Genomic DNA, 56,996 nt, shown 5'->3' on the forward strand with positions numbered 1-56,996 from the left:
CGCCTTCTTCGCGTCAGACAGAGCACCCATCCCTCCAGAGTAGTTCTTCCACGCCCCGGCCTCGGGCCTGCGAGCCAACGGCACACGCCGCGACCGGCCCGCCCGAGCCCCTCAGCGAACGCGCGATCACGCCGTGCCATGATCATCATGTGCCTGCATCCGAATCCACCGCTCCCCTGCCCGGGGTGTCCTTCGTGATGCCGGTGCTCAACGAACGCGCCTATCTCGAGCATGCGATCGAGTCCGTGCTCGCCCAGGACGTCGATGTGCCGACCGAGCTCGTCCTCGCGCTGGGACCGTCGACCGACGGCACGACAGAACTCGCGCGACGGCTCGCCGCGGCGGATGACAGGATCCGCCTGGTCGACAACCCGGCTGCGCACATCCCGGTCGGATTGAATGCCGCGATCCGCGCCAGCCGCTATGCGACGATCGTCCGCGTCGACGCCCACTCCGAGCTCTCCCCCGGATACGCCGCCCGTGCCCTGCAGACGCTGGAACGCACCGCGTCGGCCAACGTCGGAGGCGTCATGCACGCCGAGGGTCGCGCCCCGTTCCAGAAAGCTGTCGCCCGCCTCTACAACTCCCCCGTGGGCCTCGGCGGCGGCGCGTATCACGGAGGCACCCACGAAGGGGAAGCCGAATCCGCCTACCTCGGCGTGATGCGCCGCGAGGTGCTCGACGAGATCGGCCTGTTCGACGAATCGATCCGGCGCGGAGAGGACTGGGAGCTCAACCTCCGCATCCGTCAGGCCGGTCACAGGGTCTGGTTCGATCCCGACCTGTCCGTCACGTACTGGCCTCGGGAGAGCTGGCTGCGCCTGGCACGCCAGTTCCGTGCGACCGGTGCCTGGCGCGGTGAGCTCGTGCGCCGCTTCGGGCGCCGCAACGGCATCCGCTACTTCGCTCCGCCTCTGCTCGTTCTCCTGGTCGCGCTCGCCCTCGTGGTCGGCATCCTGCAGCTGACGGGCGTGCTCACCGGCATGGTCTCCGTCATCGCCTCGGTCGTCGTGTACCTGCCGCTCGCACTGTACGTGCTGCTCGTCCTCGGAGTCGCCCTGGCTCCCGGTGGTGGCGGTCTGCGTCAGCGCCTGTGGACGCTGATCGTGCTGCCGACCATGCACCTCTCGTGGGGCCTCGGATTCCTCGGCGGCGTCCTCCGGGGCGCGCGGGACACCGTCGACGCCTCGCGTCTCGGCACACGCAACACCCCGCTCCCCTGAGAAACGACCCCCGGGTGGGGCATTCTCAGCGCGTGACGAATCCCAGATCGAGGATGCGGTCCACCACGCGCTCCGCGGCACGACCGTCGTCGCGTGCGTTGAACTGCGCGCGCCAGGCCGCGTAGCGGTCCGCGAACGCGGCCTCGTGCGCCGGATCGTCCAGCGCGGCGGCGAGTTCCTCCTGCGTGCGCAGCAGCGGGCCAGGGGCACGGTCGGCGAGATCGAAGTAGAAGCCCCGCAACTGGCCGCGGTAGTGATCGAGATCCGGCACCAGGAAGTACATCGGCTTGCCCGTGACGCTGAAGTCGAACATCACGGAGGAGTAGTCGGTGATCAGCGCATCGGCGGCGAGCAGCAGCCGCGCGGTCTCCGGGTAGCCCGTGACATCGATGACCCGCGCTCCTGCGCGATCCCGCCCCTGCTCGAGTGTGCGCGAGTGACCGCGCACGAGCACGACGGCATTGGCCTGACGGGCGAGCAGCTCGGCATCGACGAAGTCGACCATCTCGGTGCGGTCGTCACGCCAGGTCGGGGCGTAGAGGAGCACGCGCTCATCGGGACCGATGCCCAGCGCCGCACGGACGGCGGCGGGGTCGCCCGTGAGGAGAGCATCGTTCCGCGGATACCCCTCCACCCAGATCGGGCGGCCGAAGAAGGCGTATGCCTTGCGGAGAATGCGCTCCGAGTATGTGTTCTGAGCGAGCAGCACGTCCCAGCGGCGCGATTCCTTCACGACGGCGGCCATCCGCCGCGGATCGAACCCGGGCCGATGCAACGCGAGCCGCTTCAGCGGCGTGCCGTGCCAGGTCTGCAGCACCTTCTGTCCGGGCTTTCGCGCGTATCGGCGACGGAGCCAATCGTTCACCACCAGCAGACGCGCGGCTCCCCGTGCGTGCCACCACTGCGGGCTCCCTTCGACGACCGCGATCGCCCCTTCCGGAACCTCGACCGAGAGATCGACGACACTCCAGTAGCGCCGTACCTCGGGGGCTCGCGCGGCGAGTTCCCGATCGATCGCGCGCGGATTGCAGCCGACGCTTCGACCGTAGAAGCTCTCGAAGAAGACCGCGTTCTCGCTGCCACCGGTCTGGGCGACGTAGCGTTCCTCCAGCGTCGAGCGTCCTTCCGCTGTCTCGTACACCGGGTCGATCGGCGCGGCGATCCGCACGTCACCACCGTCCACCGCGACGCGCACACCGGCGAGCACCACCGGCGCGATGCGGAGTTCGTCGAGGTCGACGCCGTCGAGGCGGAGTGCGTACTCGCCTGCCGGAAGCGGCAGCGACGGTCCTCCCCAGCGTGAAGCCTGGAGCGCGAACGTGGCCTTCCACGTCTTGCCACCCCCGGTGATGCGGGCCTCGACGCGCGCACGGGGGCCGACCAGCGCACCCGTCTCCGGTCGCCGACCGGTCCCTGCGATGATCAGCGCCTCCGCCGCATCATCGATACGGGCCGTTGTCATGCTGCTCCCTTCGGCGCGGGAATCCCCCGCGCGCGGATGACCTGGTAGACGCGCTCGGTGTTGCGGCCGTCCCGATACGCGTGCACCCCCGCGCTGAGCGTAGCGGAACGCACGGACGCCGCCTCGAATGCGCGTTCATCGGCGAGCAGCACGTCGAGCTGCGTGAGCGCCTCCGACCAGTCGGCAGCCGCAGCGGTGCCGGCGACGTCCTCGAATCGGCCATAGAAGCCACGCGTGCGTGCGTACTCCTCCGCATCCGGGGCCAGGAAGAGCACCGGCATCCGGAGCAGGCCGACGTCGTAGGCGAGCGACGAGTAGTCGGTGATGAGCACGTCGACCGCGGCGAGCGCCGGCGTGACGTCGGGGAGAAACGCAGCGCCGAGCGCACGCACGCGTCTGCTGGGGAGCGGCGGCGCATATCCCCCTTCTCCCAGAGGGTGCGAGCGCACGAGGAGGATCGCGTCGCGCTCCTCGAGGACGCGGAGGATGCGGATCCACTCCGCCGCCGTCGGAACCGCCGGGTCGGGGGCGCCGTCACGCCACGTCGGCGCGTACAGGATGGTGCGCGTGTTCTCTGCGATGTCGCCCACCGCGCCCTGGAGCACGGCGGACGCCGCGCGGCGCACGTCCTCCTCTGTCCCGGTGGAGAGCACATCGACACGGGGCTCTCCGGTGACGACCACACGATCGTCGCCGAGCCCGAAGGCGGACTCCAGGCGCCCCCTCGCGCGATGCGAAGCCGCGGGAAGCACCCGGATGCGCTGGGCGGCAGAGCGATAGAGGATACCGACGGCGCGGCGCAGCAGGGCGGCGCCGGGGATGCTCGGCACCTGGGTCGTCGCGGGCGAGTCCAGGCCGATCCGCTTCAACGGAATGCCGTGCCAGAGCTGCACGACGAATGCGCCGCCGTTCGCGTAGCGGTTCACATCCCCCAGGCCATGGGTCACGACGAGCACACCGGCGCGGGCGGTCGCCCACCATCCGCGCGCGCTGTTCTTGCGGACGAAGCGCATCCCGAGGGCGGAGGCATCCCTGTCCTCGCGCTCGGAAGCCGTGAGCCACAGCGTGTCGTGTCCGGCGGCGGCCGCGTATCGCTGCAATGCCAGCGCGCCGTCGCCGATTCCCGCGCCGCAGCCGAACACCCAGCGCCGACCACGCGGGAGGAGAAGGGTGCCGATGCGTCCGACGGCATACAACGGGATCCGGAGCAGCTTGGCCGCATTGCCGGTGCCGAAAGAAAAGGACGCCACCCCGCGAGCCTATCGCGCAGGTGGCGTCCTTCTCTGTGAGGGTGAGGGTCAGCCGGCGAGTTCGCCGAGCGTCACCTCGATGTCGTACTCCTTACCGCCGCGGACGTAGGTAACCTTCGCCTCGCTGCCTGCTGCCGCGGCGCGCACCTGGGCCGTGAGGTCGCTGGCGCTGGTGATCGGCACCCCGTTGAACTCGGTGACGATGTCGCCCTCCTGGAGGCCTCCTGCGGCCGCCGCTCCCCCTTCGGTCGCCTTCGCGATGTACGCCCCGGAGACGGTCGCGCCCTGGACGCTGGAGGCATCCTGAACGGACGCACCCAGCAGGCCGTGTGTGGCCGCGCCGTCGGCGATGATCTCCTCGGAGACGCGCTTCGCGATGTTCGACGGGATGGCGAACCCGATGCCGATCGAGCCGGACTCCTCGGAGCTGCCCGAGCTCGCGATCGCCACGTTGATGCCGATCAGCTCGCCCTTGCTGTTCACGAGAGCGCCGCCGGAGTTGCCGTGGTTGATCGCGGCATCCGTCTGGATCACGGCGATCGAGATGGAGTCCGAGGTCTGCGGGGTGCCGCTGCCGGGGATGTCGAACTGGAACGGCCCCTGTCCCTGACCCTGTTCCGGGGCCTCCTGGTCGGGCGCGTCCTCGGACGACGAGTCGGGCAGAGCGGAAGAGGCGATCTGGATGCTGCGGTTCAGCGCGCTCACGATGCCGGTCGTGACCGAGTTCGCCAGCCCCAGCGGAGCGCCGAGCGCGACCGCGGTGTCACCGACGTTGAGCTTCGACGAGTCGGCGAACTCCATGGGGGTGAGCCCCTTGGCGTCCTTCAGCTTGATCACGGCGAGGTCGTAGATGGGATCGGTGCCGACCACGGTGGCCTCGAAGATCCGCCCGTCCGACGTCGTCACGCGAATGGTCGGGTCGGCGACGGCGCCACCGAGCGTCACCACGTGCGTGTTCGTGAGCACGTAGCCGTCGTCACTGATGATCACGCCCGATCCGCTGCCGCCCTGATCGGCGCCGGCGACCTCGATGGTGACGACCGAGGGCAGCGCCTCGGTCGCGACCGCGGTCGTCTCGTTGACCGATCCGGGGTTGTTCACGGTGACCGTCTGAGGACCTTCGGCCGTCCCCGAGGAGGGACGGTCCTGGAGCCCGTTCAGGAGAGCACCGCCGCCGAAGCCGGCGACACCGCCGACCAGGGCGGCCGCGACGATGAACGCCGCGAACTTCGCGCCGCCGCGGGACTTCTGCTCCTTGGTCTTCGTCCCGTCCACCGGCGCACCGAACGGCGCTTCGCCGCCGAGCGGCTGGGTGGGCTGAGTGTGGGACGCCGCGGTGGGGATGCCGAAGGCGGCTCCCGGTGCGGTGGCAGCGGAGGGCGCCGCATAGCCATGGGGCACGGGCGCGATCACCGGCGCCGCCGGCGCCTGCGACGTGAACGTCGACGGCACCTCATGTCCCTGCACCGGCGCAGCGACCGGCGCGGAGGGAGCCGGCGCGGCAGGGGCCGACCCGGTCGTGTCAGCGGCGGCATCCGACGCCGACTGAGCGGCGACCTCTGCAGCCTCGGTGGACGGCACGGCGTCGTTCGACGCGGGTACCGACTGGTCCTGGGTGTTGTCTTCGTTCATGGTGTGTGCTCCTTCAACGACCATTTCAGAATGACGCCTGTTTCTGTGCGTTCCTTATGCCGAGGATGAGTTTCAGCTATGGCCTTAGCCTGTTCTTCATGAGTGTCATCCCCGGCGCCTGGCGGCGCACGGCAGCAGGTGCAGGCCTGCTCGCCGCAGACGGAACCGTCGCGCCCACCATCTTCGCAGAGATGTCGGCCGCCGCGGCGAGAACAGGTGCGATCAATCTCGGCCAGGGTTTCCCCGATGAGGACGGCCCGGCCGAGGTGCTGGAAGCGGCACGCAGCGCCATCGCGCACGGCGCGAACCAATACCCTCCCGGTCGCGGCATCCCCGACCTGCTCGACGCGATCAGCGCGCATCAGCATCGCTTCTACGGTCTCGACGTGGATCCCGGCAGCGAGGTGATCGTCACGGCCGGAGCGACCGAAGCCCTGACGGCGACGCTCCTCGCGCTGATCGACGGCCCCGACGACGAGGTCGTCGTGTTCGAGCCGTATTACGACTCGTATGCCGCCGCCGTGGCTCTGGCCGGCGCCCGGCTTCGCACCGTCCCTCTGCGCGCTCCCGACTTCCAACCCGATCTGGACCGGCTCGCGGCCAGCGTGACCGACCGCACCCGGATCATCCTGATCAACGACCCCCACAACCCCACCGGCGCCGTCTTCGGTCGCGAGGTCCTCGAAGAGGTGGTGCGCCTGGCTGAGGAACACGACGCGATCATCGTCACCGACGAGGTCTACGAGCACCTCGCCTTCCACGCCCCGCACACCCCGATCGCCACGCTCCCCGGAGCCGCCGAGCGCACGCTGACGATCTCCTCCGCAGGCAAGACCTTCTCCACGACAGGATGGAAGATCGGCTGGGTGCACGGGCCGGCTGCCCTCATCACGGCCGTGCTCACGGTGAAGCAGTACCTCACGTACGTGAACGGTTCCGCCTTCCAGCCGGCGATCGCCGTGGGGCTGCGGATGGACGACTCCTACTTCACGGGCGCTGCGGAGACGCTCGCGCGCAAGCACGAGATCCTCGGCGACGGGCTGAAGGCCGCCGGCTTCACGGTGCACGCACCGCAGGGAGGCTACTTCACCGTCGCGGATGCGACCGCCCTGGGCGGCGAGGACGCCGCCGCGTTCTGCCGGACGCTGCCGGAACGTGCGGGCGTCGTGGCGATCCCGCTGACGGCGTTCGTCTCGGAGGAGCACCGGCATGAGTACGCCGGTCTGGTGCGTTTCGCCGCCTGCAAGCGCGTCGACGTGCTCGAGGAAGCGGCTGCGCGCCTGGCGGGGTTCTCGGTCTGACCCGGACGGACCCGGCTCAGACGTCGCGCGGGACGACCGCGTACCGGCGCACGCGCAGCGACGGGTTGGTCGCGCGCACGCGCTCGATCGAAGATCGCTCGACCACCGCGACCGCGATCCCGGGAGCCGTGCCCACTCCCGCCAGGACCACGCCCTGCGGATCGACGACCTGCGAGTGCCCGACGCCGATCGGCGTCGGGTGATCCGCGGCGACGACGTACACGGTGTTCTCGATCGCACGCGCGGCGAGCAGCGTCGTCCAGTGATGCTCCTTGAGCGGCCCCCGCACCCATTCGGCGGGCACGACGAGCGCATCGGCACCAGCATCGATCAGGGAGCGGGCGACCTCGGGGAAGCGCAGGTCGTAGCAGGTCATGAGCCCGAACCGCAGGCCGCCGAGGTCGAACATCGCGGCCTTCCCCACTGCCCCCGCCTCGACCCAGTCGGACTCGGTCTGCCCGAACGCATCGTAGAGGTGCTGCTTGCGGTAGACCGCGAGGACGCCGTCGCCCCGCACCGCCACGACGGTGTTCCGCACGTGACGGTCGTCTGCCGCCCGCTCGGCGAGGCCCGCGACGATCACTACGGCATACTCGGCGGCCAGTGCGGTGAGGGTCGAGACGAACTCTCCGTCGAGGTCTTCGGCGTTCGCGGCGAGGCTCTCGTCCATCGGGTCGACGAAGTAGCTCGAGTACTCCGGGAAGACGATCAGCTTCGCGCCGCGTGAGGCCGCATCCGCCGTCAGCTCGGCGATCCGTTCGCGGTTGTCGGCACGGGCGGCGGTGGGCGCGAACTGGCACACGGCGACAGGGACGGCTGCGGTCTCGGACATGTCCCCATCCTCTCGCATCGACACGCCCGAGGCGTCACGTGGGCCCGCCCCGATTCGCCCGCCTCTGGAATCCGTGATAAGTTACTTCTTGTGCCGCGGGGTGGAGCAGTTCGGTAGCTCGCCGGGCTCATAACCCGGAGGTCGCAGGTTCAAATCCTGTCCCCGCAACGAGAAGCGACACAAGAAAGGCCCTCTGATCAGGTATTCCTGATCAGGGGGCCTTTCGCATTCCCCTCGTGATCCGCGGGAGAAGCGGTGCAGCACCCGGCGAATCACCGTCGCGACAGTGCGCGGACGTAGCCGATGCCGGCACAGGCATGCAGCACCAGGCGGCAGCGATCATGTGCCCCCGCGTCGCCCGCCGTCCCCCTCAGACGCGAGGATCCGCGGTGGAGAAGCGGCGCAGCGTCCGGTCCATGGCGATGACGAATGTGGCGATCAGCGCGACAGCCGCCGCCATCACGAGCATGGGCCCCGTTCCCCACGCGGAGACGAGCACGCCGATGAGCGGGTTGACCACGAGCTGCGGCACCTGCTGCACGACGATCAGCACGCTCTGGAACCTCGACATCATCGGAGCCGGCGCGAGCAGCAGATATGTCGGGAAGACATGGGCCGTGAAGACGACGACCCCGCTCCCGACGAGCATCGTGCTCGCGAGCGCTGACACCCAGGTGGGAGAGATCGCGAGGAGCCCGAGACCTCCCGCGATCATCAGGGGGCCGGCCGCCATCGGCCGCCAGGCCCGCGACGCGGTCCCTCGCCAGGCGAACCAGGCCCCGCTGAGCAGTCCGCCGGCGATCCACCCCGCTTCGATCACCCCGGCCTCGGTCGCCGACCACCCGCGCTCTCTGGCGGCCAGCGGCACACCGAGCAGGACAGCAGGGATGACGGCCCCCGCCACGATCGCGACACCTGTCAGAAGTGCGGGTACGCCACGGGTCGTCCGCACCGTCGCGATGCCCGCCACGACGCCGCGCGGCGACAGCGCGTCCGGGACGGCCACGTGCGTGCGGGGAGGACGGATCAGCAGCAGCGTCACCAGCATCGCGAGACATCCCAGGACATCCAGCAGGGCGACGCCGCCGAGCGTGAGGACGCCGACCAGCGCTCCGCCCATCGGTGGGGCGACCGTCCGTGCGAGCTGACTCGCCATCCCGACTCTCGCCATGGCTGTGCCGAGTTGCCCCTCTGCCACGAACAGACGCGGGAAGACGCCGACCGCCGGGCGCTGGAACGCGGAGACGGTGCCGATCAGCACCGCGGTGATCAGAAGCAGCACAACCGACGTCGGCCAGAAGACCACCGCGAGAGCGAGCCCGGTGCTCACGACCATCAGCATCGCCGTGCCGACGATCAGCACCCGACGTGGTCCGAAGCGGTCGGCGACGGCACCTCCGAGCAGTCCCAGCACCACGGAGGGAGCCACGGTCGCCGTGAGAACCGCCGAAGCGACGTTCGGCCCGTGACCGGAGGCCACCCACGTCAGCGCGAATGCGAGGATGCCGGCGCCGAGCTCGGATCCGACGGTCGCCGCGACCCAGGCGGTGAACCCTCGGGGCGCACGCCCACGCCTCATCCCGGCTGGGCCATCATCACGGCGGCGAAGTCCGGTTGAGCTGGCGCACGCCACTCGATCGGCTCGTCGGGTCCGACGACGTCGCAGATCACCTCGTTGCCGAGCGCAGCATCCACCACCCGGCCGAGGACCTGACCGGAGACTCGGAGCGCGCAGGGCTCTCCACCCGTCGTCCCCGCGAGATGTCGACTTCCGGAGGTCAGCACCCCCGTACCGGAGCCGTCGGCCGTCAACAACAGGCCCGCGTCGTCTGCACCCGCGATGAACGTGTCCAGCTCCTCCCGCCCGAAGCGGAAACGCCCGCTGCTCCCCCGGCCTCCGCGCAGAAGACGGTGGACGGTGGGAAAGCGATCCTTCCCCTGCGGCACCACGAGCGCCTCACCCTCCGCGTCCTCGAGACGCACCGCGGCCTCCCTCACCCCGCCGTCGCGGCCGACCGCCATGTCGACGACGAGCTCGACGTCCCATCGACCTCGGAGCCACGGGAAGACGATGGTGGGGTCGAGCCGCACACGCGCAGGCGGTCCCTCCACTTCCCGTGCAACCTCGGTCCGCGCCATCAGCAGGTATCGATCGGTGGCGACCACAGCGGCCGAACGGGAATCGATCTCGACCAGCACCCCGTCGAAATGCAGGTCTCCCGCGGCGGCCGCTGTCCGAACCTGCCGTAGAGCCGCCGTCAGAACGGCCGCGTCGAACCGGGCGCGCGTCCGCTGGATCGGATTCGCCCCGCTGCCGGACCGCAGACTGAGCTTCAGGTCCGCGACCAGCGCCTCCGCCGACATCGACCTGTCGCGAATGTCGCGGAGCCACTCCGTGAGCACGACGTCCGCCTGAGCCGCGTCACCGGCGAGGACCAGCCTGATCCTCCCCATGTCGAGCCCCGCGTCTCGGAGCCGTCGAATCCAGATCGCCCGCTGCTGCTGCTGCGGTGCGTAGTAGCGGTATCCGGTGCGCTCCTCCACGTCCGCGGGCGGGAGCAGCCCGTTCTCGCCGTACTGGCGGAGCGCGCTCGCACTGAGTCCGACTGCCTGCGCGAACGTGCTGATCGTCTGGAAATCCCGATGCCCGCCGACGGGCAACGGGAGATCCGCCCACTCCTGAGACTGCGCCATGGGTCCATCATCGACATTGACCCCGGCTGAAGGTCAAGGAGCGGCATCCCGACGCTTCCAAGCCGGGCCGTTCGCGCTCGTCAGACGAGTTCGGCGACGAGGCGTTCGATCCGCGCGCGGATGTCGTCGCGGATCGGGCGGACGGCCTCGATGCCCTGCCCCGCCGGGTCGTCGAGGACCCAGTCCTCGTAGCGCTTGCCTGGGAAAAACGGGCAGGCGTCGCCGCACCCCATCGTGATCACGACATCGGAGGCCTGCACGGCCTCCGTCGTGAGGACCTTGGGTGCTTCCGCCGTGATGTCGATGCCGAACTCGGCCATCGCGTCCACGGCGATCGGGTTGATCCGATCAGCGGGCATCGATCCGGCCGATCTGACCTCGATCCGGTCTCCGGCGATCGAGCGCAGGAACCCTGCGGCCATCTGGGAACGGCCGGCGTTGTGCACACAGACGAACAGGACGGATGGTGTGGTGGTGGCTTCGGTCATGAGTGACTCCCGGTGAGGGTGCTGTCCGTGAGGGAGACAGGCTGATCCGTGTGTGACGCGCTCAGCTCTATTCTCTCGTGGGCGGCACCGAGCCGCTCGCGAGCGACCCCGAGCTGAAGGACGGGTGCGGCGCAGCAACTGCCGCCAGTGCCGGCGTCGAAGTCACCCGATCCGCCGCACACGCCGGTGTCGGGCAGGACGAGCTGTCTGCTCTCTGCCGCCTCCTCATCGCCGGCGAGATGTGCGGCGACGCTCCGCGCCTGCTCGAAGCCGGTGAGGGCGAGGAAGGTGGGGGCACGCCCGTAGCTCTTCGCGCCGACGATGAAGAAGCCCTCCTCCGGCTGGATGAGCTCGCGGGCCCCGGTGGCCCCGACGGATCCGCAGGAATGGATGTTCGGATCGATCTCGGCGGCGATCCCCGCCACTGCCTCGAGAGACGCATCCAACGACAACCGCAGTTCCGACAGGATGCTGACATCGGGGCGGAAGCCCGTCAGGGCGAACACCTGGGAGACGCCGGTCACCTGCTCTCTGTTCTCCGCCGCGATCGTGAGCGCGCCCTCCTCGTGGCGGAACTCCGCCACACGGAACCCGGTGACGACGCCGACGAGACCGGAAGCGACGACCTTCTGCGCTCGGCTGCCGAGGGCGGCGCGCTCCGGCAGTTCGTCAGCAGCACCGCCCGCCACGTGCGCCGTCGTCCTGCGTCGCATCAGCCACGTGACCGTCGTGTCAGGACGGCGTCGAACCAGCTCGCTCAGGCGCAGGGCGGCGTGAGCGGCCGAGTGCCCCGAGCCGATCACGACCAGGTGCTGGCCGGCATAGCCGGAGACCTCCTGCGGGATGCGATAGGAGATCTGCGACGCCGCCCGCTTCTCACCGACCGCGGGGAGGCCATCGGCCCCTGCGGGATTGGGGAGGCTCCATGTACCGCTGGCGTCGACGACGGCGCGTGCGCTGATACGCCCGTCCTCGCCGCCCGCGTCGAGCGTGTGCACCACGAACGGCTGTGCGTTGCGGCCGCTGTCGACCAGGCGATCCCGCCCCTTCCGTGACACGCCCGTGACGGTCGTTGAGTACCGGACACGCTCCCCCAGCGCCTGGGCCAGGGGTGCGAGATACTGATCCACCCACTCCGCCCCGGTGGGGTAGCCCGACGGCGGCGCCGTCCATCCTGTCGGCTCCAGCAGGCGGCGCGCAGCTGTGTCGGTGAGTTCGGGCCACCCGGAGAACAAGCGCACATGACCCCACTCCGACACGGCAGCGGCGGGCCCGGCTCCGCGCTCCACGACGATCACGTCGTTTCCGCGGTCCGTGAGGTGCGCGGCGACGGCAAGACCCTGAGGGCCCGCTCCGATGACGACGACAGGAAGTTCGGACATCACACATCTCCTCGTATTGATGATCTTCAATACGGCAACTCTTGCGCGTCATATCGATGTTTGTCAATACGAGCGTAGAATGGGTCCATGACCCTCCCCGCGACGATCGAGGCCGCGTCCTCCTCCTGCTGCGTGCCGCGCATCACTCCCACGATCACGTCCGAGGACGCGGAGCGCGTCGCACGCGTGTTCAAGGCGCTCGGAGACCCCACGCGAGTCCGTCTCCTCTCCCTCATCGCCGCCGGCGAGGGAGGCGAAGCCTGCATCTGCGACCTCACCGATCCGGTCGGTCTCTCGCAGGGGACGGTGTCACACCACATGAAGCTCCTCGCCGACGCAGGACTCGTCACGCGCGAGCAGCGCGGTCGGTGGGCGTACTTCGCACTCAACGCCGAGGCGATGAACGCCGCAGCCGACGCGCTCCGGCCCGTCTGAGCGGAGCCTCCACCCTCCCAAGACGCGAATGGGCGCCCCGGAGGGGCGCCCATTCGACTCGTCTGCGAGGACTACTTCCCCGCGGCGGAGTCCAGTTCGAGCAGCTTCTGAACCGCTGCCGTGAGACGCTCATCGGCCTCGGCGAACTTGGCGAGATCGCCCGCCTTCAGAGCGTTCTCCCTGTCGATCAGGGCCTCCTGAGCGGAGGCCAGCGCGTCGGCCTCTGCATCCGTGGGCTGAGCGGGCTCGGTCGGCACCTCTCCGGTGTCCGGATCCACGGTGCCCGGGTCCGTCGGTTCGACCGTGTCATCACCACCGGTCGCGCCGGAATCACCGCCGAAGAGGGTGTCCAGCGCCTCGGTGAGCGTGTTCTCGAAAGCCACGCGGTCACCGAAGGCGACCAGCACCTTCTGCAGGCGCGGCAGCTGCGTGCCCTCGGACGACTGCACGTAGACGGGCTGCACGTAGAGCAGACCGCCACCGACGGGCAGCGTGAGGAGGTTGCCGTAGATCACCTCGGACTCACCCTGCTGGAGCAGGTTGAGCTGCGGGACCACGGACGTGTCGGAGTTGTAGGTGTTCTGCACCTGGCCCGGCCCGGGGACCGTGGTGTCGGTGTCGATCTCCAGCATGCGCAGCTGACCGTAGCCCTCCGCCTTCACGCCCTTCTCCGAGCCGGCGTCCGAATCCACGGCGAGATAGCCCATCAGCACGTCACGGCTGCCCCCCGCGCCCTGCGAGTTCGGGATGAACGTCGAGAACATCGAGAACCGTGGTGAATCCTGGCCGGGCATCTGCATCGTCAGGTAGTACGGCGGCTGCAGCATCGACTCGCTGCGCGGGTCGTTCGGCGTCTGCCAGCGGTTGTCCTGCTGGGCGAACGATCCGGCCTTGTCGACGTGGTAGACGCCGAGGATGTCGCGCTGCACCTTGAACAGGTCGGTCGGGTAGCGCACGTGGCTCATGAGCTCGCCGGACATCTCGCTGATCGGCTTCACCGTCGACGGGTAGACCTTCTGCCAGGTCTTGAGAACCGGGTCCTCTTCGTCCCATGCATACAGCGTCACGGAACCGTCGTAGGCGTCGACCGTGGCCTTGACCGAGTTGCGGATGTAGTTGATGTCGTCGATGGCGAGCGTCGGCGACGTGACGTTGGAGTCGGCGATCGCATCGGACAGGCTCACGCTCGTCGAGTACGGGTACGTCTGGCTGGTCGTGTAGCCGTCGACGATCCAGACGATGCGGCCGTCCACCACGCTCGGGTACGGGTCGCTGTCGAGCTCGAGGTACGGCGCGACCTTCTGCACGCGCGTCTTCGGGTCACGGTCGTACAGGATCTGCGAGTCCTCGTTCACCAGGTTCGAGAAGAGGATCTGCTCGGACTGGAACTTCAGCGCGTAGAGCAGCTTCGTGAACGTGTCGCCGATCTTCGGTCCGCCGTCGCCCGAGAAGGTGGTCTTGGTCTCGCTGGAGCCGTCCTTGCCGCGCGGGTAGTCGATCTCGGCGGGCTCCGACCCCTCGGGTGCGCCCACGATCGAGTACTCGGGCGACTTCTCGCCGAAGTACACGCGGGGCTCGAAGTTCTCCCGTTCCGACAGGAATCCCGACGTGGGGATGCCGCGCTCGAGGAACACCGGCTCGCCGTCCGTGGTCCGCTGGTTGCCGGCTGCCGCCACGAGGCCGTAGCCGTGCGTGTAGACCGCGACGCGGTTGTTCCAGTTGTCGCCATCGCCCAGACCGGACATGTCGAGGTCGCGCACGGACACCACGGTGTCCTGCATCTTCCCGTCGATCTCGTACCGGTCGACGTCCATGATCGTCTGGAACTGGTAGTAGCCGCGGTACTGCTCGAGCTGGCGGACCGTCGGCGGGATGACCTTCGGGTCCATGATGCGGGTCGACGCGGTCGTCTCGGCGTCCGCACGCAGCTGACCGGCCTCGGCGTCCGTCTTGGCGGCGAAGGGCGTCGTCTCGAGGTCTGCGACTCCGTACGCCTCCTTCGTGCCGTCGATGTTCCGCTGGTAGTACTCGGCCTGATAGGCGTTCTGGTTCGGCTTCACCTGGAAGGTGGTGACCACCCACGGGTAGCCGATCCCGACGACGAGCGAGGCCACGATGAGCAGCGCCGTCGCGGCGAGGGGGAAGCGCCACCGGCCGATGACGGCCGTGACGAAGAAGAGGATCGCCACGACGGCCGCGATGATCGCGAGGATCGCGAGGCCGGGGATCGTCGCGTTGACGCCGGTGTACGCGGCACCCGTGATGCGGTCGTCGGGCTCGACGAGCGTCTTGTACTGGTCGAGCCACAGGCTCGCCGCCTGCACGAGGAGGTAGAGACCCGCGATGACCGCGAGCTGGATGCGAGCCGGCTTCGAGATGCGCAGCTCTCCCTGGCCGATGCGCACGGAGCCGTAGAGGTACGACACCAGCGCGGTGACCAGCAGCGAGAGCAGCAGGACCGCCGAGACGAACGCGAGCAGGATCGTGTAGAACGGCATCGCGAACATGTAGAAGCCGGTGTCGATGCCGAACTGGGGGTCGACGTCGGACGTCGCCACACCATTGGCCCAGAGCCACACGGTCTTCCACTGCCCTGCTGCCGCGAAGCCCGCGAACAGACCGAAGAAGATCGGCATGCCCCACATCGCCAGGCGACGCAGAGGCTCGATGACCTCCTGGTAGCGGTCGAGCTGCGAGCTGAGCCGCACGTAGACCGGGCGGAGCCGGTAAGCCAGCTGGATGACGACGAACAGCGGAACGGCCATCCCGAGGAAGCCCACCACGAACATCACCGCCGTGGCGATCCACTGCGTCGTGAGGACGCCGGTGAAGCCCACCTGGTCGAACCAGAGGAATTCGGTGTACAGGGAGGCGAACACGAAGAACACCGCGATCAAGGCGGCGATGATCACCAGAGAGATGCCGAGAATGCGTCGGGAGGTTCGAGGCGTGGCCGGATTCGGAGCTGAGGTCGAGGTCACCTCTCCATCCTAGGCATCGCACACTGTGCGCAGGCTGTCATCCGGATCACGGCGAGGTCACGGTGAGGCCTGCGGATCAGTCTGCGGCGGTCTCGCAGGCGGGGAGTGCGGCGACGTCGCCGCCGTCGGCGATGACCTCGAGCGCCGCGAGCGACTCGTCGAGCGTCGCGGTGCGGATCACCTGGAGGCCGTCGGGGACGTGACCGACGACCTCGTCGCAGTTGGCCGCCGGGGCCAGGAAGTACTCGGCTCCCGCGTCTCTGGCGCCGTAGAGCTTCTGCCGGATGCCGCCGATCGGTCCGACGGTGCCCGCCGCGTCGATCGTCCCGGTGCCGGCGATGTTCTCGCCGCCGTTGAGCTCGCCCTCGGTGAGCGTGTCGATGATGCCGAGCGCGAACATCATCCCGGCGCTCGGACCGCCGACGTTGTCGAGCTGGATCGTCACATCGATCTCGAAGTCGTAGTCCGTGCGGAGCGTGATGCCGATGAGCCAGGCCGTCGCATCCCCCTCGGTGTGCTTCTCGGGCGTGACCTGGACGGTCTGCTCCGAGCCGTCGCGCTGCACGGCGAGCTCCACCGGCGCTCCTCCGGATGCCTGGATCGCCTCCCGGAGCTGGGTCGCCGACGTCACGGAGACGCCGTCGACGGCGGTGATCACGTCGTCGGCCTCGAGGATTCCGTCGGCAGGCGAGTCGGCGACCGCCTCGACAACGACCACCTCGGCACCCGTGTCGTACCCGAGTTCGTTCAGTGCGGCAGCCGTCGCCTCGTGCTGGGAGTCGACCATGAGGGTGGCGTTGCGCTCGTCACGCTGTTCGCTCGTGACACCCTCGGGGAACACCGAGTCCAGGGGGACGACGGCCTTGGACGAGTCCATCCATGCCAGGGCGAGTTCGAACCAGCTGGGGGTGCGCTCGCGGTTGCCGACGACCTGGACCGTGGTGAGGTCGAGCGTCCCCGCGGTCTCGAAGGTCTCGGCACCCTCCACGCTGATCAGCGGCACCTGCTCCCCCTCGGCGTCCTTCGCGGAGCCGAGCGTGTCGTAGACGGGGCCGGGACGCTGGATCACATACGGCGACGGGAGGAAGGTCAGCACGACCAGCGCGACCAGCGCGACGATCAGCGCCCAGACCCCGAGTCCGAGCTTCCCAGACCGCGTTCGATCCACAGCATTCCTCCGTCGTTCGCGAGCGGCGTACACCGATCTGCCCGCATCGGGTTCGCGCGCAGAAACCTGTGACTAGCGTAGAGGCCACGGCAATAGATGTGCTGAGAGGGCGAGCGACATGGCAGACAACGACCCGACACCCGAGGACTTCCAGGAGTTCCTGCGGAAGATGCTCTCGAACCAGAGCGGCGGGGACATCGACCCCGAAGCGCTCCGAGGCGCCTTCGAGGGAATGGACGGATTCACACTCGACCCGGCGATGATGCAGACGATCATGTCGCAGCTCCAGGGCGCCTTCGGGGGCGACCCCTGGGAGAACGCGCTGCGCCAGGCGCTGTTCATCGCGAACCGCGACGGCCAGGGCGTCACCGCCGGCTCGCGCACCTCCCTCGCCGACTCCTTCGCGCTCGCGAATCTGTGGCTCGGCGAGGCGACGACGATCTCGGAGCTCTCCGAGACGCCGACCGTGATGACCCGAGGCGAGTGGGTCGAGAAGACGCTGCCGGTGTGGAAGGAGATCGCCGACCCGGTGTCGACCAGCATCGCCGACGCCCTGACGTCTGCGCTGGACACCCAGGTCCCCGAGGAGATGCGCGGGGTCGTCCAGGGCGCGGGCAAGCTGATGCGCGGCCTCGGCGGCTCGGTGTTCGCTGCCCAGTTCGGCCAGGTGCTCGGCAACCTCTCGCTCGAGGTGGTCTCCGGCGGCGACGTCGGCATCCCTGTGCTCCCGGCCGGGACGGCCGCGATCGTCCCGCAGAACCTGACGGCGTTCGGCGACGGCCTCGAGATCCCGGAGGACCAGATCGCCCTCTACCTCGCCACCCGCGAGCTCGCCCACGCACGTCTCTATCGGCATGCCAAGTGGCTGCACCTGCACGTGATGGCTCAGATCACCGACTTCGCGCGCGGCGTCACGGTCGACGTGGACGCCCTCGAAGATGTCGCGAGCAGGCTGGATCCGTCCGACCCCGAGGAACTCCGTGCGGCCATCGAGGGCGGGGCGCTGCTCCCGGTGCAGAGTGACGCTCAGCGCGAGGCGTTGACCCGGCTCGAGAACCTCATCGCCACGATCGACGGCTGGGTCGACGTGGTGACGGCCGAAGCGACCTCTCGCCTGCCCGACGGCGCCAGGATCGCGGAGGCCGCGCGCCGACGCCGCGCGGTGGGTGGTCCCGCCGAAGATGCGCTCGGTGCGCTGGTGGGGCTCAAGCTGCGCCCACGACGCATGCGCGAGGCCTCGGCGATGTGGCAGGCCGTGACGGACGCTGTCGGCATCGCTGCCCGCGACTCGCTGTGGGACTACCCCGACCTCATGCCGACGGCCGAGGACATCGACGACCCGAGCGCGCTCGTCGCCCGCCTTCAGGCCGCGGAGCGCGGCGAGCAGCCTGTCGCCGATGAGTTCGACGAAGCCCTCGCTCGACTGCTCGACGGCGACGACTTCTCGGAGGACAAGCCCTCCGACGACTCCGGCGACGGGGACGACGGCAGCGGCGAGGCCGCACCGGAGGGCGACAAGCCGGTCTGATCCGAGGCCTGCGGGTGCACTTCGGGGCACCCGCACCTCTCCTCCCCCGTCCGGCGGTCGGGCGCGAGTTGTCCACGGATGCCTGGTTCGTGTCCCGCGCGGATGGCATCCCCTCCACAATCGGAGGGATGCCGCTGACTCCGCTGATCCTCACGCGACTGAACCCGAACGCGCCGCTGCTGTGGCGAGATGAACACACGCTCCAGCTCGGCGACGACGGAGGTCTGCGCATCGAGGCCGATGCCGCCTGGGTGGAGCTGCTGCTCAGCCGTCTGCGCTCAGGCTTCCGCCGCGGGTCCTTCGACGTGATCGCGCACGCGGCCGGCGCACCGCGTGACGCGGCGCGCACACTCCTGGAACGCTTGGCCCCTGTGCTGCTCGACGATGCGAACGCCGCCCGCCCCGCCTGGGTGGAGAGCATCGGCATCACGGACGGTCGCAGCGAATACCGCATGCGCGAGGCTCTGATCGACGAAGGAGTCCCCCTCGTCGACCAGGGCAGATCGGCGGCGGTCGGCATCGTGCTCGTGCGGGGAGCCGCCGCCGCCCTGCAGTTCGCCCGGTACCTCCGAGAGGACATCCCGCATCTGCCGGTGTCGTTCGAGCCGGGACGCGTGACCGTCGGGCCGCTCGTCCTGCCCGGCGAATCCGCCTGTCTCGCGTGCCGTGATGCCCATGCCGCGGAGCTCGATCCGGCCTGGCCGCTGCTGCACGCGCAGATGATCGACCGTGACCCCGGGCCCCTCCGCGCAGCTCAGGTCGCCGAGGCCGGTCGGCTCGCGGCCATGCTCCTGACCGACGGCCGAGACGGCGCCGGCCGGCTGGTACGGGTCAGCGAGGACGGTTCGCGCGTGTGGCATTCGGTGTCGTTTCACGGAGAATGCCGGTGCCGCGGGCCGTGGTCCCCATCTCAGCGAGGAACCTCGACGGAGACCGTTCCCCCCGTCCCGCCGACCTCGACCACGACAGCGCCAGCGTTCGCGCGGCGCGCGTGACCCCGACATACGCCAGACGCCGTTCCTCGTCGATCGCCTCGAACGTCGTCGCGTAGGAGATGGGCAGGGCTCCCTCCGCCCAACCCGCGAGGTACACGTGCGGCCATTCGAGGCCCTTCGCCGCATGCAGCGTCGACAGGGTCACCGTCCGCATCGTCGGCTCGTGCTGATCCTTGGCGCGTGCCATGAGGGCGTCGCTGAAGCTGCGCAGGTTCGCCTCGGGCCCGGCTTCCTCCGCCAGCCTCAGGATGGCGCGCCGTGCTTCCCAGCCGCTGCGCTGGGCTCCCCCGGCCGCCGGCGGCTCCTCCGTGAGCCCGAGGTCGCGCAGCACACGCTGCACACCGGGCAGGAATCCCTGCTCGCTCGGAGCCACCGCGGCGGCGCGCAGCGCGAGGATCGCCTGACGCACCTCCGGCATGGCGAAGAAACGGGTCCCTCCCAGCACCGAGGTGGCGATGCCCTCCGCGGCGAGCGCCTGCTGCAGCAGGGCGGATTGCGCGTGGGCACGATAGAGCACCGCGATCTCCGACGGAGACGCGCCGGCCTCGATCCGTGCGGAGATCGCTGCCGCGATGCCCGCTGCCTCCTCACCCTCGGTCTCGTATGCGGTGATCGTGGGGGCGTCGGCGCTGAACTGCTCGCGCGCCGGAACGAGCTCCAGCGCGCCGGGTCGGCCGTGCATCAACGCATTCGCGGCCGTCAGGATCGGCGGCTGGGAGCGGTAGTTCGTCTCCAGCCGCACCACGGTGGCATCGGGGTGACGACGTTCGAACTCCAGCAGGAAGCGCTGCTCCGCCCCCGCGAAGGAGTAGATGGTCTGGCTGGCATCGCCGACCACACAGATGTCGTGCCGGTCGCCGAGCCAGAGCTCGAGCAGACGGTTCTGCAGCGGGGAGACGTCTTGGAACTCGTCGACCGTGAAATGCCGGTACTGCTCGTGGACCGACGCGGCCACACGCGGCTCCGCCTCCAGCATCCCGGCGCATGCGAGCAGCACGTCTTCGAAGTCGAGCTGACGTCGATCATCCTTCAGCGCCTCGTACCCGCGCATCAACTCGACGAGCTGCCCCGCGTCGACACCGCTGAACGGGCGACCGAGGGCGGCGTACTGATCGATCGACAGCATCGAGACCTTGCGCCATTCGATCTCGGAAGCGATGTCGCGCAGGGTCGCGGTGCTCGGACGGAGGCGGATCGCGTCGGCGGCCTGCCCGAGCATCCGCACCTTGTTGTCGATGATGGACGGCGCGGGCGAGCCGGCGAGAGTCGGCCAGAAGAAGTTCAGCTGCGCGAGGGCGGTGGCATGGAAGGTACGGGCTGCGACGCCCTCGACGCCGAGTGCCCGCAGGCGTCCGCGCAGCTCTCCCGCCGCCTTGGCGGTGAACGTGACCGCCATCACACGTGACGGAGAATAGGCACCGGTGTCCACCCCGTGCGCGATGCGGTGGGTGATGACTCGCGTCTTGCCGGTCCCCGCCCCGGCGAGCACGGCGACCGGTCCCCGCAGAACCGATGCCGCCGCCCGCTGCCGCTCGTCGAGGGCATCGAGTGCGCTCACGCGCGCCCCTCGTACCAGTCGACGATCAGGGCACGAGCGATCGATGCGGGGCCGGGAAGCCCGACCGGTCCGTGCCCGGCGAGCGCGGAACCGATCTCCGCACGCGTGAACCACCGCACCTCGATGATCTCCTCGCCGTCGGCGCGCGCGGCGGACTCGTCGTCGACGACGGCGCGGAAGCCGATCATGAGGGATCGCGGGAAGGGCCACGCCTGCGAGGAGATGTAGCGCAGGGAGGAGAGACGAACGCCTGATTCCTCTTCGATCTCGCGATGCACGGTCGCCTCGAGGGATTCGCCCGCCTCGGTGAAGCCGGCGAAGCAGGAGTACATCCGTCCGCCCCAGTTCGCGTTCGCCCCGAGCAGCAGGCGTTCGCCGTCTCGGCTCTCCACCGCCACGATCACGGCCGGATCCGTGCGCGGGAAGTGCTCGCGACCGCACACGAGGCAGCGGCGCGACCATCCGCCCTGACGCAGCTCGGTGCCGCCGCCGCACGTGGGGCAGAACGGCGCATCGCGAAGCCAGCCGGCGAGCGCGATGGCGCTGATGAGCAGCTCCGACTCGCGGCCGTCGATGCGGCCTCCCAGATCACGCAGCCCGAGCCAGATCTCGTCGGGTGCGGCGTCGAGCGCGTCCGACTCCGGTGGCGCAGCGGCGAGCAGCAGCACAGAGCCGTCGGCGTCGCGGCCCAGCAGCGCCCAGGTCGCCTCGACCACCGCCGCAGGGGGAACACGAAGAAGGGCGGAATCGACGACTCTCACCCGGCCCTCCCGCACCACGACGACGCGGGTCGCCGGGTCGTCACGCAGACGATCGAGCAGGTCCGGCTCCTCGCGGAGTTCGGCTGCACGGTCGAGGGACGGGCGCGGAATGGTCATCGACTCCCTCTTTCACGGGCGTGGCGGAGGCGGGACCGCCCCTGAGCCGACCTACCCTGGGGGCATGGGACGCTCTCCATTCACTCTAGCCGCGGCAGTGACCGCCGCACTGCCCGGGGCGGAGGTCACGGGCGCCCGCGGATTGAGCGCGGATGGCGACGGTCGTTTCGACTCGGCGATCGCCTCGCTCGCCGACGGACGCGAGCTCGCGATCCGCGTCGCGGACGACGATGAGACGGCGCGCGAACTCGCCGCCGAGGCCATCGCCCTGCGAGCGCTGACGGACGGCGCGCGTGCGATGCTCCCGTTCCGCGCCCCGGCCTACATCGGCGAGACGCGTCTCGGCGAAGGCCGTGCGCTCGTGACCGAACTTCTGCCCGGATTCCAGATCGAGGCCGCCATGGTACCCGCCGGGCGTGGCGCCGCCGAGTCGATGGGCTCCTCGATCGCCGCCGTGCATGGACTTCCGACATCCGTCGTCCGCGGAGCCGGCTTGGCCACGCGCACCGCGGAGGAGAGCCGTGCGGAGCTGGAGCGCCTCGTCGACACGGCGGCGGCCACCGGTCGAGTGCCGGCACGTCTGACCGTTCGCTGGCGCGATGCCGTCGCCGATGACGACCTCTGGCGATTCGAGTCCACCGTGATCCTGGGCGGAGTCCAGGCGACCTCGTTCCTGTTCGAGGATGACCCCGACCGAGGCCCCGAGGTCATCGGGCTCGTCGGATGGCACGGTCTCTCGGTCGGCGACCCCGCCCTCGACCTGTCGTGGTTGTCGGCAGCGCCCGAGGCCGCCGATGATGTGCACGCCGCGTACGCCCGCTCGATCGACCGTGCCCCCGATGGCGGCCTCGAGGTGCGGGCCCGTCTGCTCGCGGAACTCGAGTTCGCGCGCTGGCTGGTGCACGGCGATGCGATGCATCGAACGGACATCGTCGATGACGCGGCATCTCTTCTCGAGGCTCTGGCGGAAGGTATCCGCACCGACGACCTGACCATCATCGAAGCCCACGGCTCCGGCGTCGACTCCGCCCTCGACGCCCTCGGTCGCGTACCCAAGGACACCGTCGCCGACGTGGACACGTCGATGCACACGGACGCCTACAACCCCGAAGAGCTCTGGGCGGAGACCGGAGACCACTCCGAATCCGCGACCGCGGACCCCCGGGACGACGAGACGCTCGCAGAAGACGGCCAGGACCGGCCGGACGACGGCAGCGCCAGGCGCGCCGAGATGCTCAACGTCGAGACCGAGGACCTCTCCGGTGTGGCGAGCATCTTCGCCGAATCCGGCGATGTCGCCGGAGACCGCGGCGATTCACGACCGCCCGCCCCCCGCGCACACGACGAGTACGACGATGCCGACTCGGACGAGGCTCAGCGGGCTGCGCGGGCAGCGCTCCAGCGGTGGAAGAGCTCCTCCTCGGAATAGATGCGATCGCCGCGGATGACCAGGTCGTCCGCGACGTAGTAGAGCGCCACGTCGATCTCCTCCAGCGGCACCTCGAATCGCCGGTGATACGCGAGACGGTAGAGCGCGATCTGCAGCATCCGCTCGTCGCGCTCCGCCGCCGTGCGCGGAGCCTTTCCCGTCTTCCAGTCGACGATCTCGATGCGACCGCCGCGGTCGGCGCGCCGGTACACGGCGTCGAGCTTGCAGATGACGATGTGCGCCCGTCCTTCGTCACCGCCCTCGAGTCCGGCTCCCAGAGCGAAGTCGATCTCGATCTCGACCGCGATCGGCTTCAGACCGCCCCATTCGCTGCGCTCGAAAGTCTCCTGGAGAAGGGCGAGATCGGTGGCATCGGCTGACGCCGCCGGCCCTTCGGTCGACGCCGCCTCCGGGGTCGACGGATGCTCTTCCTCGTCGATCTCCCAGAGCGCCTCGTCCACTCGGGTACCGACGCCGACGAGCTCGGACCGCTGCTCCACCCATGCGTGGAAGAGGGTGCCGAGACGGGTCTGCCGATACGGTCGCTCCGGCATGGGCCGGATGATCGACGACAGCGTGCCGGAGTAGTCGGTGACGTAGTCCTTGAACCGCGACGCGGGCACCCGCGTCGGTGCCTCGGCGTCGGTGCCGCGCTGCCGCGCCGCACGTTCGGCGAGAAGACGTGCGAGCTCCATCGATGGCGCGACGGCGGCGTCCCGAGCCGCCTCGTCGACGGCCGCTGCTGCCGCCGAGACCACGTCTCGGCGGGCGCCGAGCGGGTCGAGCGGCCAGCGCAGCGTCGAGCCGGGCCCCTCGTAGGGGTTGTCGTCCGCATCCACGGCCTCGATCGGATCGAGTCCCTTCACCTCGAGCGCCTCGGCGAGGTAGGGACTCGGCGTGCGGGGAGCCTTCTGGCCGGCCCAGTGGGCGCCGCTGAGCAGCAGATCGGTTCGCGCGCGGGTCACCGCGACATACGCGAGACGCCGCTCCTCCTGCTGCTGGTAGGCGCGGTACGCGTCCTTGAAACGCTTGAGAGCGCCGCCCTGTGGATTGGCCTTGGTCGCACCGCCGGACAGCGATGCCTGTGCGAGCTTCTGCCGCTTGTCGGGATCGACCTCATCTCCCATCGCCTCGACCGGATCCCACTCGAAGCGGGGCAGCGCGTCGCGATCGCCGCGCAGGGCGAAGGGGACCACACCGAACCCGAACCAGCCGGAGGTGTCGGAGACACGACTGGGAAGCTCGTCGGCCACGAGTCGGACCACGGCGACGGCGTCCCACTCCAGGCCCTTCGATCCGTGGATCGTGAGCAGCTGCACGATCCCGGCCTCCGGAGGCTCCGGCCTCGGCATCAGCTCGTCCGTGCTCTCGGCCTTGTCGAGCCAGGCGAGCAGACTTCCGATGCTGCCCCGCTCATCGGCGGCGAGGAACGCCCGCACCTCGTCGGCGAACGCTCGCAGCTGCGTCGCCGCGATGCGTGCAGGTCCTCTGGTCTCGTTCGCCGCCAGCTCGATGTCCAGCCGCAGTTCGAGTTCGATCAGACGGATCAACTCGGGGATCGGCTGCGAAGAGGCGCGCCGCAGCCGTTCCAGCATCTCCCCCGCCGCGCGGACGCGCGCCCGGCCGTCCGGCGTGATCGTCTCGAGCAGTCGATAGTCGTCCCGCACCGCACGCACCACGTCGACGGCGTCGACGATCGAGACCGCCTCGTCGGCACCGCGCGAGGAGCGCAGCCGCGCACGCACCTCTTCTGGCAGCGGCGCCATCGCGGTGTCGCGCTCCGAGAGTGTGCGACCGAGATCGTAGAGTGCGGCCATGTCGGCGACGCCCACCCCGAAGCGGGGTCCGGTGAGGAGGCGGATCAATGCCGACCCCGCGGTGGGATCGTGCACGACCCGGAGCGTCGAGACGACGTCGACCACCTCCGGCGTCGCGAGCAGGCCGCCGAGGCCGAGGATGCGGTGCGGGATGCCCCGCGCCGCGAGTGCGGCCGCGAACGTCTGCATGTGCCGCTTCGAGCGGAACAGGATCGCTCCAGTGTGCGGTCGCGCTCCCGGCGCCGCGCCCGAGTCGTGCGCCGCCCGTCTCTCGGCGAACCACTCCGCCACGGCTGATGCCTCGTCATCGACCGTGAACGGGTACTTCACCGTCACGGTGCCCTCGCCTGCGCCCGGGCGGGGCTCCAGGGGCGGGACGTCGAGGCCGGGCCGCTGCAGCGGCTCGAGCACCCGGTTCGCGATGCCGAGGATGCCGCGGTCGTTCCGCCAACTCGTCATCAGGCTGTATGTCTCCGCAGTACCGGCGCTCGAGAACGTCCCGGCGAAGGCGTAGAGGTTGTCGGCGCTCGCACCCCGCCAGCCGTAGATGGACTGATGCGGGTCACCGACGGCCATCACCGCGGAGTCTCGGAAGAGCTCGGCCAGGAAACGGGTCTGGATGACCGATGTGTCCTGGTACTCGTCCAGCAGCACCACACGGTGCTGCTCTCGGAGCTCGGCGCGCACATCGGGCGCGGACTCGACGATGTCGTAGGCGCCGCCCACCTGATCGGCGAAGTCCAGCACGCCCCGTCGCTCCTTCTCGACGATGTAGTCGCGGACGAGCCGCGACAGCGTCGGCAGGCTGAGCAGGTTGACCGCCGCCTTCTCGACGTCGCCGTTGCCGCGGTACGGCGCGAACGCGACCGCCTGCTCCTGCGCGATGCGCTCCGCGAGGTCGAGGTCCACCCGATGGTCGAGGGCGTCACCCGCGAGCCGCTGCACGGCGTCGATGATCGTGCCGAGAGCGAACTCGATGTTCTCCAATTCCGGGAGGTCGCTGCGGAGCACGACCTCCCGCGCGAGCATCCAGGAGGCGGCCTGGCTGAGCATCGCGACGTCCGGATCCCTCCCGATCCGTGCGGCGTGCTCGCGGACGATGCCGTCGGCGAAAGCGTTGTACGTCGAGACGCGTGGGCGGATCATCAGGTCTTCGGCCGCACGGGGAGTCGTCGGATCCCAGCCGGTGCCGTGATGCGCGGCGAGCTCGTCGAGCACGTGGGCGCGCACCAGCTCGCGTTGCCGCCCCTGCGCCGCGTCGTCCACCCGTCGCAGGGATCCGTCGGCCGCGATTCCGGCCAGGTGGGGCAGGAGACCGCGGCGTCCGTACTCGTCGATGACGGCGAGGCGATGGCTGATCCGCTCCGCGAGCTCACCGGCGGCCTTGCGCGTGAAGGTGAGACCGAGGATCTCGTCGCGCGGGACATGACCGTTCGCGACGAGCCACACCACGCGTCCCGACATCGTCTCGGTCTTGCCGCTGCCCGCGCCCGCCACGACGAGGGCCGGCTCGGGCGGAGCCTCGATCACGCGCTGCTGGGCGGGGGTCGGAGACGGCTGGCCGAGCGCGGCGGCGATGTCGGTCGCCGAGATCCCGTGGCCGCCGTTCCAGCCCGTCACGAGCTCACCGCCGGGACCGTGTGGATGCGGCACGGGTGCACGCGACGCTGGGTGTCGGCGCAGTGGGACTCGACCTGCGCGGTGAAGCTCGATGCCGACATCCCGCGCGCGGCATCCGACACCCGCCGCAGGAACGCCGAACGCGACTCGTCGTCGAGCGTGTGCTGGTGCGCGATGCGGTACTCGCTCTTCGCGAGCGTCTTGGAGACGATCACCAGCCGCGCCCCTGCCAGCGACGCCGGTGGCGCCCCCTCGACCAGGCCCTGTTGGACGGCGACCTGGTAGGCGGCCAGCTGCGCATGCTCGAGCACGCCGGAGTCCGACTCCGGGTCGTTCTTGCCGGTCTTCAGATCGACGACCACGGTCGGCCCGTCCGCGCCGCGCGGCATCCGCTCCCAGCCGCGACCCCGCGCGTGGGCGTGCTCGCCGGCGCCGGGCGGGTAACCCTCGACCCGATCGATGTATCCATGGATGATCGCCTGATTCGCGCGGTCCTCCCCCACCGGGTGCACCGTCGGCGCGGTCTCGTCGCCCGGGGATGCGACATCCACTGCGAAGCGGAACTCCATCTCGCTGCCGATCACGCGCCCGCCCTCTCGGCGGACGTCGCCGAGGTAGGTGTGCAGCCGCCCGACGAGCAGGTCCGCCCGCCTTCTCTCCTTGCGGCCGATCCACTCGGTCTCGAAGTCGAGCTCCGGCCAGTGCTCCGCGACGATCGCGCGCATCTGCTCGAGGTCGCCGTCCGGGACCCGCTCCATCGCCTCGTGGACGATCGTGCCGATACCCGCGGTCGGCGGCATCACGGTGTCGCCACCGAGGGCTGAGACCACCCAGTTGAGGCCGCACTCCTCGTACGACTCCATCTTCGACGGAGAGACCCGTGCGCCCGCGACGGCGAGATCGCGCAGCGGCGCATCGGTCGACGTCGGCGTGACTCCGTACCACTCGGCGGGATCCGCACCGGGCACGCCCTCCCGAGCGAGGACCGCGAGCTGCCCCGCCGCGGCCCGCCGCGCGGCTTCCACCGAGGCTGTGGTGAGAGTGCGCCTGTGCCGGGCGACGAGGCCGCGCAGAGTGAGCGGGTGCTCGGCGGACGCATGTCGCTCCGGCGGCTCCGGTGCAGGAAGGAAGCCGAAGAACGGGCTGGGGGTCAGGTCGTCGTCGTCCACGGCCGTGATCAGGAGTCGATCGCGCGCCCGTGACACGGCCCGGACGAAAAGCCGGAGCTCGTCGTGCAGCGCCGCCCGACGACGGTCCAGCGCTCCCGGCGGCTCGATGCGCGTTCCGGTGCGCGCAGCCTGGATCGCGTCGGCCAGACGCCACGTCTGCAGGAGCCCGCCGCGCAGGCGCACGTTCGGCCAGATGCCGTCCTGCACCCCGGCGACGACGACCGCATCGAACTCGGTCCCGAGTGCGGTCGCCGGCGTCAGCAGGGTGACCTTTCCCGGTCGGTCGGGGGTCGACAGCGAATCCTCCGGGACCTCGCTGTCGAGGATGTCGCGCACGAACGTCTCGGGCTTCTCTGTGGGTGTGCGCTCGACGAAGCGCTTGGCCGCGTCGAAGAGCGAGACCAGGGCATCGAGAGCGCGCGCGGTCTCCGCCCCGGTGGGCAGCAGGGAGATCTCGCGCCAGGCCACCTGCAGCCGTCGCCCGTCGACCGCGCGTGCCTGATCCCACACCCGCCACAGCAGGTCGTGGATCGTCTCGCCGGCGGCGGCACCGCGCGCGAGGGCCGCGATCGTCTCGGCGAAGCGCTCGGCCGTGCGCGACTCCGGCGCGTCGATGAGTGTCAGATGGGATGGATTCGCCATGGCCTGACGCAGCAGCTCCCGCGCGGGCGTCGCCCCTCCTTGCTCGAGCTCGATGTGCCGGAGTCGAGCGCGCAGACGCCGGAGCCCGATCGCATCCATTCCCCCGAACGGGGTTCGCATCGCCTCCTCGAGTGCTTCGGACGTGCGCTCGTCGACGGGGGTCAGCGCCAGGCGCACGATCCCGACGATGTCGCGCACGATCCCCTCGCTGCCGAGAGGACGCTGCACCCCGGCCGCACGGGTCGGGATCTCTCGGGCCGCGAGTTCGGTCTCGAGCGTGGTCACCTGACGGGTGTCGTGCGCGATGACCGCCATCCGGTCCCAGCGGACGCCGTCGGCGAGGTGCCATTCCCGCATCACTCCGGCGATGCGATCGAGTTCTTCGTACGGTGACGGGGCCACGAAGGTCGTGACGCCCGCCTCGACCTCCTCGGCGGTCGCCGGGACCGGGGCGCGCCGATGCTCGACCCGGCCCGAGGCTCCGATCGCCTGGGTCACCGTGCGGGTGAGCGCGGTGAGAGCCGGTCGCTGGCGATGCGTGCCGTCGAGCACATGCACGTCTCCCAGCACGCCGGCCAGTTGGGCGAACAGCTCGGGGCTGGCTCCACGGAACGATCCGGACGAGATGTCGGGATCGCCGAAGGCCAGGACGGCGATCCCCCGGCTGCGCAGCGCGGTCACCACGGCGATCCCGCCGCGGGTGAGCTCCTGGGCGTCGTCGATGAGGACGACGCGCAGCGACGCGAGCGGGCCGAGGGCCGCCGTCTCCGCCGCGTGCAGGATCGTGCTCGCCTCGCTCAGCAGATCGGCGGCGTCACGGTGGGCCGCCCGGAGCGCGTCGAGCACCGAACGGTACTCCACGAGGAACTCCGCGGCCGCCGCCCACACCTCGTTGCCCGAAGTGCGGAGCTCGCCGGGGTCGGCGCCGATCTCGGTGCACTCGGCGAGGAATGCCCTCAGCTCGGAACGGAAGCCCTTCGACGCGCGCACCGAGGTGCTGAGCGCATCCGGCCACGGGATCCGGCCGTCCTCGGCATCGCCGGCGAGGAGCTCGGCGATGATCCGGTCCTGGTCGGCGCCGGTGAGCAGCGCAGGTGGTTCCGCGCCCTCGCGCACCATCGCCCCGCGCACGAGCTGGAACGCGAAGGAGCCGAGGGACCGCGCCAGCGGTCCCGGGGTCGCCTGACCGATCCGCACGCCGATCCGATCACGCAACGCCGTCGCCGCCTGGCGGTTCGGAGTGAGCGCGAGCACCTGTTCCGGACGCATCCCCTCCGTGTCGAGCAGATGCACGACCCGATCGATGAGGGTGCGGGTCTTCCCCGTTCCCGGGGCACCGATGATGACGCCGGATGCCGTCGGCTCCGCGGCGATCACAGCGCGCTGAGCGGTGTCCGGTGTCATGTCCTCCACGCTATCCGGACACGCGGACATCGTCGTGCGCCCGCGCACCTCCCGCCTGCGTCGCCACCGGGGCATGCGCCTGTGCGCTCACGGCGAAACCGGCTGCCGCGGCCGATCCCGCCCGCCGCGTGCGGGGTAGAGTTGGCGCAGTCCCCGAACTTCAAGGAGCACGCGTGGAAATCCGCATCGGCATCATCAACACCGGCCGTGAACTCAGCTTCGACACCGGCGCGAGCGCGGAAGAGGTCCGCACCCAGGTCGCCGCGGCACTCGAGCAGAGCGCGTCGCACGTGAGCTTCGCCGACGTGAAGGGCAACTCCTACATCGTCCCGACCGCGAACCTCGCCTACATCGAGCTCGGCACCGAGGAATCGCGTCGCGTCGGCTTCGTCGCCTGAGCCGACGATGTACATCCTCCTCGCACTCATCGGTGCGTGCGCTCTGGGCATCGCCGTTCACTTCCTGATCGCCGATCGCGAGCTGCGCGGCGTCGCGCTCGCGCCGGCCATCGCGACCGCCGTCTCGGCGATCGCGTACACGGGCCTGCAGTGGGCGGGCGTCGGCGAGGACAGCATCTGGCTGTGGCTCGCGAGTGTCCTCGGAGCCGCCGTCGTCGCGGCGCTCGCCACCATGGCCGTCACCGGCCTGCGCAAGCGCTCCGATGCCGAGAGCAGGGCCGCGCTGGGCATCTGAACGCGCCCACCGCCTGAGGCAGCGCTTCCTAGGAGGCGAGTCCCATCGCGTCCATCCGCCGTGCGTGAGCGCCCATGAGTTCGGTGTACACCGGCTCGATGCGCTCGTCGTCCACGGCGAGGCGCTCCGGCCGCAGTGCGGAGCGGCAGACGAGGATCGTATCGCCGACGAGTCGGCGAGCCCACATCGACAGCAGCGACCGCCATTCCTCGTCGCTCTCGATCGTCTCCTGCACGATCGCGACGATCTCGTGGCGAGCGTCGTCTTCGCGGAGGATCTCCGCGACCCGACGCCCGGTGTCGCCGTAGCTGGAAGCCAGCGCCAGGTAGAAGTCGTCGAGCATGCCGGCGGTGATGTACACGGCGAGCAGCGTCTCCCGCGGTCGCGCGCCGATCGTCTTCCGACGGAACGCATCGAGGTTCTCGCGGAACGGCAGCATCAGCTGCGTCGGGTCGTCACCGCGCTCGGCGATGAGGTCGACGATCCCGCGGTGCTTGGTCAGGGCCGCCCCGGCCGCACGCGACAGCGACTCCTTCTCCGACAGCGCCGTCGTCGCGCGGATGAGGCGCGTGAGGGTCTCGAAGTAGCCGAGCTGCAGATATGCCGCCTGCCCGAGGAACCGATTGACCTCGGGGGCGAGCTCGGCGAAGTCGATGCGCGTCGCATCGCTCTGATCCCCCCTGCTGCGCAGGGCGAGAGTCCGTCGGGGCGCATCGTCGCGCTGCCAGAACCACTTAACCACCAGGTCGTCCTCCCGAGATCACCACGTCGTTCACAATACTCGTGCGCAGCCGCCCTTCCTGGTCGGCGGCACCCCTCGGGTAGGCTGGGCGTGTCCCCGCCGTCGGAGCGGGGCCCCGCGCCTGTGGCACAAGAGACGGCGTGGATCCGTTTACGAGGCGATCCCGCAGGGTCGCCGGACAGGCAATCTGAATAAAGTGACAACTTTCGCCGATCTCGGCATCGATCAGGACATCGTCGACGCGCTCGCCGCCAAGGGCATCGTCGACGCATTCCCGATCCAGGAGCAGACCATCCCCCTCGGCCTCCCTGGCCAGGACATCATCGGCCAGGCGAAGACCGGAACGGGAAAGACCTTCGGCTTCGGCATCCCCGTCGTCCAGCGCCTCGGCAAGGACCCGGCGCACGGCGTCAAGGCGCTCATCGTCGTGCCGACCCGCGAGCTCGCGGTGCAGGTCTACGAAGACATCGACCTACTCACCAGCAACCGCTCCACCAGCGTCGTCGCGATCTACGGCGGCAAGGCCTACGAGGGTCAGATCGACCAGCTCAAGGCCGGCGCGCAGATCGTCGTCGGGACGCCCGGCCGCCTGATCGACCTCGCCGGGCAGCGCCTGCTCGACCTCTCCAACGCGACCGAGGTCGTGCTCGACGAGGCCGACAAGATGCTCGACCTCGGCTTCCTCGCCGACATCGAGAAGATCTTCCAGAAGGTCCCCGCGGTCCGCCACACGCAGCTGTTCTCGGCCACCATGCCCGGCCCGATCGTCGCCCTGGCGCGTCGCTTCATGTCGAACCCGATCCACATCCGCGCGAACGACCCCGACGAGGGGCTCACGCAGGCGAACATCAAGCACCTCGTGTACCGGGCGCACTCGATGGACAAGGACGAGGTGATCGCCCGCATCCTGCAGGCCGAGGGCCGCGGCAAGACCGTGATCTTCACGCGCACCAAGCGTGCGGCGCAGCGACTCGTCGACGAGCTGGGCGACCGCGGCTTCAACGTCGGCGGCGTGCACGGCGACATGGGCCAGGATCAGCGCGAGCGCTCGATGGCCGCGTTCAAGGCCGGCAAGCGCGATGTCCTGGTGGCGACCGACGTGGCCGCCCGAGGGATCGACGTCGACGACGTCACCCACGTCATCAACCACACGATCCCCGACGAGGACAAGACGTATCTGCACCGCGCGGGTCGTACCGGCCGCGCGGGCAAGACCGGCATCGCGGTCACGTTCGTCGACTGGGAAGACCTGCACAAGTGGGCGCTCATCAACCGCGCCCTCGAGTTCGGCCAGCCGGAGCCCGTCGAGACGTACTCGTCGAGCCCGCACCTGTACGAGGACCTCGACATCCCTCAGGGCACGAAGGGCCGCCTGGTGTCGGCCCCGAAGACCGAGTCGGTGAAGACCGAGCGCACCCGTCGACCCGAGCGCGCGGCGGATGCCGCCGCCGAGGGCACCGACGAGAGCGGCACCCGTCGTCGCCGTCGCCGCCGCAACAGCAACACCCCTGTCGGATCGACCTTCACCGAGGGTGCTTCGGAGGCGGCGTCCGGCGAGGGCCAGTCCGCTCCCGCGGCCGACCGCAGCGCCGAAGGTGCCGGCACGCACGACGGCGCCGGTAAGGAGCACCACGACGGCAAGCCTGCTCCGGCGCGTCGCCGTCGCCGTCGTCGCGGCGGCTCCGGTGCCGGAGCAGCTCCCGTCACCGGGGCCTGACTTCCACGACCGAGGGCGCGTGCTGCGGAGAATGATCCGCGGCACGCGCCCTTCGTCGTCGGCGCCGTGCCGTCGGTGAGGCGCGACGCGGTACGGGACCTCATCCCGCTCCGGTCCGCGCCCCAGGAACCGCCCGGATGCCGGACATGCCGTCCGCGGACTCCCGCAGCAGCGATGCCGGGACCCGCGGCGGATACACCCAGGCGACCAGCACGACCGAGATGATCATCAGCAGGAACCACGAGCTCAACTTGCTGAGGGAGACCGGCTGCCAGCCCTCCGCCTGATCGGGATAGGCCCATGCGCCCGCCCACGTGCCGATGTTCTCCGCGAGGTAGATGAACACCGCCACTCCGGCGAACACCGCCAGCAACGGCAGTCTGATGGTCCGGCGCCAGACACGCGCGTGCATCACCGTCGGCAGCCACAGCAGCACGACGCCGGCCAGCAGCACCCAGCGGGCATCCCACCACCAGTGGTGCGCGAAGAAGTTGAGATAGATCGCCCCTGCGAGGATCGCCGTCATCCAGCGCCGCGGGTACCTCGTGAAGCCGAGGTCGAACAGCCGGTAGACCCGGACCATGTACGAGCCGACGGCCGCGTACATGAAGCCGCTGAAGAGCGGCACTCCCCCGATCCGCAGAATTCCGTCCGCCGCGTACGCCCACGAGCCGACGTCGGTCTTGAACAGCTCCATCACCGTGCCGGTGATGTGGAAGAGGACGATGACCCACAGCTCGCGTCCGCTCTCGAGCCGGAACGCGAGCATCGCGATCTGGATGAGCACGGCGGTGATCGTGAGCGCGTCGTTGCGGGCGAGTGCCGCATCGTCCGGGTACCAGAGGCGCGCCGCGACGATCACCACCAGCAGTGCCGCCCCGAAGATGCACGCCCACGCCTGCTTGAGGACGAACACCGTGACCTCGATCAGGCCGGCACGGATGCCGTTCGCCGGAGCGCCGAGGAGGAGGCGATGCGCCCACGCGTCGACGCGGCGCTCCAGAGAAGTCGCTCGCTGCATGCCTCGGACGGTATCGGTCCCGATCGACAGCTCGCCGGGAGGTGACCGACAGAATGCCGAGGATCAGGGAAAACGCGGGGCCGTGCCGGTTCCGCGTGCTATGAGCCTGGCCACCATGTCCTCCGACGTCGTGTTCTCGCCGGGGAGGTTGGGTTTCCCGGTGCCGTGGTAGTCGCTCGATCCGGTGATGATGAGGTCGTGCTTCGCGGCGATCTCGCGCAGCATCCTCTTGCCCGTCTCCGTGTTCTCACGATGGTCGATCTCGAAGCCGCCGAGGCCAGCCGCGATCAGTCGCTCGATGAAGGAAACGGGCATCATGCGGTCGCGCCCCGTCGTGACGGGGTGGGCGATGACCGCGACTCCTCCGGCCTCGGTGATCAACCGCACCGCTGTCAGCGGATCCGGTGCGTAGTGCGGCTCGTAATACCCCTCGCGTGGATGCAGGATGCCGTCGAACGCCTCGGTCCGATCCCGCACGATGCCCCGCGCGACGAGGGCGTCGGCGATGTGGGGGCGCCCGACGGTCGCATCGAGCGTCGTCTGCGCGACGACATCGTCCCACTGCAGGTCGTAGTCGCGTCCGATGTTGCGGACGATCCGCTCCGCGCGGCCGATCCGGTCACCGCGGATGCGATCGGTCTCGGCGCGCAGGGCCGCGTCCGCGGGATCGAAGAGATAGCCGAGCACATGCACACTGCGCCACTCGTGCTTCGCCGACAGCTCCATCCCCGGGAGGAAGGTCATCCCGCGGGCGACGGCCGCATCCCCGGCTTCGCCCCACCCCGTGGAGCGGTCGTGATCGGTGAGGGCGAGCGTGCGCACCCCGTGCGCATGCGCCTGGGCGACCACCTCGGCGGGCGACTCCGTGCCATCGGAATGGTTGGAGTGCAGGTGCAGGTCGGCGGGACCGGCGAACCCGTGGGACGAAGTGGCCATCCTCCGAGCGTACCGAGCACCACCCGGCCCGGACGCGCAGGCGCACGGAAGCGGATGTCGGGGCAGGGACTTCACAGGCGGCGCTTCTAGGCTGGAGGGGATGTTTCGACTCCTGGGGATCCTCTTCACCGTGCTGCTCGCGATCGCGACCGCGATCGTGGTGTGGCCGCAGTTCTTCCGTCTGGAGCAGACGTACCCGTTCGCCCAGCTCGTGTCGGCGCGCGGGCTCGTGCTCGGCGGCTTCCTCGTCGTCGCGGTGCTCGCGCTGCTGCTGCTGTTCGCCCGTCCGCTGCGGGGGTTCGCCGCCTCCATCCTGATCGTGGCGCTGCTCGGCGCCGGGGCGACCGGTCTGATCGGAGCCACTCGGGGTTTCGGAGAATCCGCGCTTCCCGACCGGACCGAGAGCAGCCTCCGGGTGCTCACCTGGAACACGGCGGGCGAAGCGGTTCCCGCCGAGGTGATCGCGCAGCAGATCCTCGATCAGGGCGCCGATGTCGTGGCACTGCCCGAGACCACCGAGGCCGTCGGTGAGCGCATCGCGATCATGCTGCGCGAGCAGGGGCATCCGATGTGGGTGCACCATGTGCAGTTCCGTCCCGACGTGGAGGACGGCCCCCAGTCCTGGCAGACCACGGTGCTGGTCGCCCCGGACCTCGGCGAGTACTCGGTGATCGAGTCGGCCAAGGACGGGACGAGCAACACCGGCTCGGTGCCCAGCGTCGTGCTCATGCCGATCGACGGCTCCGGCCCCACGATCGTCGCCGTGCACGCGGTCGCCCCGCGCATGGAGGAGATGCAGCAGTGGCGGAGCGACCTGCAGTGGATCGCCGACCAGTGTCCGGAGGGCGATTTCCTCCTGGCCGGAGACTTCAACGCGACGATCGACCACATGGCCTCTCTCGGCGTGGAAGGCGGCGACATCGGCTATTGCCGTGACGTCGCCTCTCGGACCGGCAACGGACTCACCGGCACCTGGCCGAGCTCACTCCCCGCGCTGGCCGGCGCCCCGATCGACCACGTCATGGCGTCGCAGAACTGGAAGCCGACGGGCTCGGTCGTGCTGGATGACGCCGGGGGAAGCGACCATCGCGCACTGATCGTGCAGCTCGAGCCGGTCGGCTGAAACTCCCGTACCGATCCTCCAGATGACAGACTGGAGGGATGAGCACAGGAGAGCGCGACACGATCGCAGAGCCCACCGTCGAAGCGGCTGTCGAGAACGGCACGACGAACCGCAAGCAGCCCTTCCCCCAGGGCTTCCTCGACACCATCTCCACGGGCTGGGCCGAACGTCCCGAGACGCTTCCCGCTCCCCGCGCACAGGCGGCCTACGCCGCCGTCCGACGGGCCGCCGTCTCCGCGGCGTTCCCGGGCAAGCGTCTCGTGATCCCGGCCGGCTCGCTCAAGCAGCGCAGCAACGACACCGACTACGTCTTCCGCGCGCACTCCGCCTTCGCGCACCTCACCGGGTGGGCGTCGGATGCCGAGCCCGACTCGGTGCTCGTCTTCGCGCCGACCGACGCAGGGCATGACGTCACACTGTTCTTCCGTGAGCGCGCCGACCGCACGACCACCGAGTTCTACGCCGACGCCACGATCGGCGAGTTCTGGATCGGCCCGCGTCCGTCTCTCGCGGGTGTCGCCGCCGACCTCGAGATCGCGACGGCGCACCTGCACGAGCTCGGGGCCGTCGAGGGCGAGCTGGTGCTCGACGAAGACGACGCTCTCACCCGCTTCGTCTCGGAACTGCGCCTCATCAAGGACGAGTTCGAGATCGCCGAGATGCGTCGTGCCGTCGAGATCACGGCGAACGGCTTCGACGACATCATCCGCGAGTTGCCGGCAGCGACCGCCCACGCCCGCGGCGAGCGCGTGGTGGAGGGTGTCTTCCACCGTCGCGCACGCGAGGACGGCAACGGCGAGGGCTACGACACGATCGCCGCCTCCGGCCCGCACGCCTGCTATCTGCACTGGACGCGCAACGACGGCACCGTCGTCCCCGGCGACCTGATCCTGGTGGATGCCGGTGTCGAGGCCGACAGCCTGTACACCGCCGACATCACCCGCACGCTTCCTGTCTCGGGCACCTTCACCGACGTGCAGCGTCGGGTCTACGAGACCGTGCGCGAGGCTGCAGACGCCGCGTTCGCGGCAGCGCGGGTGGGCGTGCGCTTCCGCGACGTGCACGGAGCCGCGATGAAGGTCATCGCCGAGCGCACGGCCGAATGGGGCCTCCTGCCGGTCTCCGCCGAGGAGGCCCTGGATGCCGACAAGGGCGGCCAGCACCGCCGCTACATGGTGCACGGGACCTCGCATCACCTCGGCATCGACGTGCACGACTGCGCGCAGGCCCGTCGAGAGATGTACTACGACGGCATCCTCGCACCAGGCATGGTCTTCACGATCGAGCCGGGACTCTATTTCCAGATCGACGATCTCACCGTGCCGGCGGAGCTCCGCGGGATCGGCGTGCGCATCGAGGACGACATCCTGATGACGGAGGACGGCCCGGTCAACCTGTCGGCGGACATTCCGCGCACGGCCGACGAAGTCGAGGCCTGGATCGCCCGCCTGCAGGGCTGACGATGATGTTCGGGTTCGTCAACTTCTTCGTCCTCATCCTGATCTACGGTGTCGCCGCGCTCCTCCTCGGGGCCGTGATCTACTTCGCCGTGCTGCTCGCCCTCAAGTCGCACACCCGGTGGGTCGACCAGGGGAAGTCCGGACGATCGCGGCCGTTCTGACGCATGCACGACGCCGAGATCACGGTCGACGACGCGCTCGCGCGGGTGTTGATCGCCGAATCCTTCCCTGAGCTCGAGGAGCGGGAGCTGCGCCGCGTGAGCACCACCGGCACGGTGAACTCGATCATCCGCGTCGGCGACGACCTCGTCGCCCGATTCCCCTTCTTCCCCGTCACCCCGGCGGAGCTGGCGGCGGAAGCCGAGGCGATGACAGCCCTGGCGGCATCCTGTCCGTTCCCGGCGCCGCTGTCGTACGGGATCGCCGCCGGCGGAGCCGCGTTCCCGTCGGCCTGGTCCGTGCAGACCTGGATTCCCGGCAGGACAGCGCACTTCGACGAGCATTCGACCTCCCTGTCGCTGGCGCAGGACCTGGCGATGCTGATCCGAGCGCTGCGTGCGGTCGACCCGGCCGGGCGGGTCTTCGACGGTCGGGGACGCGGAGGCGACCTCGCCGATCACGACGAGTGGGTCACGGAGTGCATAGAGCGAAGCCGCCATCTGGTGGATGCCCCACGCGTGGCGGGACTCTGGGCGCAGTTGCGTGCGCTTCCTCCCGCAGGGCCGGTGGTGATGAGCCACCGTGACCTCACGCCGTTCAATCTGCTCGTCGGCGACGGCGACGGCGTGACCCGACTCACCGGCGTCCTCGACGGCGGTGGCTTCGGACCGGCGGACAGGGCGCTCGACCTCGTCGCGGCCTGGCACCTGTTCGACGCTCCCGCCCGTCAGGTGCTTCGCGACGGTGTCGGCGCCGGTGACGTCGAGTGGTCGCGGGGAGCGGCGTGGGCGTTCCAGCAGGCGATCGGTCTCGGCTGGTACTACGAGGAGTCGAATCCCCCGATGAGCATGCTGGGCGTGTCGACCGTGCGTCGGCTGCTCGCCGATCCGGGGCTGGCCGCCCTGCTCTAGCGACGGACGAAGTCGGCGACGATCGGCGCGAGGGAGGCACCGATCTCTGCGACGGGGCGCTTGCGGCCCTTCACCTCGAAGGTGTGACCGCCGCCCTCGACCCATTCGACCCGCGCATCCTGGCACGACGCCACCGCCTCCTCGAACTGCGAGATCGGCTGGATGAACGGATCGTTCGTCCCCTCGACGAACAGCTGCGGGACGCGGATCGCCGGCAGATGCTCGACGCGGGGCTTCTCCGGCCTGCCGGGAGGATGCAGCGGATAACCCAGATAGACGAGGCCGTCGACCACGAGACCGTCCGCGACCGCCATCGATCCCATCCGTCCGCCGTACGACTTGCCGGTCGCCCACACGCGGGCCGCGGCGTCCTGCTCGCGCGCGAACGCCACGACGGCGTTCCAGGTGATGATCGCGTGGGCTGCCGGCCCCGGCATCCTCCGCCCCTGCTCGACGTAGGGGAAGTTGAACCGCAGGGTGGAGAAGCCGAGTCCACCGAGAGCATCCGTGAAGCCGGTGAGGAACGGGTGGTCCTTTCCGGTGCCCGCACCGTGCGCGACGATCACCGTCGTGCCGTTGCGGCCGGGTGACCAGTCTGCCGAGACCGCGGTGGGGCCGGTCGGCAGTCCGACCTGGATCTCGACCATCAGTCGATCGACGAGGGGACGACGATCATGCGCGCCCGCCCGCGATACCTTCGTCGCCGGGAGCGGCATCCGGTACGGCAGGGGTCTCCGGTGACGGCGCGCTCGGGACCTCCGTCGTGGCACCGGGCTCCGTCGCGGCACCGGGCTCCGTCGTCGCACCGGGCTCCGTCGCGGCACCGGGCTCCGGAGTCGCACCACCCTCGGGCTCCGGAACGGGATCGGCCGGCCTCGGCGGGATCACCGGCTCCGCGGGCTCGGGCGCCGGCGCACCGGGGGCGATCCGCTCACCGTACCGCGGCGGCTCGTCGAGGTTCACCGGGGGCCGCACGGGCGCGACACGAGCCGCGCCGAGCACCTGACGGGCCTTGGCGAGCGATGCCGCCTGCACCGTGACCTCGTAGTGGTCTGCGGCGAACTGCGTGACGCTCGCGAAGTCGCGACGACGACGCACGATCGCGTAGGTGACGAGGCTCAGGATCATGCCGACGGCGACACCGATGAAGACGAAGCCCACGAACAGCTGGATGGGCACCTCGGGATTGCCGAGCACGAGGATCGCGCCGAGGAACAGGCCGATCAGCACCCCGTTGATCGCGCCGGAGCGTGCCGCGGACGCGTAGCCCAGCTTGCCGGTCACGCGTTCGACCGTGCGGACGCTCTGCCCGACGATGGCGATGTCGCGCGCCGGCACCTCCCCGGCGATCAGCTTCGACACCGTCTTCTGCGCGCTCTCGTAGTCGCGCATCGAGGCGACGATCTCGCCGGTGTCCGTGCCGTTCGCGGGGCGGTTCAGCATGCTCATCCGGCTATTCTTCCACGCGCACCGATGGACCGCCTGAGGCGCGACCATCCCGCCGTCGGTCGGAGGCGGCGACTACTCTGGAGAAGTGAGCACACAACGGGTTTTCGCCGCGCGCCTGGCCGGGTGCGCCGTCTTCGATCCCGTCGGCGACCGGCTCGGCAAGGTCCGGGATGTCGTCGTCGTGTATCGAAGTACCGCGGCGCCCCGCGTGATCGGTCTCGTCGTGGAGATCCCGGGGCGACGACATGTGTTCCTCTCGATCGGACGCGTCACCTCCATCCGCTCCGGTCAGGTCATCACCACGGGCCTGATCAACGTGCGGCGTTTCTCCCCGCGTGCCGGTGAGGTGCGCGTGCTCGCCGAGATGCTCGGACGACGCGTGAGCTTCGCCGACGGCAGCGGCACCGCCGTCATCGAAGACGTCGCGATCGAACCGAACCGGCTGGGCGAGTGGGCGATCAGCCAGTTGTTCCTGCGCCGCCCCAAGACCAGCGCCTCCCCGTTCGCGAAGGGGCCAACGACCTTCGCCGCCTGGAGCGAGGTCGCCGAGCAGCGCGCACCGGGCGAGTCCCAGTCGGCGGAGCAGCTCGTCGCCTCCTACTCCGAGCTGCACGCCGCCGATCTCGCCAACACGCTGCTCGATCTTCCGCAGCAGCGCATGATCGAAGTCGCCGAGGAGCTGTCGGACGATCGTCTCGCCGACGCCCTCGAGGAGATGCCCGAGGACGAGCAGGTGCACATCCTCGACCGCCTCGGCGACGAGCGCGCAGCCGACATCCTCGATCAGATGGAGCCGGACGACGCGGCCGACCTGCTCGCCCAGCTGCCCCCGAACCGTCTGGAGCAGCTCCTCGAGCTGATGGAGCCGGAGGAGGCCGAAGACGTCAGGATGCTGCTGCGCTACGGACCGGACACCGCCGGCGGTCTGATGACGCCGGAGCCGATCATCCTCTCCGCCGATGCGACCGTCGCCGAGGCGCTGGCGCTGATCCGTCGGCACGAGCTGCATCCGGCGCTGGCCGCCGCGGTCTTCGTCACCCTCCCGCCGTTCGAGACGCCGACGGGACGCCTGCTCGGCCTCGTGCACTTCCAGCGGATGCTGCGCTACCCGCCGCACGAGCGACTCGGAGCGATCCTCGACGACAGCCTCGAGCCGGTTCCCGTCACCGCGTCCGCCGCCGAGGTCGCACGACTCCTGGCGAGCTACGACCTGGTGTCCCTCCCGGTGATCGATGCGGCCCACCGCCTCGTCGGAGCGATCAGCATCGACGACGTGCTCGACTACCTCCTGCCCGACGACTGGCGCTCGCACGACAGCGACGACACGGCATCACCGGCGAAGGAGGTGCGCTGATGCCCCGCTCGCCGCGCCTCGACGCACCAGGCCGCACCACGACTCGGCCCAGGGCGACCTCCCGTGACCGCTTCGGGCGCTTCACGGAGTGGGTGGCTCGCGCCATGGGAACCCCCGCGTTCCTGGTGATCCTCAGCCTCTTCTGCGTGGTCTGGATCGTCTGGAACACCCTGATGCCCGACGAGCTCCGCTTCGATGACGCCGCCCTCGGCTTCACGGCGCTGACGCTCATGCTCTCGCTGCAGGCCTCCTACGCCGCACCGCTCATCCTGCTCGCGCAGAACCGCCAGGACGATCGCGACCGGGTGCAGATCGAGCAGGACCGGCAACGGGCCGAGCGCAACCTCGCCGACACCGAGTACCTCGCCCGGGAGATCGTGGCTCTGCGGATGTCGCTCGAGGAGCGCAACTCGCAGGCCGTGACCCGCGATGTGCTGCGGCAGGAGCTGAAGGCCCTCCTCGCAGAGCTCGAGGAATCGCCGGACAGGTCGCGACCGGACGCCGCATCGTGACGGTCGAAGCCGACCGCGTCCGATCCGCTGTCTCGGCGGTGACCGACCCCGAGCTGCGTCGCCCCATCGGCGACCTCGACATGGTCCGCGAGATCAGCGTCGAGGGAGACCGGGCGCGGGTCGGCATCGTCCTGACGATCGTCGGCTGCCCCGCGGCGGCCCGCATCGAGTCGGACGTGCGGAATGCCGCGGCCGCCGTCACCGGCATCGCCTCCGTCGAGGTCGAGGTCGGGGTGATGACTCCGACGGAGCGCAAGGCCCTCACGGAGAAGCTCCGGGCAGGGCGACCGGCACGGCACATGCCGTTCGGACCCGACTCCCTCACCCGCGTGATCCTCGTCTCGAGCGGCAAGGGCGGCGTCGGCAAATCGACGGTCACCGCCAACCTCGCCGTCGCCCTCGCCGATCAGGGGCTCTCGGTCGGACTCGTCGACGCCGACGTGCACGGATTCTCGATCCCCGGGCTCCTGGGCATCCCGGCCGGCACACAGCCGACCCGCATCGACGACCTGATGCTGCCCCCGGTGGCACACGGGGTGAAGACGATCTCGATCGGGATGTTCCTCCGCGACGGCGAGTCCGTCGTGGCATGGCGCGGCCCTATGCTGCACCGCACGGTGTCGCAGTTCCTCACCGACGTGTTCTTCGGAGACCTCGATGTGCTCCTCATCGACATGCCCCCGGGAACCGGCGACATCGCGATCTCGATCGGCCAGCTCCTCCCGCACGCCGAGGTCCTCGTCGTGACCACCCCGCAGACCGCCGCGGCGGAGGTCGCGATCCGCAGCGGACTCGTCGCCAGGCAGACCGGGCAGCGGGTGATCGGCGTCGTCGAGAACATGGCGGCGTACACGCTCCCCGATGGCACGGTCATCGATCTCTTCGGCTCCGGCGGAGGAGCGGCGGTCGCCGAGGCGCTTTCCGCACCGGGGGCCACGGTACCGCTGCTGGCTTCGATCCCCCTGAGCCCGGCGCTCCGCGAGGGGGGCGACGCCGGCACCCCCATCGTATCCGGCGAGACGACGGACGCCGCGGCGGTGACCATCCGCGACCTCGCCCGCACCCTGGCACAGCAGGGCCGAGGGCTCTCCGGGAGATCGCTGCCGATGTCGATCGGCTGAACGCGCATGGGACAATGGTGCGGTGCCCCCACGATCCCTGACCGTCGATGAGAGTCTGCTGCGTCGGATGGCGCGGGACGCGGCGATCTACTCCCTGACCCGGCCGTTCGCCATCGTCATGTGGGTGGCGCTCGCCGGCGCCCTGGTCCTCAGCATCCTGAACCTGAACGCGCCCCTCGCCCCGGGCCAGGAACCGCCGTTCGGCGCGGGGTGGATGCCGCCGGTCATCATCGGCCTCGGCTTCTACGCGGTCCTGATGTCGGTGTCGACCGCTCGACGCGCTGTCCGCATCGCCATGCCCGTCGAGACCGTGGTCTGGGTCTCCCTCGAGGACGACGCGCTGAAGATGGGGAGCGGACGACGCCGCTCCGACATCGCCTACGACACCTTCCAGCATCTGCGCGTCGGCAGGGATGCGGTGCTGCTCAAGCTGCGCGATGCATCGGTCGCGACCGCGATCCCCCGCGCCCTGCTCACCGACGAGGACATCGCGACGCTCCGCTCCCGGATCGCCTAGACCTCGAGGGACGAGGTCCACGGCGCGTCGGCGTCGCCGGCGCGCCGTGCTCGCCGTCGTCTGGACACCAGGCGCCGGATGCCGATGACACCGGGCACCAGCACCACGATCAGCGGGCAGAACACCGCACCGACGGCGAGGAGGGTGCCGACGGCGAAGTCGCTCGCCCCGTTGCGACCGAGACCGATGGAACCCGTGCCGAACACGTCCCCGGCGAGGAGGAACTCTCCGTCGTACGTGTCGAGTGCATCGGTGCACGTCACCGTGTGGAGGCCGGCCTCGACCGACGTGAACTGCGCGCGCTGCTCGAACCCGTGCCTCGGCGTCATCCACCAGAGAGTGTCGTCCCAGGAGAGCGATGGCCCTCCGCGCTGCGGCAGCTCGATGTCATCGGGCCCGATGACCGCGCACTCCATGGTCCCGAGCATCGCGGAGATCCCTCCGCCCCACACACCGATCCGCTCCCCCGCGCCGAGGTCGATCTCCGCCGTCCGCCCGAGCGGCTGTGGATCGGCCTGCGCCACGGACGCCGAGACGGGCAGCACCCACAGGGTCCAGATCAGGATGCCCGCGCAGGCGCAGAGCGCGGAGAACCAGAAGGCTGCGGCGTCGCGATCGGCGAGGCGATCCCGCGTCACGTCGCTTCGAGGTCGAACGGCGGCCGGTTGGTGGCGCTGAACTCCTGCGGAACAGCGCGGGGGGCGATCGGCTCGGCGATCGTCTCGCGTGCCTGCGTCGGGGTGGCGGGCTGCGGTTCCTCCATCAGAGCATCGCGGATGATCCGCCGCGGATCGTACTGACGCGGGTCGAGCTTGCGCCAGTCGACGTCGTCGATCTCCGGGCCCATCTCCTCGCGCATGCGCGATTTGGTCGCCCGGAGGTACTCCCCCGCCTTCCGAACCACGCGGGAAAAGCTCTCCGCGGCCCGCGGCAGACGTTCCGGACCGATGATGAGGACCGCGATGAGGCCGATCAGCAGCAGCTTCTCGAAGGTGAGCCCGAACGTCATCTGTACAGGCTACCGCCGCGCCTGCGGTCCCTGCGCACGGCAAGCGAATACGCTGGAGGGAATCACAGGCAGGCAGGGAGAACAGGCTATGAGCGAGAACGACGCGAACGCGCGTTTCCTTCGCGAGTCCATCGTGGAGCCGGACTCCATCACCCGCGCCCGCGCGCACGCCGTCGAGTTGGGCGCGATGCCGATCAGTTCCGCCGTGGGCTCGCAGATCGCGGTGCTCGCCGCCGCGACCGGTGCACGCTCGATCGTCGAGATCGGGACCGGGGCCGGCGTCTCCGGCCTCTGGCTGCTGCGCGGCGCGCCACAGGCCGTGCTCACGTCGATCGACAACGAGCCCGAGCATCTCGCCGCGGCGCGACAGGCGTTCTCCGATGCGAAGGTGCCGTCCACGAGGGCGCGATTCATCACGGGGCGTGCCATCGACGTGCTTCCGCGCATGAACGAGGCCTCCTACGACATCGTGCTCGTGGATGCCGACCCGGAGCACGTGATCGAATACGTCGAGCACGGGCTGCGTCTCGCCCGCACCGGCGGGTTGGTGCTCGTGCCCCGCGTTCTCGCCGGTGGCCGCGTCGCCGACCCGGTGCAGCGCGACGAGATCACCGCCGCCTACCGCTCGCTCGTGCAGGAGACGCAGGAATCGTCCGCCGTCCTGGCGACCGTCTCCCCCGCCGGTGAAGGCCTGCTGCAGCTGATCAGTCTCGCCGAGCGCGACTGACCGAAGCCGAAGAAAGGGCGGTGGATCCGAAGATCCACCGCCCTTTCGGATCCGCCGAAGCGAACCCCAGATCGATCAGGCCGGTGCCACGACGGCGGCGAGCACGTCGTGAAGTTCCTTGGCCTCTGCGTCGTTCACGGAGACGACCAGGCGGCCGCCGCCTTCGAGCGGAACGCGCACGATGATGAGTCGTCCTTCTTTCACGGCCTCCATAGGCCCGTCTCCGGTCCTCGGCTTCATCGCTGCCATCGTGGCTCCCTTTCCTCCGGTGGTATGGAATGAGTTTATCGGGTGACACCGGGACGTGCAGGTCACGGAGCAACAATTGGTCCGCAACCGGCTCAGGGCACCTGCCAGAATGTGCTCCCGAGCGCATACACGTGGTAGATCCAGAGCCATTGCCCCAGGAGGCACGAGACGAGGATGCCGATCCGCCACAGACGCGACCGAGGGACCGCGACCGCCCCCCAGAGCGGGCTGAGGGGCAGCAGCAGCCGGAGCGTGCTCGACTGCGGGAAGAAGACGGCCAGCAGATACAGCAGATAGCTGGCGCTCCACAGGCGAAGGTCGGCACCGAGAGCCCGCACCTGCGGGGAGGAGAGCAGCGCCACCGCGGCCGCGACGACCACCAGCACGAGGAAGATCGGCCCCCACCATTGCGGCAGGCCCCACAGGCCGAACCAGAACTGCGATGCCTGGACCCACCCCTCGAAGGGCACGAAGCCTTCGACACCGCCGGTGATCCAGTGCCGGCGCCAGGCGAGCTCCGTGGCGAGGTACGCACCGGGGTCCCCTGTGGCGATGCCGGCGATCACCTGCCACGCGAAACCTGCCACGGTCGCCAGCGCTCCGAGGGCGAGGATGTGCACGACCTCGTGACCGGCGAGCGGATCCTGCTTCCGGCGCAGCCAGCGCAGGACGCCGTGCAGCCCGAGATAGAGCGCGAAGGCGAGGACGCCCGGTCGGGTGAAAGCCATGACCGGGATCACGAGGTAGAGCCACGCATAGCGGCGTCGCGCGGTCAGGTCGAGGGCGACGAACAACAGGAGCAGGAACAGGGTCTCCGCGTAGCCGACCTGGAACATCGCCGCGACCGGACCCGCCGCGAAGAACACCACGGCCCACATCGCCGCGGAACTCCCGACGCGGTCGCGGAGCAGACGATGAAGCGCCAGACAGACCAGGTATCCCGCCGCCAGTGAGAGCAGCAGCGCACCGGCGCCCCACGATCCGAAGAGCAGTCCGAGCGCCTTGGCGCCGTATGCGAACACCGGCATGAACGCCCAGGCGTTCTCGGCGACGTCTCCGGATTCGGTCATCGGGAGCTCTGTCGGGTAGCCACTCTCCGCCACCAGCCAGTACCACTGCGCGTCCCACCCCAGAACGAAGTCGGCGAGACCGGCGTCGGCCCCGAACCGGGACACGGCCGTCGACAGCGAGGCCGCGAGAAGGAGGAAGCCCGTGGTGATGACCCGGGCCATGACGTAGACCGCGGCGATGCGCAGCGCGACCGGCGTCGTCGCCCAGAGGCGGACCGGTCTCAGCTCGCGGTGAGCCATGCGCGCAGGCCCCGCTCCACGGCGTCGATCTGCGCGAGCGGCACCCGCTCCTCGTCGTGGTGCGCCAGGTGGGGATCGCCGGGCCCGTAGTTCACGGCGGGGATGCCGAGCGCGGAGAAGCGCGCGACGTCGGTCCAGCCGTACTTCGGTCGCGGCTCCGCGCCGACCGCCGCAACGAACTGCTTCGCGATCTCGGCGTCGAGCCCGGGGCGCGCGCCCTCGGCGGCATCCGTGATCTCGATGTCGAAGCCGGCCAGCACTCCGCGGATGTGGGCTTCGGCGTCCGCCGCGGACTTGCTCGGCGCGAACCGGTAGTTGACCTCGACCTCGCACGCGTCGGGGATGACGTTCCCCGCGACGCCGCCCGCGATGCGCACGGCGCTCAGGCTCTCCCGGTAGAGAAGGCCCTCGACCAGGACCTCCTTGGCGCGATACTCGGCCAGCCTGGTGAGGATCGGTGCGGCGCGGTGGATCGCGTTCTCGCCGATCCAGGCACGCGCGCTGTGTGCACGCACGCCTGCCGTGCGCACGATCGCCCGCAGGGTGCCGTTGCATCCGCCCTCGACCTCACCGTTCGACGGTTCGCCGAGGATCGCGAAGTCCGCCTGGAACAGGTCGGGACGCACGGCCGCGAGCAGGCCGAGGCCGTTCTTGGACGCCTCGATCTCCTCGTTGTCGTACCACATCCAGGTGATGTCGATGGCGGGATCGGTCAGTTCGGCCGCGAGCTTGAGCTGCACCGCGACGCCGGCTTTCATGTCGACGGTCCCGCGCCCCCAGAGCATCGGGACCCCGTCGACCTCGACGTCCTTCGTCGGCACGTTGTGGTTGATCGGCACGGTGTCGATGTGACCGGCGATGGCGACGCGCTGCGCACGGCCCCGATCGGTGCGGGCGACGATCGTATTGCCGTGGCGGAAGACCTCGAGATGTGCGAGTGGACCGATCGCAGCCTCGATCGCGTCTGCCAGGGTCTTCTCGTCCCCGGACACGCTCGGGATGTCGCAGATCGCACGGGTGAGGTCGACGGACGACGTCTTCAGATCGAGCACCATGCCTCAAGACTACTTACCCCGTCATCCGTGCCTTCGCCGGGCGCCGGGAACGATAGCGTTGAGGGATGAGCGACGCGCGCACGGTATGGGGTATCGGACTGACCACGACCGCCGGAGACGGCACGGTCCTCGATGCCTGGTACCCCGAGGTACGCATCGGGACCGCGACGGCGGACGACGACGCGGTGGCAGCACTGCAGCCCCTGACCGGACGCGACGAGCGACGCAACGTGACGATCGACGTGGTGCATCTCCAGATCGATCTCGACGAAGCCCCGGCGTCGACCCCCGACGCGTACCTCCGTCTGCATGCGCTCTCGCATCTCGTGGCGCGTCCCAACGAGCTCAACCTCGACGGCATCTTCGGACACCTCCCCAACGTCGCCTGGACCAACGCCGGTCCCGTCCTTCCCGCCGACGCGGCACGTCTGCGCCCGCATCTGCAGCGCGCCGGCATCCAGGTGCAGGGACTGGACAAGTTCCCCCGCCTGACCGACTACGTGCAGCCGTCCGGCGTCCGGATCGCGGATGCCTCCCGAGTCCGGCTCGGCGCATTCCTCTCCCCCGGCACGACGGTGATGCACGAGGGCTTCGTCAACTTCAACGCCGGCACACTGGGGGCCTCGATGGTCGAGGGCCGCATCTCGCAGGGTGTGGTCGTCGGTGACGGCAGCGACATCGGCGGAGGGTCATCCATCATGGGCACCCTCTCCGGAGGCGGAACGCACCGGGTGTCGATCGGAGCGCGCACTCTGCTCGGGGCCAACGCGGGCATCGGCATCTCGCTCGGCGACGACTGCGTCGTCGAAGCGGGCCTCTACGTCACGGCCGGCACGAAGGTCGTGCTGGTCGACGGCCCGGCGACCGCGGACGGTGGACGGAAGACGGTCAAGGGCGCCGAACTCTCGGGGCAGGATGGCCTGCTCTTCCGGCGGAACTCCCTCAGCGGCGCTGTCGAGGCCGTGCGTCGTGCCGGCGTCGGCGTCACGCTGAACGAGGCGCTGCACGCCTGAGACCGGCGCCGGAGCACCGTCTCCGGGTCCGACGACGCGCGCCGACAGCCGGCATGCAGCTGACGGCATGCGGGCACTGGTAGACTGACACCGTTGCGTGCACCGCCGGTCTCGTAACATCGTCGTCGTCACGGGGTCTCCGAGGACCGAAGCGAGCGGAACTGCTCCCATCACCAGCTATAGCTGGCCTTTCGAACGGCGAACCGATGCGCAATTCCTGCGCCGTCGCCCACCTCACCCCTTATCTCGCGCCGTTCACTCGTGCGCTGACGGAGTTTCTGCATGTCTACTTTCCTTGAACTCGGCGTTCCCGCCGAGCTCGCCGCCGTTCTCGCCGATTCCGGCAAGACCGAGGCGTTCGCCATCCAGCGCGACACCCTTCCCGACTCCCTCGCCGGACGCGACCTCCTGGGCCGCGGACGCACGGGCAGCGGCAAGACCATCGCCTTCGCACTCCCCCTCGTCGCCCGCCTCGCCGCCTCCGGCGGCCAGCGCCGCGCCGGTCTGCCGCGTGGACTCGTCCTCGCTCCCACCCGTGAGCTCGCGACGCAGATCGCAGCGACCATCGCCCCGCTCGCCGAGGCCGCGGGCCTGCGCGTGACGACCGTCTTCGGCGGGGTCAGCCAGCGTCCGCAGGAGCAGGCGCTGCGCGGCGGCGTCGACATCGTCGTGGCCTGCCCCGGTCGGCTCGAAGACCTCATGAAGCAGCAGGTCGTGCGCCTCAGCGCGATCGAGGTCACCGTGCTCGACGAGGCCGACCACATGGCCGACCTCGGCTTCCTCCCCGGTGTCACCCGCATCCTCACGGCGACCCCGGCCGGCGGCCAGCGCCTGCTGTTCAGCGCGACGCTGGACCGCGGCATCGACACCCTCGCCCGCCGCTTCCTCTCGAACGCGGTCAGTCACGAGGTCGACGAGGAGAGCGTGCCGGTCGGCGAGATGACCCACCGCGTGCTGGTCGTCGACTCCACCGACAACAAGACGGCCCTGGTGCGCGAGCTCGCCTCCGGCACCGGCCGTCGCATCCTCTTCACCCGCACCAAGCACCAGGCGAAGAAGCTCGCGAAGCAGCTCACCGCCGCGGGCATCCCCGCCGTCGACCTGCACGGCAACCTGTCGCAGAACGCCCGCGAGCGCAACCTCGGCGCCTTCTCCGCCGCCCCTGAGGACGGTGGAGTGCGCGTCCTCGTCGCGACCGACGTCGCCGCCCGTGGCGTGCACGTCGACAATGTCGACCTCGTCGTCCACGTCGACCCGCCCGTCGAGCACAAGGCGTACCTGCACCGCTCCGGACGCACCGCCCGTGCCGGCGCTGCCGGAACCGTCGTCACGGTCGTGCTCCCCGAGCAACGCCGCGACGTCAAGGACCTGCTGCGCAAGGCCGCGATCACGGCTCCGCTCGAAGACGTGACGACCGCCGCCGTCACCGCCCTGGTCCCCGAGCGCGCGCCGCACGTGCGCCCGGCTCCGGTGCAGGCTCAGCCGCAGCAGCAGCGCCAGTCCTCGAAGCAGCGTCCCGCGGGCGGCGAGAAGCACGGAGCGGCCAACCCGCCCGCGCGTCGCCGTCGTCGTCCCCGCTCCGGCGCCTCCGGTGCCGGCCAGGGCGGTGGGTACTCCACGCAGAGCGGCCAGTCCCGTCAGGGTGGCGGCCGCAGCTCCCAGGGTCGCTGACACACGACCCGCAGCTCTCACGCAGGAAGGCGCCCTCTCCGCTCGACGGAGGGGGCGCCTTCGTGCACTCACCCGAGACGAGAGACCGACAGGTTCACCCCCATCGCCGCCAGGTCAGGTCAGGCCAGATCAGATCAGGTCAGATCAGATCAGGTCAGGTCAGGCGAGCAGAAAGCGCCCCGTCCGTCTCGACGGAGGGGCGCTCTGCTGGTCCAGAAGTCAGCGCGTCGGGAAAGACCGCTCGGGCGATCCGGTGTAGAGCTGCTGCGGGCGACCGATCTTGGTCTGCGGGTCGAGCTGCAGCTCCCGCCACTGCGCGAGCCAGCCGGGCAGACGGCCGATCGCGAACAGCACGGTGAACATGCGGGTCGGGAAGCCCATCGCCTTGTAGATGACGCCGGTGTAGAAGTCGACGTTCGGGTACAGGCGACGCTCGCGGAAGTAGTCGTCGGCCAGCGCGAGCTCCTCGAGCTCCTTCGCGAGGTCGAGGAGCGGGTCCGTGACACCCAGCGAGGAGAGCACCTCATCGGCGGCCTCCTTGACGAGCTTGGCGCGCGGGTCGTAGTTCTTGTAGACCCGGTGCCCGAAGCCCATCAGCTTCACGCCCTCTTCCTTGTTCTTCACCCGCTCGACGAAGCGGGAGACGCTCTGACCGGAGTCGCGGATCTGGCCGAGCATCGTCAGCACGGCCTCGTTCGCACCGCCGTGCAGCGGGCCGGAGAGGGCCTGGATACCGGCCGAGACCGACGCGAACTGGTTCGCACCGGTGGAGCCGACCAGACGGACGGTCGAGGTGGAGGCGTTCTGCTCGTGGTCTTCGTGCAGGATGAGGAGAAGCTCGAGAGCCTTCGACATCACCGGGTTGACCTCGTACTCCTCGCTGTGCACGCCGAAGTTCAGCTTCAGGAAGTTGTCCACGAAGCTCAGCGAGTTGTCGGGGTACAGGAACGCCTGGCCCACGCTCTTCTTGTGCGCGTACGCCGCGATCACAGGGAGCTTGGCGAGCATGCGCACCATGTTCAGCTCGACGTGCTCCGGGTTGTGCGGATCCGTCTGACCCTCGTAGTACGTCGAGAGCGCGGCGACCGCCGAGGAGAGCACCGACATCGGGTGCGCCGTGTGCGGCAGCGCCGAGAAGAAGCGCTTGAGGTCTTCGTGGAGAAGCGTGTGACGACGGATCTTCTCGTCGAACTCCGCGAGCTCGGACGCCGACGGAAGCTCGCCGTAGATGAGGAGCCAGGCGACCTCGAGGTAGCTGGTGGATCCTGCGAGCTGCTCGATCGGATACCCGCGGTAGCGCAGAATCCCCTTGTCGCCGTCGATGAAGGTGATCTCCGACTTGGTGGAGGCGGTGTTCACGAAGCCGTAGTCCAGACCGGTGTAGCCGGTCTGGCGGGTCAGCGTCGAGAAGTCGATGCTGTCGTGCCCTGCCGTGCCGCGCAACACCGGGAATTCGGCGGTGGTGTCGCCGATCGTCAGCTTCGCCGTCTGCTCTGCCGCTGCGCTCACGCGGTCCTCCTCCTGGCGTCCGAACCCGCGCATCGCGGTGGTGTCGGACAAGATCTCGATCAAGTCGGAACTGGCGATCTCACGGCGCTGAGGCACCAGGTCGGGTCACGACCGAATCGCCTTTACAGCCTAGTAGGCACACAGGCCTACTGTGACATCCGCCAAACAGATGGCGCCTGCAAGGAGGGAACCTACAGGTTCCCACCGGAGAGTCGACGTGCAGCCTCGAGGACGCGCTCCGTCGGCGCGGTGAGCGCCAGGCGGATGTGCTGCCCGGAATCGGACCCGTAGAAGGGTCCGGGCCCCGCGAGGATGCCGAGGTCGGCGAGCCGCTCCATCGACTCCCAGGCGTCACGGCCCTCCGTCGCCCACAGGTACAGCCCGGCCTCGGAGCCGTCGATGCGGAAGCCGGCGGCCTCCAGGGCCGGGCGCAGGGCGTCTCGACGGGTCCGATACAGCTGCTTCTGCGCGGCGACGTGCTCGTCATCCCCGAGCGCGACCGCCATCGCATGCTGTACCGGTGCGGGCGGCATCAGCCCCAGGTGCTTGCGCGCGGTGAGCAGGTCGCCGACGATGCGCGCACATCCGGCGACGAACGCTGCGCGGTACCCGGCGAGATTCGACTGCTTGCTCAGAGAGTAGACGCTGAGCAGGTTCGCTCGGCTGCCGCCCGTCACCCGCGGGTCGAGGATCGACGGAATCGTCTCCTCCGCCCAGACGCCGTCCCAGCCCAGCTCGGCGTAGCATTCGTCGCTCGCGAGGACGGCGCCGAGCTCGCGCGCACGATGCACGGCCGCCGCCAGATCTTCGACGGTCCACGTGCGTCCGTCCGGGTTGCCCGGCGTGTTGATCCAGATGAGCTTGGCGCCCTCCGGCCACTCGGCGGGATCGTCGGCGGGCACCGGTGTCGCGCCCACGACGCGGGCACCGACCTCGTAGGTCGGATAGGCCACGCGCGGATGCACGACGATGTCACCCTCGCCCAGGCCGAGCAGCGTCGGCAGGAGAGCGACCAGCTCCTTCGAGCCGATCGTCGGAAGGACGTTGTCGACCCTGAGGTCGGGCACTCCCCGCCGCCGGGCATACCACTCGACGATGGCCTCACGCAGGGCGGGCGTGCCGACCGCCTGCGGATAGGCGTGGGCATCGGTGGCCTCGGCGAGTGCACGCCGGATGATCTCCGGAGTCGGGTCGACCGGAGACCCCACGGAAAGGTCGACGAGCCCGTCGGGGTGCTGCAGGGCACGCGCGCGGAACGGGACGACGGCATCCCACGGGTAGTCGGCGAGGTCGCGGACGCTCACGGAACGCGCCTACTCGCCCTGCGGCGGGAGCGCGGCGATGATCGGGTGGTCGAACGCGTAGACGCCGACCTTGGCGGCGCCGCCGGGAGAGCCGATCTCGTCGAAGAACTCGACGTTGGCCTTGTAGTAGTCCTGCCATTCGTCGGGCAGATCGTCCTCGTAATAGATGGCCTCGACCGGGCACACCGGCTCGCAGGCTCCGCAGTCCACGCACTCGTCCGGGTGGATGTAGAGCGAGCGTTCACCTTCGTAGATGCAGTCAACGGGGCACTCGTCGATGCAGGCGCGATCCTTGACATCGACGCACGGGAGGGCGATCACATACGTCACGCCTCCAGTCTACGACTCGCGGACCTCGGGGTCCTGCGCGACGGGGCTCTCGGTGCGCACCGGGAGCCGATCGAAGGACGGCCAGGCGATCACCAGGAGCACGAGTCCCGCCACCAGATAGGTCCAGATCTGGCCCATGAGAGACGCGGGCACCACCACCGATCCGCCGGGCCCGACGCCTGAGATCAGCACCAGCATCCCGATCATCCCGAGACCGGCCGCCACGGCCGCACCCCGGTCATGGGTGAGCGCGCGCACCGCGATGAGGATGGCCGCGCACGCGATCGCTGCGACGATGATCCCGATCGGGATCGGCCCCCACATCACGCTGTGACCGATCGTGCCGGCGACACCGTAGACACCGCCGACCAGGGCCGCAGCGATCCACGACAACACTCTCGACACCCAGCTCACGCGCACCCGACGATCTTACCGGCGACCCCTGTGTCCTCCCCCGCGCGGGATCACGCGGCGAGGCCGAGGAGACGCAGGACAGCCGCGACCAGGGCCGCCGCCGCGACGACCACCAGGAACGACTGCCGGAGCCAGAGCAGGCCGCCGGCGACCAGGAGCGCCGGAACCCGCGCGTCCACGGTGATCGCCTGACCGTCCCCGAGCGTCTGCACGGCGACGAGCGCTGCGAGCAGCGCGACCGTGAGCAGGTCGGAGATGCGAGCGGTTCGGGGCGCTTCGAGCACCTTCGGCGGCACCAGATAGCCGGCGGCCTTCAAGGCGACGCAGATCAGTGCCGCGAGGAGGATCGCACTCCAGACGCTCATGAGCTTGCCGCCGAACCGGCATCCGTGCCCTCGTCGACTGCAGGAACCGGGCGCCCCATCCAGTTGAACCACCCCACCGCGATCGCGACGACCGCCGCGACGAGCACCGGGAGACCCGGCATGAGGAAGGGAGTGAATGCGGCAGCGACGACGGCGGCGGCGATCCCGACCGCGATCGCCTGCCGCTGCGCGAGTCGTGGCCACAGGAGAGCGAGGAAAGCGGCGGCCGCAGCAGCATCCAACCCCCAGGTCTTCGGGTCGCCGAGCACGTCGCCGACGAGCGCACCGATCAGGGTGGTGATGTTCCATCCGACGAAGATGCCGATGCCGGTGACCCAGAAGCCCACCTGTCGCAGCCGCGGATCACTCTGCGAGATCGCCACGGCCGTCGACTCGTCGATCGTGAAATGAGCGGCGGCGGCCTTGCGGACGGGACCTCCGCCCACGATCGGCGACATGCGCATGCCGTAGGCGACGTTGCGCACGCCGAGGAGCGCGGCCGAGGCGATCGCCGAGGGGAGGGCGGCGAGACCGCCGGCGGTGAAGACGCCGACGAAGGCGAACTGCGATCCCCCGGTGAACATCAGCAGGCTCAGGACGCAGGTCTGCCAGACGTCGAGCCCGGAGGCCACGGCCAGCGCACCGAAGGAGACCCCGTAGGCGCTCGTGGCGAGAACGACGCCGAGCGCCTCGCGCCAGACCTCACGCTCCGCGGACATCGCGCCCTCGCAGAGTGGTCGTTCGCTGGAGTGAACACATGACCATAATTCTGAACATCAACGGATGGATAGTCAAGCGAACGATCGTTTGACATGATGAACACATGGAGGAACTCCGCACACGCATCGCCCGCACCCTGCGTCGAGAACGGGAGACCGCCGGCCTGTCGGTGTCCGAACTCGCTCGACGCGCGGGGATCTCCAAGGCGACCGTCTCCCAGCTCGAGAGCGGCGCCGGCAACCCCAGCGTCGAGACGCTCTGGGCGCTCGGCGTCGCGCTCGGGGTACCGTTCGCCGTGCTCGTCGACCAGCAGGCGAATGCCCCGACCCTCATCCGCGCCGACGACCTGGGGGGCGTCCCCTCTTCGGCCGCGGCGTACAGCGCGACACTGCTGTCGGCCAGCCCGCCCGGCGCGAGACGCGATGTCTACCTGATCCGCGCTGAGCCGGGCGATGCGCGTCGCTCGGACCCCCATCACCCCGGAACCATCGAGCACGTGATCCTGCTCGCAGGCCACGCGCGCATCGGTCCCGTCGACGAACCGGTGGCGCTCGACCCGGGCGACTACCTCACCTACGCCGGCGACGCTCCGCACATCTTCGAGGCGACGGAACCGGGCACCAGCGCCGTGCTCATATCCGAGCTTCGCTGAGTCCGGCGTCGATACCGGAGGATCAGTACCAATTCATCGCCTGAGAATGCGACCACGCGCTGCACGGCGTGCCGTACACCGACGAGATGTATCCCAGGCCCCAGGCGATCTGCGTGGCCGCGTTGGTCTGCCAGTCACCGCCGGCGGACGCCATCTTCCCACCGGGGAGCGCCTGCGGGATCCCCGTCGCCCCGCTCGGGTTGTACGCCTGGTAGTTCCAGCCGGATTCCTTGGTCCACAGCGAGCTCAGGCAAGAGAACTGATCCTCACCCCAGCCGTACGTGCTCGACATGATCTGTCGGGCAGAGGCCTTGGCGCCCTCGGGGGTGTTGGCAGCGGCCAGGGCGGCTGCCGCCTGTTCCGCCGCTGCCGCCTCCGCCGCCGCCTGCTCCGCGGCGACTCTGGCCGCCTCCTCCGCAGCCCGCTTCTCCTGCGCGGCCGTGAGCGCTCCCTGGAGCACCTCCGTGCTCGCGACGACCCTCGCCGTCTCCGCATCCGCCTTGTCGGCGAGGACGCCCACGAGAAGCACCGGCATCACGTCGCTGTCATCGAGCTTCTCGATGTCGCGCTCGAGTTCGGAGGTGTCGACCGATGTCCGGGCGCCGACATCCAGACCGGATGCGACCACATCGGCGCGCAGCGCCTCCGCTTCCACGACGGCGCTCTTCGCGTCGTCGAGCGTCGCCGAGGCGTCTTCGGCGATCTGAGCCAACGGCTCCGTGCCGGCGACCGCGGGAGCCGCGACCGCGACTGCGGGGTTCACGGCCCCCGCCGCCGGGGTGGACGCGAGGCCGACGCTGAGCGTGATGCCGACGAGCGTCGCCGCAGCGACACTGAGAACGGTCATGGGTCGATGGGCCGCGGAGCGAGCAGATGCCGCGGCCGAGGCGCGCCGAAGCGCACGGGTCTTCTGAAGCATTGGGTTCGACTTTCGGGTGGTCGTACGCCCTTGCAGGAGACTCATCGGGAGCTCGTCCCAGGCGCAAGTGAACGAGTCTGGACCATCAACCTGAGCGAAAACCATCCCTCACCTGGGATTTACATGAGAAGAGGGCCTCGCGCACG

General features: G+C 69.8%; 52 protein-coding genes and 1 tRNA gene (1 of these 53 only partly in view). 21 read left to right on the forward strand and 32 right to left on the reverse strand.

Annotated features, from left to right (window positions below; translation table 11 throughout):
- Positions 1-30, reverse strand: the 5' end (the start) of a protein-coding gene (locus tag CQ042_RS09425) for a CDP-glycerol glycerophosphotransferase family protein (protein ID WP_105670224.1). It extends 1,254 nt beyond the left edge of the window; 30 of the gene's 1,284 nt are visible here — the first part of the coding sequence; the start codon lies at positions 28-30; its stop codon lies beyond the left edge, outside the window.
- Positions 31-149: 119 nt separating this feature from the next.
- Here CQ042_RS09425 and CQ042_RS09430 point away from each other — a divergent pair, with 119 nt between their 5' ends.
- Positions 150-1,223: a glycosyltransferase family 2 protein gene (locus CQ042_RS09430; RefSeq protein WP_258132181.1), complete on the forward strand. Its 1,074-nt coding sequence runs from the start codon at positions 150-152 to the stop codon at positions 1,221-1,223.
- Between the two features lie 25 nt (positions 1,224-1,248).
- Here CQ042_RS09430 and CQ042_RS09435 read toward each other — a convergent pair whose 3' ends face one another.
- Genes CQ042_RS09435 through CQ042_RS09445 form a run of 3 tightly spaced genes read right to left on the reverse strand, consistent with a single transcriptional unit; the run spans position 1,249 to position 5,567 of the window.
- Entirely contained in the window at positions 1,249-2,685 is a 1,437-nt protein-coding gene (locus CQ042_RS09435; RefSeq protein ID WP_105670225.1) for a CDP-glycerol glycerophosphotransferase family protein, read from the reverse strand.
- The gene (locus CQ042_RS09440) at positions 2,682-3,935 is read right to left on the reverse strand and encodes a CDP-glycerol glycerophosphotransferase family protein (protein WP_105670226.1); all 1,254 of its coding nucleotides are present in this window, start codon (positions 3,933-3,935) and stop codon (positions 2,682-2,684) included. Before CQ042_RS09440 ends, CQ042_RS09435 begins: the two co-directional genes overlap by 4 nt.
- A gap of 48 nt (positions 3,936-3,983) precedes the next feature.
- Positions 3,984-5,567, reverse strand: coding sequence for a S1C family serine protease (locus CQ042_RS09445; RefSeq protein ID WP_258132183.1), 1,584 nt, complete (start codon positions 5,565-5,567; stop codon positions 3,984-3,986).
- A gap of 98 nt (positions 5,568-5,665) precedes the next feature.
- On the opposite strand from CQ042_RS09445, the gene CQ042_RS09450 reads away from it, so the two are divergent.
- The gene (locus CQ042_RS09450; RefSeq protein ID WP_105670228.1) at positions 5,666-6,868 is read left to right on the forward strand and encodes an aminotransferase class I/II-fold pyridoxal phosphate-dependent enzyme; all 1,203 of its coding nucleotides are present in this window, start codon (positions 5,666-5,668) and stop codon (positions 6,866-6,868) included.
- Between the two features lie 16 nt (positions 6,869-6,884).
- Here the strand turns inward: CQ042_RS09450 and CQ042_RS09455 are convergent, their stop codons facing one another.
- On the reverse strand, positions 6,885-7,700 hold the full coding sequence (locus CQ042_RS09455; protein ID WP_105670229.1) for a carbon-nitrogen hydrolase family protein: 816 nt from the start codon (positions 7,698-7,700) through the stop codon (positions 6,885-6,887).
- A gap of 94 nt (positions 7,701-7,794) precedes the next feature.
- On the opposite strand from CQ042_RS09455, the gene CQ042_RS09460 reads away from it, so the two are divergent.
- A tRNA-Met gene (locus tag CQ042_RS09460) sits at positions 7,795-7,868 on the forward strand.
- A gap of 202 nt (positions 7,869-8,070) precedes the next feature.
- On the opposite strand, the gene CQ042_RS09465 is transcribed toward CQ042_RS09460, so the two are convergent.
- From CQ042_RS09465 to CQ042_RS09480, 4 genes are all read right to left on the reverse strand, one after another.
- Positions 8,071-9,279, reverse strand: coding sequence for an MFS transporter (locus CQ042_RS09465; protein WP_105670230.1), 1,209 nt, complete (start codon positions 9,277-9,279; stop codon positions 8,071-8,073).
- A complete protein-coding gene (locus CQ042_RS09470; RefSeq protein WP_105670231.1) occupies positions 9,276-10,394 on the reverse strand; it encodes a MerR family transcriptional regulator in 1,119 nt (372 codons plus the stop codon). The genes CQ042_RS09465 and CQ042_RS09470 overlap by 4 nt, the downstream gene beginning before the upstream one ends.
- Before the next feature lie 80 nt (positions 10,395-10,474).
- On the reverse strand, positions 10,475-10,882 hold the full coding sequence (locus CQ042_RS09475; protein WP_105670232.1) for an arsenate reductase ArsC: 408 nt from the start codon (positions 10,880-10,882) through the stop codon (positions 10,475-10,477).
- A complete protein-coding gene (locus tag CQ042_RS09480) occupies positions 10,879-12,264 on the reverse strand; it encodes an FAD-dependent oxidoreductase (protein ID WP_105670233.1) in 1,386 nt (461 codons plus the stop codon). Before CQ042_RS09480 ends, CQ042_RS09475 begins: the two co-directional genes overlap by 4 nt.
- 87 nt (positions 12,265-12,351) lie before the next feature.
- Between CQ042_RS09480 and CQ042_RS09485 the strand changes: the two genes are divergently transcribed.
- On the forward strand, positions 12,352-12,699 hold the full coding sequence (locus CQ042_RS09485; RefSeq protein ID WP_105670234.1) for a helix-turn-helix transcriptional regulator: 348 nt from the start codon (positions 12,352-12,354) through the stop codon (positions 12,697-12,699).
- Positions 12,700-12,770: 71 nt separating this feature from the next.
- On the opposite strand, the gene CQ042_RS09490 is transcribed toward CQ042_RS09485, so the two are convergent.
- Both CQ042_RS09490 and CQ042_RS09495 read right to left on the reverse strand, forming a co-directional pair.
- Positions 12,771-15,680, reverse strand: coding sequence for a UPF0182 family protein (locus tag CQ042_RS09490; RefSeq protein WP_105670235.1), 2,910 nt, complete (start codon positions 15,678-15,680; stop codon positions 12,771-12,773).
- A 76-nt stretch (positions 15,681-15,756) separates the two neighbouring features.
- On the reverse strand, positions 15,757-16,848 hold the full coding sequence (locus tag CQ042_RS09495) for a PDZ domain-containing protein (RefSeq protein WP_105670236.1): 1,092 nt from the start codon (positions 16,846-16,848) through the stop codon (positions 15,757-15,759).
- A gap of 118 nt (positions 16,849-16,966) precedes the next feature.
- Between CQ042_RS09495 and CQ042_RS09500 the strand changes: the two genes are divergently transcribed.
- Complete coding sequence (locus CQ042_RS09500; RefSeq protein WP_105670237.1) at positions 16,967-18,376, forward strand: zinc-dependent metalloprotease; 1,410 nt, start codon at positions 16,967-16,969, stop codon at positions 18,374-18,376.
- An 831-nt stretch (positions 18,377-19,207) separates the two neighbouring features.
- Here CQ042_RS09500 and CQ042_RS09505 read toward each other — a convergent pair.
- Both CQ042_RS09505 and nudC read right to left on the reverse strand, forming a co-directional pair.
- Positions 19,208-20,929, reverse strand: a complete 1,722-nt coding sequence (locus CQ042_RS09505; RefSeq protein WP_105670238.1) for an ATP-dependent helicase — start codon at positions 20,927-20,929, stop codon at positions 19,208-19,210.
- The gene (nudC, locus tag CQ042_RS09510) at positions 20,926-21,807 is read right to left on the reverse strand and encodes an NAD(+) diphosphatase (RefSeq protein WP_105670239.1); all 882 of its coding nucleotides are present in this window, start codon (positions 21,805-21,807) and stop codon (positions 20,926-20,928) included. Before nudC ends, CQ042_RS09505 begins: the two co-directional genes overlap by 4 nt.
- A gap of 64 nt (positions 21,808-21,871) precedes the next feature.
- Between nudC and CQ042_RS09515 the strand changes: the two genes are divergently transcribed.
- Positions 21,872-23,236 carry a phosphotransferase gene (locus tag CQ042_RS09515; protein WP_258132188.1) on the forward strand — a complete coding sequence of 455 codons (1,365 nt, stop codon included), beginning with the start codon at positions 21,872-21,874 and terminating at the stop codon, positions 23,234-23,236.
- Here the strand turns inward: CQ042_RS09515 and CQ042_RS09520 are convergent.
- Both CQ042_RS09520 and CQ042_RS09525 read right to left on the reverse strand, forming a co-directional pair.
- Positions 23,182-26,706 (reverse strand): ATP-dependent DNA helicase, encoded by a 3,525-nt coding sequence (locus CQ042_RS09520; RefSeq protein ID WP_258132189.1) that lies wholly within the window; start codon positions 26,704-26,706, stop codon positions 23,182-23,184. The genes CQ042_RS09515 and CQ042_RS09520 overlap by 55 nt on opposite strands.
- Positions 26,670-29,888, reverse strand: coding sequence for an ATP-dependent DNA helicase (locus CQ042_RS09525; protein WP_105670242.1), 3,219 nt, complete (start codon positions 29,886-29,888; stop codon positions 26,670-26,672). The genes CQ042_RS09520 and CQ042_RS09525 overlap by 37 nt, the downstream gene beginning before the upstream one ends.
- Positions 29,889-30,061: 173 nt before the next feature.
- On the opposite strand from CQ042_RS09525, the gene CQ042_RS09530 reads away from it, so the two are divergent.
- On the forward strand, positions 30,062-30,286 hold the full coding sequence (locus CQ042_RS09530) for a DUF3107 domain-containing protein (protein WP_017828623.1): 225 nt from the start codon (positions 30,062-30,064) through the stop codon (positions 30,284-30,286).
- Positions 30,287-30,293: 7 nt separating this feature from the next.
- Complete coding sequence (locus CQ042_RS09535; RefSeq protein WP_105670243.1) at positions 30,294-30,581, forward strand: hypothetical protein; 288 nt, start codon at positions 30,294-30,296, stop codon at positions 30,579-30,581.
- A gap of 28 nt (positions 30,582-30,609) precedes the next feature.
- Here CQ042_RS09535 and CQ042_RS09540 read toward each other — a convergent pair whose 3' ends face one another.
- Positions 30,610-31,323 carry a ferritin-like fold-containing protein gene (locus CQ042_RS09540; protein WP_105670244.1) on the reverse strand — a complete coding sequence of 238 codons (714 nt, stop codon included), beginning with the start codon at positions 31,321-31,323 and terminating at the stop codon, positions 30,610-30,612.
- A 196-nt stretch (positions 31,324-31,519) separates the two neighbouring features.
- Here CQ042_RS09540 and CQ042_RS09545 point away from each other — a divergent pair, with 196 nt between their 5' ends.
- Entirely contained in the window at positions 31,520-33,040 is a 1,521-nt protein-coding gene (locus CQ042_RS09545) for a DEAD/DEAH box helicase (protein ID WP_105670245.1), read from the forward strand.
- A gap of 100 nt (positions 33,041-33,140) precedes the next feature.
- Here CQ042_RS09545 and CQ042_RS09550 read toward each other — a convergent pair whose 3' ends face one another.
- Positions 33,141-34,061: a DUF817 domain-containing protein gene (locus tag CQ042_RS09550; RefSeq protein ID WP_258132192.1), complete on the reverse strand. Its 921-nt coding sequence runs from the start codon at positions 34,059-34,061 to the stop codon at positions 33,141-33,143.
- 63 nt (positions 34,062-34,124) lie between these two features.
- Entirely contained in the window at positions 34,125-34,997 is an 873-nt protein-coding gene (locus CQ042_RS09555; RefSeq protein ID WP_105670246.1) for a PHP domain-containing protein, read from the reverse strand.
- 100 nt (positions 34,998-35,097) lie between these two features.
- Here CQ042_RS09555 and CQ042_RS09560 point away from each other — a divergent pair, with 100 nt between their 5' ends.
- From CQ042_RS09560 to CQ042_RS09570, 4 genes are read left to right on the forward strand one after another with little or no spacing between them, the layout of a single operon-like run.
- Positions 35,098-36,120 (forward strand): endonuclease/exonuclease/phosphatase family protein, encoded by a 1,023-nt coding sequence (locus tag CQ042_RS09560; protein ID WP_105670247.1) that lies wholly within the window; start codon positions 35,098-35,100, stop codon positions 36,118-36,120.
- A 38-nt stretch (positions 36,121-36,158) separates the two neighbouring features.
- Positions 36,159-37,580: an aminopeptidase P family protein gene (locus CQ042_RS09565; protein WP_105670248.1), complete on the forward strand. Its 1,422-nt coding sequence runs from the start codon at positions 36,159-36,161 to the stop codon at positions 37,578-37,580.
- A 2-nt stretch (positions 37,581-37,582) separates the two neighbouring features.
- Positions 37,583-37,741, forward strand: a complete 159-nt coding sequence (locus CQ042_RS20430; RefSeq protein ID WP_181157516.1) for a hypothetical protein — start codon at positions 37,583-37,585, stop codon at positions 37,739-37,741.
- 3 nt (positions 37,742-37,744) lie between these two features.
- Complete coding sequence (locus CQ042_RS09570) at positions 37,745-38,650, forward strand: phosphotransferase (protein WP_105670249.1); 906 nt, start codon at positions 37,745-37,747, stop codon at positions 38,648-38,650.
- Here the strand turns inward: CQ042_RS09570 and CQ042_RS09575 are convergent.
- Both CQ042_RS09575 and CQ042_RS09580 read right to left on the reverse strand, forming a co-directional pair.
- A complete protein-coding gene (locus CQ042_RS09575) occupies positions 38,647-39,297 on the reverse strand; it encodes an alpha/beta family hydrolase (RefSeq protein ID WP_105670324.1) in 651 nt (216 codons plus the stop codon). The two genes, CQ042_RS09570 and CQ042_RS09575, sit on opposite strands and share 4 nt — an antisense overlap.
- Positions 39,298-39,322: 25 nt before the next feature.
- Positions 39,323-40,099, reverse strand: coding sequence for a general stress protein (locus CQ042_RS09580; RefSeq protein WP_105670250.1), 777 nt, complete (start codon positions 40,097-40,099; stop codon positions 39,323-39,325).
- An 85-nt stretch (positions 40,100-40,184) separates the two neighbouring features.
- On the opposite strand from CQ042_RS09580, the gene CQ042_RS09585 reads away from it, so the two are divergent.
- Genes CQ042_RS09585 through CQ042_RS09600 form a run of 4 tightly spaced genes read left to right on the forward strand, consistent with a single transcriptional unit; the run spans position 40,185 to position 43,603 of the window.
- Complete coding sequence (locus CQ042_RS09585; protein WP_105670251.1) at positions 40,185-41,453, forward strand: magnesium transporter MgtE N-terminal domain-containing protein; 1,269 nt, start codon at positions 40,185-40,187, stop codon at positions 41,451-41,453.
- Positions 41,453-41,965: a DUF1003 domain-containing protein gene (locus CQ042_RS09590; RefSeq protein WP_105670252.1), complete on the forward strand. Its 513-nt coding sequence runs from the start codon at positions 41,453-41,455 to the stop codon at positions 41,963-41,965. Before CQ042_RS09585 ends, CQ042_RS09590 begins: the two co-directional genes overlap by 1 nt.
- A complete protein-coding gene (locus tag CQ042_RS09595) occupies positions 41,962-43,086 on the forward strand; it encodes an Mrp/NBP35 family ATP-binding protein (protein ID WP_181157517.1) in 1,125 nt (374 codons plus the stop codon). Before CQ042_RS09590 ends, CQ042_RS09595 begins: the two co-directional genes overlap by 4 nt.
- Positions 43,087-43,108: 22 nt before the next feature.
- Positions 43,109-43,603: a YcxB family protein gene (locus CQ042_RS09600; protein ID WP_105670254.1), complete on the forward strand. Its 495-nt coding sequence runs from the start codon at positions 43,109-43,111 to the stop codon at positions 43,601-43,603.
- Here the strand turns inward: CQ042_RS09600 and CQ042_RS09605 are convergent.
- Positions 43,600-44,241 carry a hypothetical protein gene (locus CQ042_RS09605; protein WP_105670255.1) on the reverse strand — a complete coding sequence of 214 codons (642 nt, stop codon included), beginning with the start codon at positions 44,239-44,241 and terminating at the stop codon, positions 43,600-43,602. The two genes, CQ042_RS09600 and CQ042_RS09605, sit on opposite strands and share 4 nt — an antisense overlap.
- Positions 44,238-44,612 (reverse strand): twin-arginine translocase TatA/TatE family subunit, encoded by a 375-nt coding sequence (locus tag CQ042_RS09610; RefSeq protein WP_105670256.1) that lies wholly within the window; start codon positions 44,610-44,612, stop codon positions 44,238-44,240. Before CQ042_RS09610 ends, CQ042_RS09605 begins: the two co-directional genes overlap by 4 nt.
- An 88-nt stretch (positions 44,613-44,700) precedes the next feature.
- Between CQ042_RS09610 and CQ042_RS09615 the strand changes: the two genes are divergently transcribed.
- Positions 44,701-45,339: an O-methyltransferase gene (locus CQ042_RS09615; RefSeq protein WP_105670257.1), complete on the forward strand. Its 639-nt coding sequence runs from the start codon at positions 44,701-44,703 to the stop codon at positions 45,337-45,339.
- A 75-nt stretch (positions 45,340-45,414) separates the two neighbouring features.
- Here CQ042_RS09615 and CQ042_RS09620 read toward each other — a convergent pair whose 3' ends face one another.
- The 3 genes from CQ042_RS09620 to dapE form a co-directional block, all read right to left on the reverse strand.
- Positions 45,415-45,588 carry a DUF3117 domain-containing protein gene (locus tag CQ042_RS09620; RefSeq protein ID WP_017203323.1) on the reverse strand — a complete coding sequence of 58 codons (174 nt, stop codon included), beginning with the start codon at positions 45,586-45,588 and terminating at the stop codon, positions 45,415-45,417.
- A gap of 92 nt (positions 45,589-45,680) precedes the next feature.
- Positions 45,681-46,898: a hypothetical protein gene (locus CQ042_RS09625; RefSeq protein ID WP_105670258.1), complete on the reverse strand. Its 1,218-nt coding sequence runs from the start codon at positions 46,896-46,898 to the stop codon at positions 45,681-45,683.
- Positions 46,880-47,953: a succinyl-diaminopimelate desuccinylase gene (gene dapE / locus CQ042_RS09630; RefSeq protein WP_105670259.1), complete on the reverse strand. Its 1,074-nt coding sequence runs from the start codon at positions 47,951-47,953 to the stop codon at positions 46,880-46,882. Before dapE ends, CQ042_RS09625 begins: the two co-directional genes overlap by 19 nt.
- 65 nt (positions 47,954-48,018) lie before the next feature.
- On the opposite strand from dapE, the gene dapD reads away from it, so the two are divergent.
- A complete protein-coding gene (dapD, locus tag CQ042_RS09635) occupies positions 48,019-48,966 on the forward strand; it encodes a 2,3,4,5-tetrahydropyridine-2,6-dicarboxylate N-succinyltransferase (RefSeq protein WP_105670260.1) in 948 nt (315 codons plus the stop codon).
- 282 nt (positions 48,967-49,248) lie between these two features.
- A complete protein-coding gene (locus CQ042_RS09640) occupies positions 49,249-50,637 on the forward strand; it encodes a DEAD/DEAH box helicase (protein WP_105670261.1) in 1,389 nt (462 codons plus the stop codon).
- A 219-nt stretch (positions 50,638-50,856) separates the two neighbouring features.
- On the opposite strand, the gene CQ042_RS09645 is transcribed toward CQ042_RS09640, so the two are convergent.
- The 6 genes from CQ042_RS09645 to CQ042_RS09670 form a co-directional block, all read right to left on the reverse strand.
- Positions 50,857-52,179 (reverse strand): citrate synthase, encoded by a 1,323-nt coding sequence (locus CQ042_RS09645; RefSeq protein ID WP_105670325.1) that lies wholly within the window; start codon positions 52,177-52,179, stop codon positions 50,857-50,859.
- Positions 52,180-52,337: 158 nt separating this feature from the next.
- Positions 52,338-53,450 (reverse strand): succinyldiaminopimelate transaminase, encoded by a 1,113-nt coding sequence (gene dapC, locus CQ042_RS09650; protein ID WP_105670262.1) that lies wholly within the window; start codon positions 53,448-53,450, stop codon positions 52,338-52,340.
- A gap of 9 nt (positions 53,451-53,459) precedes the next feature.
- Entirely contained in the window at positions 53,460-53,780 is a 321-nt protein-coding gene (gene fdxA, locus CQ042_RS09655; protein ID WP_021199610.1) for a ferredoxin, read from the reverse strand.
- A gap of 9 nt (positions 53,781-53,789) precedes the next feature.
- A complete protein-coding gene (locus tag CQ042_RS09660; protein WP_105670263.1) occupies positions 53,790-54,200 on the reverse strand; it encodes a histidinol dehydrogenase in 411 nt (136 codons plus the stop codon).
- Positions 54,201-54,244: 44 nt separating this feature from the next.
- The gene (locus tag CQ042_RS09665) at positions 54,245-54,559 is read right to left on the reverse strand and encodes an AzlD domain-containing protein (protein ID WP_105670264.1); all 315 of its coding nucleotides are present in this window, start codon (positions 54,557-54,559) and stop codon (positions 54,245-54,247) included.
- Positions 54,556-55,278, reverse strand: a complete 723-nt coding sequence (locus CQ042_RS09670) for an AzlC family ABC transporter permease (protein WP_105670265.1) — start codon at positions 55,276-55,278, stop codon at positions 54,556-54,558. The genes CQ042_RS09665 and CQ042_RS09670 overlap by 4 nt, the downstream gene beginning before the upstream one ends.
- A gap of 104 nt (positions 55,279-55,382) precedes the next feature.
- Between CQ042_RS09670 and CQ042_RS09675 the strand changes: the two genes are divergently transcribed.
- Entirely contained in the window at positions 55,383-55,931 is a 549-nt protein-coding gene (locus tag CQ042_RS09675) for a helix-turn-helix domain-containing protein (protein WP_105670266.1), read from the forward strand.
- 22 nt (positions 55,932-55,953) lie between these two features.
- Here the strand turns inward: CQ042_RS09675 and CQ042_RS09680 are convergent, their stop codons facing one another.
- On the reverse strand, positions 55,954-56,778 hold the full coding sequence (locus tag CQ042_RS09680) for a phospholipase (protein WP_258132198.1): 825 nt from the start codon (positions 56,776-56,778) through the stop codon (positions 55,954-55,956).
- Between the last annotated feature and the right edge of the window lie 218 nt (positions 56,779-56,996).

This window comes from Microbacterium sp. MYb62, assembly GCF_002979475.1.
Lineage (GTDB): Bacteria > Actinomycetota > Actinomycetes > Actinomycetales > Microbacteriaceae > Microbacterium.

Coding starts and splice junctions, on each gene's coding strand:
- CQ042_RS09435 (WP_105670225.1), bottom strand. CDS start 2,685: ATGACAACGGCCCGTATCGATGATGCGGCGGAGGCGCTGATCATCGCA.
- CQ042_RS09445 (WP_258132183.1), bottom strand. CDS start 5,567: ATGAACGAAGACAACACCCAGGACCAGTCGGTACCCGCGTCGAACGAC.
- CQ042_RS09450 (WP_105670228.1), top strand. CDS start 5,666: ATGAGTGTCATCCCCGGCGCCTGGCGGCGCACGGCAGCAGGTGCAGGC.
- CQ042_RS09455 (WP_105670229.1), bottom strand. CDS start 7,700: ATGTCCGAGACCGCAGCCGTCCCTGTCGCCGTGTGCCAGTTCGCGCCC.
- CQ042_RS09465 (WP_105670230.1), bottom strand. CDS start 9,279: ATGAGGCGTGGGCGTGCGCCCCGAGGGTTCACCGCCTGGGTCGCGGCG.
- CQ042_RS09470 (WP_105670231.1), bottom strand. CDS start 10,394: ATGGCGCAGTCTCAGGAGTGGGCGGATCTCCCGTTGCCCGTCGGCGGG.
- CQ042_RS09475 (WP_105670232.1), bottom strand. CDS start 10,882: ATGACCGAAGCCACCACCACACCATCCGTCCTGTTCGTCTGTGTGCAC.
- CQ042_RS09480 (WP_105670233.1), bottom strand. CDS start 12,264: ATGTCCGAACTTCCTGTCGTCGTCATCGGAGCGGGCCCTCAGGGTCTT.
- CQ042_RS09485 (WP_105670234.1), top strand. CDS start 12,352: ATGACCCTCCCCGCGACGATCGAGGCCGCGTCCTCCTCCTGCTGCGTG.
- CQ042_RS09500 (WP_105670237.1), top strand. CDS start 16,967: ATGGCAGACAACGACCCGACACCCGAGGACTTCCAGGAGTTCCTGCGG.
- nudC (WP_105670239.1), bottom strand. CDS start 21,807: ATGACCATTCCGCGCCCGTCCCTCGACCGTGCAGCCGAACTCCGCGAG.
- CQ042_RS09515 (WP_258132188.1), top strand. CDS start 21,872: ATGGGACGCTCTCCATTCACTCTAGCCGCGGCAGTGACCGCCGCACTG.
- CQ042_RS09525 (WP_105670242.1), bottom strand. CDS start 29,888: ATGACACCGGACACCGCTCAGCGCGCTGTGATCGCCGCGGAGCCGACG.
- CQ042_RS09535 (WP_105670243.1), top strand. CDS start 30,294: ATGTACATCCTCCTCGCACTCATCGGTGCGTGCGCTCTGGGCATCGCC.
- CQ042_RS09550 (WP_258132192.1), bottom strand. CDS start 34,061: ATGCAGCGAGCGACTTCTCTGGAGCGCCGCGTCGACGCGTGGGCGCAT.
- CQ042_RS09555 (WP_105670246.1), bottom strand. CDS start 34,997: ATGGCCACTTCGTCCCACGGGTTCGCCGGTCCCGCCGACCTGCACCTG.
- CQ042_RS09560 (WP_105670247.1), top strand. CDS start 35,098: ATGTTTCGACTCCTGGGGATCCTCTTCACCGTGCTGCTCGCGATCGCG.
- CQ042_RS09565 (WP_105670248.1), top strand. CDS start 36,159: ATGAGCACAGGAGAGCGCGACACGATCGCAGAGCCCACCGTCGAAGCG.
- CQ042_RS20430 (WP_181157516.1), top strand. CDS start 37,583: ATGATGTTCGGGTTCGTCAACTTCTTCGTCCTCATCCTGATCTACGGT.
- CQ042_RS09570 (WP_105670249.1), top strand. CDS start 37,745: ATGCACGACGCCGAGATCACGGTCGACGACGCGCTCGCGCGGGTGTTG.
- CQ042_RS09575 (WP_105670324.1), bottom strand. CDS start 39,297: ATGGTCGAGATCCAGGTCGGACTGCCGACCGGCCCCACCGCGGTCTCG.
- CQ042_RS09580 (WP_105670250.1), bottom strand. CDS start 40,099: ATGAGCATGCTGAACCGCCCCGCGAACGGCACGGACACCGGCGAGATC.
- CQ042_RS09590 (WP_105670252.1), top strand. CDS start 41,453: ATGCCCCGCTCGCCGCGCCTCGACGCACCAGGCCGCACCACGACTCGG.
- CQ042_RS09610 (WP_105670256.1), bottom strand. CDS start 44,612: ATGACGTTCGGGCTCACCTTCGAGAAGCTGCTGCTGATCGGCCTCATC.
- CQ042_RS09615 (WP_105670257.1), top strand. CDS start 44,701: ATGAGCGAGAACGACGCGAACGCGCGTTTCCTTCGCGAGTCCATCGTG.
- CQ042_RS09620 (WP_017203323.1), bottom strand. CDS start 45,588: ATGGCAGCGATGAAGCCGAGGACCGGAGACGGGCCTATGGAGGCCGTG.
- CQ042_RS09625 (WP_105670258.1), bottom strand. CDS start 46,898: ATGGCTCACCGCGAGCTGAGACCGGTCCGCCTCTGGGCGACGACGCCG.
- dapE (WP_105670259.1), bottom strand. CDS start 47,953: ATGGTGCTCGATCTGAAGACGTCGTCCGTCGACCTCACCCGTGCGATC.
- dapD (WP_105670260.1), top strand. CDS start 48,019: ATGAGCGACGCGCGCACGGTATGGGGTATCGGACTGACCACGACCGCC.
- CQ042_RS09640 (WP_105670261.1), top strand. CDS start 49,249: ATGTCTACTTTCCTTGAACTCGGCGTTCCCGCCGAGCTCGCCGCCGTT.
- CQ042_RS09645 (WP_105670325.1), bottom strand. CDS start 52,179: ATGCGCGGGTTCGGACGCCAGGAGGAGGACCGCGTGAGCGCAGCGGCA.
- CQ042_RS09665 (WP_105670264.1), bottom strand. CDS start 54,559: ATGAGCGTCTGGAGTGCGATCCTCCTCGCGGCACTGATCTGCGTCGCC.
- CQ042_RS09670 (WP_105670265.1), bottom strand. CDS start 55,278: ATGTCCGCGGAGCGTGAGGTCTGGCGCGAGGCGCTCGGCGTCGTTCTC.
- CQ042_RS09675 (WP_105670266.1), top strand. CDS start 55,383: ATGGAGGAACTCCGCACACGCATCGCCCGCACCCTGCGTCGAGAACGG.
- CQ042_RS09680 (WP_258132198.1), bottom strand. CDS start 56,778: ATGACCGTTCTCAGTGTCGCTGCGGCGACGCTCGTCGGCATCACGCTC.